We start from the raw sequence: 56,922 nt of genomic DNA, 5'->3' as shown, positions 1-56,922 counted from the left end.
CGGTGGGGTTCAGGTCTGACGTGACATGGCCTTCATAGGTGAGTTCCTGTGTGGAACGGACATCAACATTGTTGAAGTCCGGGGTTGTGGCGCCCGGGTGAAACCAGCCTGGCGCAAATGCCGAGACCGGCCCGGAGCGGGGCAGATGCGTAATCGGCTGGTTGACGATCTCGACCACTTTCCGCTCTGCTCGCCCGGCTTCCAGATTCATTTTTTCGATGCCAGGCAACGTCCAGAAGACAGCGCCGGCCGGTGAGCAGGAACGCCACTAAGCCAAGCAGACACACAAGATGGCCTATGGTGCGCGTCGGTTCGACCGTGCGGCCTGCCAAGGCAGCCGGTACGCTGGCTTCGCGCCCGCGCCGGCCGAAAACCGCGTTTGGCTGATCGATTTTCATCCGGCCATGTTGGGATAAGCGCGCTAATGCGGGGTCAAGAGGGCACTCTGTCTTGGGGGCGACCCTAGGCCGGCGCGCCGGCGACCGATCCCCTGACCACCAGGTCGACCGGCCAGACCTCGCCGCGCGCACCCTCCTCCAGTCCCGATATCCGCGCCGCCAGCCGCTCGGCGATGCGTGCGCCGGCCAGCCGGATCGACGAGCGCGTCGTCGACAGCGGCACGGAAAAATTCTCCGGCTTCAGCCAGGGAAAGACGTCGTCATGGGCGATCAGCGAGATGTCGCCGGGAATGCTGAGGCCAAGGTCGCGCACCGCGCGCACGACGCCGAGCGCCATGATCAGGCTGGAGCAGGCGATTGCCGTCGGCGCGCCGTCCTGTTCAAGCAGGCGCCGGGCGGCGCGATAGCCGTTCTCCTCGGTCATGACGACGGAGCAGACATGGCGATCGTTCAATGTCAGGCCGCTTGCTGCCAGTGCCCGGCGCAGGCCGCGCTCGCGATGAATGGCGAAGGTTTCCCCGTCATCGCCATTGATCAGCGCCAGCCGCCGGTGGCCGAGCTGGACGAGCAGCCGGGCGGCCTCGTGGAAAGCGCCTTCATTGTCGATGTCGAGAAAGGGATAGTCGAAGTCCAAGCCCTCGCTGCGGCCATGGACGATGAAGGGAATGCCGAGCGTATTGACCAGCGCCACACGCCGGTCGGCGGGCCTGGGCGAAGAGATGTAGACGGCATCGACCTGCCGGTTGGCGACGACGCGCCGGTAGGTCGTCTCCTGATCGTCGGCGTCGGTCGGGGACAGGACAAGGTCGAGTTCGTGCGAGCGGGCATAGTCGCCGAGGCCGGACAGGAATTCGACGAAGTGGGGGTCGATGTCGACGGCGGCACCCGTCGGCAGCACGTAGCCGATCATTCCGGACTTGCCCGTGGCCAGCCGACGCGCGCTCGGATTGGGACGATAGCCGTGGCGCTTGGCGGCGTCCATGACGCGCCTGCGGGTTTCCTCGTTGACTTCGGGATAGCCGTTCAGCGCCCGGCTTACCGTTGTCTGCGAAAGCGCCAGCATATGTGCGAGTTGCTTGAGGTTCACGAGAGGCCTCCCTGCCTCAAAGCGCTTTTAGATTGAACCGACCAAACACTAACCGAGATGCGGCCACATCGCGGAGACCATATGCGTGCGGGGGCCCGCTTTGAAACAGAAATTGCTGTTGCACCGCCAAAAAAGCATGTTGCGACGCACCTTTCGAGCGCAGACTGCTGGCAATTAAATCGATTAGTTCGCGAGCACTCTTGACTCCTGATCGATTCAATGGCGAGATCGGCAAAGCCAAAGCGCTTTGGAAGACTCTTCGAAAGGTTGCGGTTCCCTTGCGAGTGAGTCACAGTCCTGCGGCGTCGGCGGGCGGAATGGAGGTTCCGTCCTGTATGTGTGACCCACTGGGAGGAATACCGATGAAGAAGTTGCTTTTGCTGGGCGTTGCGTCTGCCGCGTTCGCCCTGAGCGCGCCCGCGCAGGCCGAACTGAAGTTCAAGCCCGGCGAAGATCAGCACTTTCACTGGGCGAATTATGAAGACCTCAAGAAAGTCGACCTCAAGGGTGAGACCTTGTCGATCTTCGGCCCATGGCGTGGCGAGGACGAGGCGCTTGTCCGGTCGGTACTCGATTATTTCTCCGAGGCCACCGGCGCAGAGGTCAAATATTCCTCGTCCGAGAATTACGAACAGCAGATCGTCATCGACACCCAGGCCGGCAGCCCGCCCAACATCGCCGTCCTGCCGCAGCCGGGCCTCATCCAGGACCTTGCTTCCAAGGGCGTGCTGACCCCGCTCGGCGACGACGTCGCGGCCTGGGTCAAGGAGAATTACGCCGCCGGCGACTCCTGGGCCAAGCTCGGCACCTATACGGGCAAGGACGGCAAGCCGGGCTTCTATGCCTTTCCCTACAAGATCGACGTGAAGGGGCTTGTCTGGTACTCGCCCGACAATTTCGAGGAAGCCGGCTACAAGGTGCCGAAGACGCAGGAAGAACTGGCCGAGCTCGAAAAGAAGATCATCGCCGATGGCGGCAAGCCCTGGTGCATCGGCCTTGGCTCGGGCGGCGCGACCGGCTGGCCGGCGACCGACTGGGTCGAGGATATCATGCTCAGGACGCAGCCGCCTGAAGTCTACGACAAGTGGGTGAAGAACGAGATCCCGTTCACCGATCCGGCAGTGGTCAACGCCATCGACATCTTCGGCAAGATCGCCACCGACGACAAGATGGTCGACGGCGGCGCCAAGGCGGTCGCGGCGACCGACTTCCGCGACAGCCCGAAGGGCCTCTTCACCGTGCCGCCGAAGTGCTACATGCACCATCAGGCATCGTTCATCCCTTCCTTCTTCCCGGAGGGCGTGAAGCTTGGCCAGGATGCGGACTTCTTCCCCTATCCGCCCTACGCCTCCAAGCCGGAACTCGGGACGCCGCTGGAAGTGGCCGGGACGCTGGTGATGATCACCAAGGATTCCAAGGCGTCGCGCGAATTCATCAAGTTCCTGCAGATGCCGCTCGCGCATGAATTGTGGATGGCGCAGAAGAGCTTCGTCACCCCCTTCAAAGGCGCCAACAAGGACGCCTATGGCAGCGATGCGTTGAAGAAGCAGGGCGAGATCCTGGTCGGCGCCACGACGGTGCGCTTCGACGGCTCCGACCTGATGCCCGGCAAGGTGGGCGCCGGTTCGTTCTGGACCGGCATGATCGACCTGGTCGGCGGCAAGTCCGCCCAGGACGTCGCCACCGACATCCAGAAGAGCTGGGACGCCATCAAATAGGCCGCTCCGGCGCGACCTAACCCTTCCTGATCTTGCTAGTGGATCCGGGCCATGGCCCGGATCCGACTGGCGGTGCATGCCGGAAGCTTCGCGTTTCGATTGTTCCGAATAACTGAAAGTCAGCGCATCGGTCGCCAGCATCGCTAGCCGGTCACGCGCAGGGAGAGGGACCCATGGCGGCTCAGATTTTCTCGGCAATATTCGTCATCATCATCGGCGTCGGCGGCTGCGTCGCCTATTTCTGGGGCGCCAACAAACTGCTCGACCTGATCTTCCCCGCGCGCGGGGTGTCCGGGACGACCGCCGTTAACAATCTGCGCCGGCAGGGATTGGTGCGGCCCTGGTTATTCGTGGGTCCGGCGCTGATCATCCTGACCATCTACCTGATTTACCCGGTGATCGCGACGCTGTGGCTGTCTTTCTTCGACCGCGGCGGCACGAGTTTCGTGGGGTCCGCCAACTACGAGTGGGCGCTGCGCGATCCGGATCTGCGAAACGCCATCCGCAACAACATCCTGTGGCTGGCGGTGGTGCCGGCGGCCTGCACCTTCCTCGGCCTGATCATCGCCGTACTCACCGACAAGATATGGTGGGGCACGATCGCCAAGAGCCTGATCTTCCTGCCGCTGGCGATCTCCTTCGTCGGCGCCAGCGTGATCTGGAAGTTCATCTACGAATATCGTGGCGAGGGCCAGATCCAGATCGGACTGCTCAACGCCATCATCCAGTATTTCGGCGGCCAGCCGCAGGTCTGGATATCGCTGCCGTTCTGGAACAACTTCTTCCTGATGGTCATCCTGATCTGGATCCAGACCGGCTTCGCCATGGTCATCCTGTCCTCGGCGCTGCGCGGCATCCCCGAAGAAACACTGGAAGCCGCGGTCATCGACGGCGCCAACCCATTCCAGATCTTCTGGAAGATCATGGTGCCGCAGATCTGGGGCACCATCGCGGTGGTATGGACCACCATCACCATCCTGGTTCTGAAAGTGTTCGACATCGTCCTGACCATGACCAACGGTCAATGGAACAGCCAGGTGCTGGCCAATCTGATGTTCGACTGGATGTTCCGCGGCGGCGGCGATTTTGGCCGCGGCGCGACCATTGCCATCATTATCATGATCGCTGTCATTCCAATCATGATCTGGAACATTCGCCAGGCCAACAAAGAGACGGGAGGGCACTGAGATGGCCGTCGCAACCGGAAATTCGTTCGCCAGCCGTTTCGGCGTCCATATCGCGGTGCTCGTCTTCGTGGTGATCTGGACCATCCCGACGCTCGGCATCCTCGTCTCGTCGCTGCGCGACAAGGACCAGATCATCGCCTCGGGCTGGTGGAATTCCTTCGCCAGTTCCAGCCAAACAGAAGCCGGGCGACTGCCGGCCGCCTCGACACAAGCAGAAAAGGACGGCAAGTTCGTTCTCCAGGGCAATATCTTCGGCGACGGGGCCAAGCGCGCGATAAGCGCCTTCGGCGTCAAGGCGGCGGCACCGACGCAGTATCCTGCCGGCACATCAGCCGATCTCGGCGACGGCGTCACCCTGCAACTCAACGCCGACGGCAGCTTCGTCATGGCCTCGCCCAAGGCATTCGAGGGCGATCGGGGCCAGCGCATCTACTACGCTTCGTCGGCGCCGCCGAAATTCACCCCCGAAAACTATCAGACCGTGCTGTTCTCCGAAGGCATCGGCCGCTCCTTCATGAATTCGCTGACGGTCACCATCCCGGCGACCGTCATCCCTATCCTGATCGCGGCGTTTGCCGCCTATGCGCTGGCCTGGATGCGCTTTCCAGGCCGCGCGCTCTTGATCGCTGTCGTCATCGGCCTGCTGGTGGTGCCGCTGCAGATGTCGCTCATCCCGCTCCTGAAGCTCTACAACGGCGTCGGGACGTTCTTCGGCGTGCCGTCCAAGACCTATCTCGGCATCTGGCTGGCGCATACCGGTTTCGGCCTGCCCTTCGCCATCTATCTGCTTCGAAGCTACATTGCCGGCCTGCCGCGCGAGATCATGGAATCGGCGCGCATCGACGGCGCCAGCGATTTCGAGATCTTCGTCAAGATCGTGCTGCCGCTGTCCTTCCCGGTGCTTGCCTCCTTCGCCATCTTCCAATTCCTGTGGGTATGGAACGATCTCCTGGTGGCAATGGTTTTCCTCGGAACGGCGCCCGACCAGATCGTGCTGACGGCCAAGCTCAATGCGCTGCTCGGCTCGCGTGGCGGCAACTGGGAGATCCTGACGACATCGGCCTTCATCACCATCATCGTGCCGCTGATCGTCTTTTTCTCGCTGCAGCGTTATTTCGTCCGCGGGCTGCTGGCCGGCTCGGTGAAAGGAGGTTGAGACAATGCACTCGGCTTTGAAGGCGACTTCGAAACCAGATCCCGCCATCGATCGCGACTGGTGGCGGGGCGCGGTGATCTACCAGATCTATCCGCGCAGCTATCAGGACTCCAACGGCGACGGCATCGGTGACCTCAAGGGCATCATCGGCAGGCTGCCCTACATTGCGGCCCTTGGCGCGGATGCCATCTGGATCTCGCCTTTCTTCAAATCGCCAATGAAGGATTTCGGCTACGACGTCTCGGATTATTGTGACGTCGACCCGATGTTCGGCACGCTGGCCGACTTCGACGCGCTGACGGCGGAGGCGCACCGGCTGGGTCTCAAGGTGATGATCGACGAGGTGCTGTCGCATACCGCCGATATCCATCCCTGGTTCATGGAAAGTCGCTCGAGCCGCACCAATCCGAAGGCCGACTGGTATGTCTGGGCCGACGCAAGGCCCGACGGCACGCCGCCCAATAACTGGCTGTCGATCTTCGGCGGCTCGGCGTGGCAATGGGACACCAGCCGCCAGCAATATTACCTGCACAATTTCCTGGCCGAGCAGCCCGACCTGAACTTCCATAGCCGCCAAGTCCAGGACGCGCTGCTCGACGTCACCCGTTTCTGGCTGGAGCGCGGCGTCGACGGCTTCCGTCTCGATACCATCAATTTCTACTTCCACAGCCAGGGGCTGGAAAACAATCCGCCGCTGCCGCCGGAAGAGCGCAACGACCAGACCGCGCCGGCGGTCAACCCCTACAACTACCAGGATCATATCTACGACAAGAGCCGGCCGGAGAACCTCGCTTTCCTCGAGCGCTTCAGGGCGCTGCTCGACGAGTATCCGGCGACCGCCGCGGTCGGCGAAGTCGGCGATTCGCAGCGCGGGCTGGACGTGGTCGCCGCCTACACCGCCGGCGGCAAGCGCGTGCATATGTGCTATTCCTTCGACTTCCTGGCGCCGGAAAAGATCAGCGCCGCCAAGGTGCGCTCGGTGCTGGAAGCCTTTGGCAGGGTCGCCAGCGACGGCTGGTCGTGCTGGGCGTTTTCCAACCATGACGTGATGCGCCCGGCCTCGCGCTGGGCCGCCGACGAAGCCGACCCGTCCGCCTATCTCAAGGTCATCTCGGCATTGCTGATGTCGCTGCGCGGCTCGGTCTGCATCTACCAGGGCGAAGAACTCGGGCTCGGCGAGGCCGACCTGCGCTTCGAGGATCTGCAGGACCCCTACGGCATCCGCTTCTGGCCGGAATTCAAGGGCCGCGACGGCTGCCGCACGCCCATGGTGTGGGATGGCGGCGCCAGGAATGGCGGCTTCTCCCCGGCAAAACCCTGGCTGCCGGTGCCGGCCAAGCATCTGTCACAGGCGGTCAACGTGCAGCAAGGCGACGAGACCTCCCTGCTTGAGCATTACCGGCGCTTTCTCGCCTTCCGCCGCGCCCATCCGGCGCTGGCAAAGGGCGACATCACCTTCATTGAAAGCGAGGGCGACACCGTCGCCTTCACCCGCCGGGCGGGCAATGAGGAGGTCGTCTGCGTTTTCAATCTGGGCGCCAGGCCGACGAAGGTTGACCTCGGCAACCGAACCCTGCAACCTTTGGTGGGACACGGGTTTTCCGGGCGGGCGAGCACCGGTTCGGTCGAACTCGGCGGTTACGACGCCTGGTTCGGACGCATAGGCTGAAACATCCGAGGAATCACTGGAGGAAATCAATGGCCGATGTCAATTTGAGACAAGTGAAGAAGTCCTACGGCAATCTCAACATTCTCCACGGCATCGACCTCGACATCAAATCGGGCGAATTCATCGTCTTCGTCGGCCCGTCGGGCTGCGGCAAGTCCACCTTGCTGCGCTCGATCGCCGGGCTTGAGGAAATCACCTCGGGTGAACTCAGGATCGACGGTCAGGTGGTCAACGACGTGCCGCCGTCGAAGCGCGGCATCGCCATGGTGTTCCAGTCCTACGCGCTCTATCCGCACATGACCGTCTACGACAACATGGCCTTCTCGATGAAGATCGGCAAGGAAAGCAAGGCCGAGATTGACAAGCGGGTACGGCAGGCGGCCGAGATCCTGCAGTTGACCAAATATCTCGATCGCCTGCCCAAGGCGATGTCGGGCGGCCAGCGCCAGCGTGTCGCCATCGGCCGAGCCATCGTGCGCAATCCGAAAGTGTTCCTGTTCGACGAACCGCTGTCGAACCTTGACGCGGCGCTGCGCGTCGCCACGCGCATCGAGATCGCCAAGCTCAAGGAATCGATGCCCAACACGACTATGGTCTATGTCACGCACGACCAGGTCGAGGCGATGACGCTGGCCGACCGCATCGTCGTGCTGAAGGATGGCCACATCGAGCAGGTCGGCACGCCGATGGAGCTCTACAAGAACCCCGGCAACCTCTTCGTCGCCCAGTTCATCGGCTCACCGGCCATGAATATCCTGCCGGCGACGGTCGACAAGACGGGCAATCCGACCATCGTCAGTCATGTCGGCGGACGCAAGGCGACGGTACCGATCGCAACGCCTGCTTCGGCAAAGGGAGCGGCGGTCAGCTTCGGCGTGCGGCCGGAAGATCTCGCGATCGCCAGTGGTAGCGATTATCTGTTCGAGGGGACGGTCGATTATCTCGAGCAGCTCGGTGAGGTTCAGCTGGTCTATATCGACATCGGCCGTGCCGACCTGCCGCTGGTGACCAAGTTGCCGGGCAATGTCGAGGTCAAGCGCGGCTCGACGCTGCGGCTGACCGCCAATGCCGGAGATCTTCATATCTTCGATGCGGATGGACGGTCGTTCGCCCTGCAGGAAGCGGAAGCAAAAGCCGCCTGAGACCACAAGCTGTCTCGACAACGCAAAAAGAGAGCGGCGGGCAAGCCCGCCGCTCTCTTTTGTATATTACCACGGCTGGTTAGTTGTTGCCGAAGAGGTTGCGGTCTGCGCCCTGAGGGACGGACTTCTGTACGTCGCCCGACGAATTGAGCAGCTTGTAGACGGGCGATTCGCTCTTGCGGATCGAGCCCGTATGCGAGGTGTCGACGTTGACGGTCGCCAGCTTGTTGATGTCGGTGTCGCCAACGTTGTCGTTGCCGGCATAGGCGCTGCCAGCGGCAATCAGAAGAGCGACGGCGGTAAGAACAATCTTTTTCATTTTGGTGCTCCGATTTTTTCGAATTCAAGGGGCGGGCTGAGCGCGCCGTCCTTGCTTGAAGAGATGTTAGTTGTTGCCGAACAGGTTGCGATCGGCGCCGTGCTGGACGGGCTCCTGGCTGGCAGGAGCCGACTTGTCGACCGACGCGGTGTACGAGTTGTCCACCGCGGCGGCAGGCTGGTTGGCACCGTTGGAGCCATAGTTGTCGCTGGCAAAAGCGCTGCCGGAAATGGCCAGAACGGCGGCGGCGGCAATAAGGATCTTGTTCATTTTAGACACTCCTGAATTTCTTGAATTCTACCGGATCGGCGGGCAAGCCCGCCGTCCGTGGGGACAGGCCGTTAGCGGCCGAAGAGGTTGCGATCGCTGCCCTGAGCAGGCGTTTGAGCACCCGGCTCCGACGTCTTGGTGGAGGTGGAAGCGGTGTACGAGCTGTCCACCGCGGCAGCAGGCTGGTTGGCGCCGTTCGAACCGTAATTGTCGCTACCAGCGAAGGCGCTGCCGGAAACAGCCAGAAGGGCGGCGGCAGTGAGAATGATCTTTTTCATTTTTTGGTACTCCAGTATTTTTCCGTCCATCTAGCGGCGTGTCTTGGGATTAAATCGCGTCGTCCGGACAGCCCCGATGTGGGAGAGCACCCTTGCCGTTTCCAATCACGAAGTTGTTCAGCGTGGACCATGACTCCACCACTTGAAATTGTACCAGCGCTTTCCGCATCTCTTATTTTCTCTTGTGATATCAGCTAGTTACCTTGAAACAGCATCCTGATCACCAACTGTGTCGGAGGCTCGGCGTTCACAGCCTCTTGCACGCACCGTCAACAGAAACGAACCGTTCGGTTCGATTTTAGACTCCTCTAATAGTCACTTTTTGAAACTGTTAACCTGTTTGCTGCCGGCAAAGGGGTCGAAGACGGTGCCGGCGCGGCTTGGCGACAGAAGGCGATTCCAACGGCTACAAGCCTGTCGTGACGATCCAGCATGCGTGTCGCGCCGCATGGATGCGATGTCGCTTTCGTGCCGATGTCGCAAAGCCTGTCGTGATTAGATCAGGCATCTCAGGTGCCGCTGCGTGACGACGGAGCGGAGAATTGGGAAGCCGGTCAGATTCCGGCGCTGCCCCCGCAACGGTGGTGGAGTTCAAGTCGCAACGGGAGACCACTGGGCTAAAGCCTGGGAAGGTGTCGCGATGGTCCGCAAGGACAACTCCAGAGCCCGGAAACCAGCCCGAGATCGCTAGAACTCGACTGATCGCGGTGGGCGGTCAAGAGGCGGATGGTGTTTGTCCGGCTTTTCGCCGATCTGCGCCCAGTCCTTCCTCAATCACCACCAGTTCAGTCCTTGAAACTGAGGACAGGACATGGACGCGCGCAACGACATGCTGAGGCTCTTGAGCAGCCGCAGACAAGACTTTTCGCTGGAACAGCCCTTTTACACCGACCCGGACTACTTCAAGCTGGACATGGAGTTGATCTGGTATCGCGACTGGCTGTTCATCGGCCATGATTGCGAATTGCCCAAGCCGGGCAGCTTCATCACCGCGCAGATCGGCGATTATCCGGTCGTGCTGGTGCGCGATCAGCAGGGCAAGATCAACGCCTTCCACAATTCCTGCCGCCATCGCGGCAGCCGCGTCTGCAATTCCGACAAGGGCACGGCCGCCAAGCTGGTCTGTCCCTATCACCAATGGACCTACGAGCTCGACGGCCGGCTGCTGTTCGCCCGCCAGATGGCCGATGGGTTCGACAAGAGCCAGTTCGGGCTGAAGCCGGTCGCCTGCGAAAGCGTCGCCGGCTATGTCTTCATCTGCCTGGCCAAGGAGCCAGCCGACTTCGCGCCGATGCGGGCGATGATCGAGCCCTACCTTTTGCCGCACCGGCTGCGTGAGGCAAAAGTCGCCTTCGAGAGCACCATCATCGAGAAGGGCAACTGGAAGCTGGTCTGGGAAAACAACCGCGAATGCTATCATTGCGCCGGCAATCATCCCGAACTCTGCAAGACCTTCCCGGAAGCACCGACGGTAACCGGCGTGCAAGGCGCCGACAGCGATCCGGAGATGCTGGCGCACTGGGCGAAATGCGAAGCGGCCGGCCTGCCGAGCAAGTTCCGCATCGATCCGGCCGGCCAGTATCGCGCGACCCGCGCACCGCTGCTGCGCGATGCCGTCAGCTATACGATGACGGGAAAGCGCGCGGTCGAGAGGAACCTTTCCGACAGCGTTTCAACCAACCGCATCGGTTCGTTGCTGCTTTACCACTATCCGACGACCTGGAACCACATCCTGGGCGACCACGCCGTCACCTTCCGGGTGCTGCCGATCAGCGCCACGGAAACGGCGGTGACGACCAAATGGCTGGTGCATAAGGATGCGGTCGAGGGCGTCGATTACGATCTCGCAGAACTCACCCATGTCTGGACCGAGACCAACGACCAGGATCGCCGCATCGTCGAGGAAAACGCCTTCGGCATCCTGTCGCCGGCCTACGAGCCAGGCCCCTATTCGGAGCTCCATGAGGGCGGCGTGATCCAGTTCGTCGAGTGGTACGCGTCCTTCATCGGGCCACGGCTTGCCGAAGGCGGCCGGCCGGCCCTGCGCAGCGTTGCCTAGGCATATCGCTAAAGACGGCGGTTTTGGGCATGCGCAGAACAAAAGGGACAAGAGGATGAATGCGATGACGGACCTCGGCCTCTATCGCCATCTCGACCAGATGGCGCCCTGGAACGACAGGCTGCAGGTGCTGGAAGTGACCGGCGTCACCGACGAGGCGCCCGACGTGAAGACCTTCACCTTCCGCTCCGACAACCAGACCTGGTTCCGCTACAAGCCGGGCCAGTTCGTGACGCTGGAATTGCCGACACCGGACGGGCCGCTGATGCGCACCTATACGCTGTCATCGTCACCGTCGCGGCCATTCTCGATCGCGGTGACGGTGAAGGCGCAGGTGGGCAGCATCGGCACACGCTGGATGTTCGATCACCTGGCGCCCGGCTCGCACGTCAAGGCCTATGGACCGGGCGGCGACTTTTCACTGCACAGCCATCCGGCGGCGAAATATCTGTTCATCTCGGCCGGTTCCGGCGTGACGCCGATGATGTCGATGCTGCGCTGGCTGAACGACTGCGCACCATGGACCGATGTCGGCTTCGTCAACTGCGCGCGGCGCCCGGAAGAGATCATCTTCCGCAAGGAGCTGGAGCTGCTCGGCGGCCACATGCCGGGCCTGTCGCTCGGCTTCATGATCGAGGAACGGTCGAGCCGCGAGGGCTGGTATGGCCATATGGGCCGCATCGACGCTATCCGGCTGCCACTGCTGGCGCCCGATTTCCGCGAACGCGAAATCTTCTGCTGCGGCCCCGATCCCTTCATGCGCGCCGTGCGCGGCATGCTCGAAGCCGCCGGCTTCGACATGGCAAAGTACCATCAGGAGAGCTTTGCCGCGCCGACCGTTGAGGAAATCCCGGCGCCATTCGCGGCGCCGGCGCAGGACGGTGTGGCTGTCCCCGTCGAAGCCGCAACGCCGATCCGCTTCGCGCTTTCGGACGTCGACGCCGACTGTGTCGCCGGCCAGACCGTGCTGCAGACGGCGCGTGCTTCGGGCGTGCGGATACCGGCGGCCTGCGAATTCGGCCTGTGCGGAACTTGCAAGGTGAAGAAAGTCTCCGGCAGCGTCGAGATGAGCCACAATGGCGGCATCCTCGATCACGAGATCGATGATGGCTTCATCCTGGCCTGCTGTTCAAAGCCACTGTCGGCACTGGAAATCGAGGCTTGATCCGCCCTATGACGGTTCGCAGCAAAGCGACGAGGACGACCAGGCGATCTGGCGGCGAGCGGCGGCCCAATTCAGCGGCGTCGGCGTGCTGGTGCCGTCGCCTGCGGACCGCATCGCGATCGCCATCGCGCATGCCGGGCTCGACGCTCACACGCACAGCGATTGGCTGGTCAATTGCGCTGTAGCCATTCGCGCCGGCGATGTCGACTGGGACGTGTTCCTCGACGTTGTCGCCAGGCGTGGCCTTGCCGTGGCCGCGGCGGCGGCGCTCTCCTACCTCGCGCTCGATATTGGCGCGGCGGTGCCGAACAGGGTGCTGGCGCGCGTGCTTGACATGGCCGACCTCACCGGCCTTTCGCGCTGGTCGGCGGTGCTGCAGGCCAAGCCGCGAACCGATTTCGGCAGGCTGGCCTGGCTGTCGCGCGGCTTTGCCAAGCAGTTGCGGCTGAGACGCAAGAGCGGCGGCTGCGGCAGGAGCCGCCCGCCAGGGCATGGCGCGGCAAAGCATGGCGCGGCGGACCGACCCGCCGCGAGCCGCCAGAGGGACCGCCGCCCCTGGTCTTCTTGCAGACCATACCTTGCCCGCCGACGGTGGGAGAGATGATGCTGGACATCACGGTCAGGATCAGCGTTCCGCCGGTCCGGCGCCGCATCGGCGCGCCTGCGGCCGGTTCCCACGTTCGCGGCCCTGATCCCGGCAAGCATCCAGGCCGATAGCGACGCGCCGTGCAATCTGTGGCGGTCAAGTGGCGTTAAGCCGCCAGGTTAGAACGCCCTTAACTGCTGGCTGCTAGAAACTCACCGATACTGGTTGTTCCGGTGATGAAAGCCATTTGCATGAATGCGCCGCTCGTTGCTCAGGGCAAGCTGGCAAGCTTCAAATCCAGCAAGGCTGTATTTCGACTCGTCGGGCCGGCTGTCGCAACGTTGTTGATCACCATTTATGCGGTCGTCGTCTCGCTCTTCGTGGTGCCGAGCAATGTAGACGTGTCCTGGCTGCTGACGGTTGGCGACCGTGTCCTCAACGGCGAACGCCTTTACGTCGATATCGCCGAGGGCAATCCACCTTTTTCAACCTGGCTCTATTTGCCTTTCCTCGCCATGGAGCGCCTGACCGGGCTGTCGGCGGAATTTTGGGTGAGTGTGGGCGTGGCGGCCCTCGCGGCTGCTTCCGTCTGCTTTTCGGCTCGCATTCTTGCACGGACCGACGAGGTTCTGAAGCGGTGCGTCTGGATTATTCCGGCGGCGGTGTTTGTCGTGCTGTTCCTGTTTCCGCCGGATTTCGGCCAGCGCGAGCAGATTGCCGTGATCGCCTTGCTGCCGTGGCTGGCATTGCTTTCGGCACGTGATCGAACGGCGGATTTTCGTGCCGGCAGCATCGCCGAGCGGATGGTTGCCGGTGTCGGCGCCGGTATCTTCGTGATGATCAAACCACCCTACAGCGTGCTGGCTCTGGCGCTGCCGGCCCTTGTGATTGCGCTACAGCGACGCTCGCTGCGTCCGCTTTTTACGACGGAGAGTGTGGTCGGTGGTATTCTGACCGTTGGCTATCTGATCGCACTCGCTGTTTTCATGCAGCCTTTCTTCGCAGAGGTGCTGCCCTTGTTGCGTCAAGTCTATTTGCCGATGCGGATGCCGGTCATGGACATGTTGATGCTATGGCCTATCCCTATGTTCGCGGCCATGGCAGGGGCCACACTGGTGATGGCTTATCCCGGTCGGCCCCATCGCGATGCGCAAATACTGCTTTTGGCTGGAGCGGCCTACGTCCCTGCCTTCGTCATCATGGGCAAGGGGTGGACGTATCAGGCGCTGCCGTTCCTGACAGTCGGCGTCCTGGCATTGATGCTGCAGTCTATCAGGTTGAAACCATTGCGAAGCCTGCCCCTGCCGGCCATGTTTGGGGCCGCGCTTGGGCTGTTTTCGATCGTGAAATTGGTCGTGGCGCAACAAGGTCTGGCATTCACTCAGCCACGCGGCGGTCTCGACGCCGCGGCGGTCGCCGTCAGCCGCGTAATCGACCATCCAACCTTCATGTCGATCGGCTCGCGGCTGCAGGCCGGCAATCCGCTCGCCCGGATGACTGGCGCCCGTGTCGTGGCACGCAACCCCTCCGCCTGGATGGTCAGCGATGCCGAGATCCTCATCCGGTTGGCGCAGGACCCTGCCCAACGGCTGGATCTGGAGACCTTGCGCCAGCAATATACCGCGGCGATCGCCGGCGAACTTGCCGCGAAACGGCCCGACATTGTGGTCGACGACGGGACGGCGGAGCCGCGTGCGCCAATACCTTTGAGGGACAACATCGCAATCGCCAAGAGCTTGGCGGATTACCGCCCGCTGCTTCAGAACGGGTCGGTGACCCTGCTCATCCGCGCCGACGTCAAAGCTCGCCAATGGTATCGCAACCAAGCGTCCTACGTCGGCATGTCGATGCCTGGCGTGCCGCCAACCGTGGGCCCGCGCTCGCGGGCTATTATGTCGGCAAGCATCCATGCCGACAGGAACAGCGGTACCAGCACGCCGATGCCAAGCCCGGCATTGTTCACCAGATGCGCGATAGCCGGGTATAGCCAGATCAGTGCCAGAAAAATCCTCGGCATGGCGTTGCGCGTCGAGAACAGATAGGCGACGGCAACGGCTAGGCCGATCGTATCGTAGCTGTAGCCGTAAGGCGTCGCCAGCGTTGCCAGCACGGCGGTGAGCACGACCCGTTCGCGATGCTCGACCCGCCGCCATGGCAACCAGATCCAGATCGCCGTTGCGATCGCCGCGACCGTCGCAATGGCTTGCAGCGCATAGGCCGCAGTCAGTCCCAGACCGGACGCACGAGCCAGGAAGAACATGGTCGCCGCATTCGACTGATAGGGCTGCGGGTAGGGAGCCTCGAGAATCGCCGTCATCAGGGGACGGGTCTCGGTCCAGAACAGTGTCCAGACCTCGGAGCCAAGCAGCAGGCCGGTCAGGACGAACAGGGCCGACGACGACAGCGCGGCGGCAACAATGGCGCGCCAGTTGCCGTTCGCCAGCAAGCAGAACGGCACCAGTATGCCGAGATGCGGTTTTACCGTCAGCAGGCCGAAGAGCAGCCCTGCCAGGACCGGCCGCTTCGGCACCGCCGCCAATCCGCCGATGAGCAAGGCCGTCGTCAGGGCGCCGTTCTGGCCGAAGGCCGCGTTGATCAGTACGGCCGGACAAAAGAGGATGGCTGCTTCGGCAGCCTTGCCCAGTTGCAGCGGCCGGAGGGCCAGCCAGAGACAAAAGACCGTGCCCAAGGTCCACACGAGATAGGCGGGAAATATCGGCAGCAGCGCAAGCGGCGCGCCGAAAATCAGGATGCTGGGCGGGTAGCTCCACTCCTGGTTGGGAAGGTCTGGCGAAAACATCCGCCGCAGGGTTGCGCGATAGCTGTCCATATCGAACAGGAACGCGACATGCCCGTCGAGCGCCATGCGTCCGCCCGCCCACAGGTTTGTGAAGTCCCAATAGGGCATTCCGTGGCTGACCACGGACAAGCCGCGCTCGTCGGATGTCCACAATCCCAGGTGATAACGCAGCCCGATCAGAATCCCGGTGCACAGCACAAGTGCCGCGAAACGGATATCGGATCGAAAGGGGGCAGTCTGGTTGACTGGTGCCATTTGCGCTGTTTTCCAAGACCTGGCAGTCTTGATAGGGGACGCGCGTTAAGATCGGCTTATTTGGAGGCCTCATCGGGCTTCGTCACCCGCCGCAGCGTCAGATTGATCCTGCCGCCGTTTTTGAGCAGCGCCGAGGTCGAAGGGTAGATGCGGTCGACGCCATGGAAGGCAAGGCGACCCTCGCCGCCAAGCACGACGACATCGCCGCTTTTCAGCCTGAACGATTTGGTAGCGCCATCGCGCGTTGTCTGGCCGACCCTGAACAGGCAATCGTCACCCAGAGAGACAGAGACGACGGGCGCCGAGAAATCGGCCTCGTCGCGATCCTGATGCAGGCCCATCTTCGCATCAGGCGTGTAGAAATTGACCAGGCAGGCCTCTGGCGGATTCGCATAACCCGACACCTGCCGCCACAGGTCGAGCAGGCTGTCGGGGATGGGCGGCCAAGGCTCTCTGGTCAGCGGATGCGTCGGCTGGTAGCGATAGCCGCGTTCCTTGTCGGTGACCCAGCCGAGCGGACCGCAATTGGTCATGCGCACGCTCATCTCCTTGCCGGTCCGCGGCATGGCCGGCACGAACAGCGGCGCTTGCTGGACGATGCTCCTCACCTCCTCGACCAGCGCCTCCTGGACGGCGCGGGACAGCTGGGCCGGCATGTGGCGTACGCCCTTGGGCAGAACGAGCATGGATTTGGCTCATGTGAATGGTTCGGAGCCCAGCATGCCACCAGCGGACGAAAACGGCGACCCGAAAGCCGTCGTGGTTTTTGCCAGATGCCGTGCGCCGAATTCGTCTTTCCATTCGCCAATGGCGGTTGACGAATAAGACGAAGCGCCGCTGGTAATGCAACGCCGCGCGGCCTTTCGGACGCACGGCGCACTGATTTCTGCCCTGTGGCTCAGCCAAGCTCGGGAATACGCAGGACCTGGCCCGGATAGATCTTGTCGGGATGGGTCAGCATCGGCTTGTTGGCCTCGAAGATGACCGTGTTCTTGGCGGCCTGGTCCTTGCCATAGCTCTTTTCGGCGATCTTCCAGAGATTATCGCCCTTCTGGACGGTATTGAAGGTCGGCTCCTTGGCAGGGGCCGCCGTGCCGGAAGCCGGCGCGACCTGCAACTCGTCAGCCTGCACCTTGGAGACGCCCAATGTGTTGCCGACGGCAATGACCGCCTTTTCGAAGATCGACTGGTCGTTGACCACACCCTTCAGCACCGCCGTATCGCCATGGACGACGACCTGCACGCCATCGGTACCGAGCTTGTGTGAATCGAGCTCTTTCTTGAGCGTGTCGGCGGTGGGTGCGGCTTCTTCGTCGCCGCCGATGCCGAGCTTCTTGCCGACGCTCTTGACGAAATCGAACATACCCATCTCTAGGTCTCCCTTGCTGTGGCAATGGGGAAACCTCGCATCTGCGATGCGAAATGGGAAGCCGTTTTGTACACGCGCCTGGTGTGGTGCTTAATCGTTCTCCACCCGGCCGCGCAGCTTCTTGATCGTGCCGCGTCCCGCCTTGCTCTTCAGCCGTCGCTCAACCGCGCCTTTGGACGGCCGTGTCTTCTTGCGCGGCGGCGGCGGTGGTTCGGCGGCCTTGGCGACCAGTGCCGTGAGCCTCGCCCGCGCATCGGCGCGGTTCTGTTCCTGGGTTCGGAAGCGCCCGGCTTCGATGACGATGACACCGTCCTTGGTGGCGCGCTGGCCGGCAAGTTTTATGGTCCGCTCGCGCACGCGCTCGGACAGGCCCTCCGCGTTCTGCGCGTCGAAGCGAAGCTGCACCGCCGTCGCCACCTTGTTGACGTTCTGGCCGCCGGGACCGGACGAGCGGATGAAATCCTCGTGCAGGTCGCCCGGGTGGATCACGGCTTCGCCCGATATGATGATGTCGTCGTCGATCGGCATGCCGCAGTCATGGCGCGGCGGACCGAAAAAGAAAAGGCCCGATCGAAAGCCCAGCCCCTAACTCAAATATGATGATCCTGATCACGATGCCCAGGCGAGTTCGCCAAGATGGCGACGGACCCATTTCGTCTCTTCCGACGCCGTGCGCCCGAAATGCCGTTTGAAGTCGCGGCTGAATTGAGACGGGCTCGCGTAGCCCACCGAAGCCGCGACCTCTGCGATCGTCTTGTTCTGGCGTGCAATCATCAATCGTGCTTCGTGGAGCCGTATCGCTTTCACGTACTGCATTGGACTGTTGCCGGTCAGGCTCTTGAAATGGACGTGGTAGGAAGGAACGCTCATGCCCACGTCTTTTGCCAGATCGCCGATCGAAATTTCAGAACTGTAGTTTTGTCGCAACCAGGCCAGGCTCTGGATGATCCTTCCGGACGTGCCTTTCTGCTGCAGTGCCGCGATCATTGCACCGCCCTGCGGGCCGACCAGCACCCGGTAATGCAGTTCGCGCAGAATGCCGTCACCAAGGACGAGAGCTTCAACGGGGCTGCGAAGCGCCACAAGAAGGCGCAGCAGGACATCCTCCATTTCGGGGCCCATCCTGCTTGAAACGAGACCTCGCGGTCTGCCGCTCGCCGGTCCGGCATGCATCTGCGCTTGCATGGCGAGCTCGGCTGCCATCTGCATATCGAACTCAACATAGACCGCAAGCAATGGTCGCTCCGGACTGGCCGTCGATTTCATGCGGAATGGAACGGGCACCGAAACCGCCAGATAGTGTTCCTCGTCGTAGAGGTAGATTTCCCTTTCGAGGATGCCTTGCTTGCTCCCCTGTAATACGAACACCGCGCCTGGCTTATAGAGGACCGGGACGTCGTGAAGCACGGCTTCCGTCCTGAGTATGCGGACGCGGTTGAACGCGGTCGGATTATAGCCGTGACGAGGGGCGAGAGCTCCGGCCAACTCGACCAGCTCGTCTCGTCTGGATCGTTCGTGTTTGGCGGAAATAGGATTTGGCAACAACTTCAGAGAATCCGCGATCGAAACGCTGGGTTCCTCATAATATTTGTCAATCCATCACCAATCAAGGAAAGCTTGCGGGTCATGTCACAGAAAACCTTCTTTATCACCGGCGCGAATTCCGGCTTCGGGTTGGCCATAGCTTCTGCCGCTATCCGGATCGGCCATACGGTGGTTGGCGCCGTTCGCTCGGAGACATCACGCGCAGCGCTCGCCGACGTTCTCCCCGCAGTTCGACCGGTACTGTGCGACGTAACGGAATTCGACATCATACCCGACGTCGTCAGGCAGGCGGAGAACGAACATGGACCGATTGACGTGCTGATCAACAATGCCGGCTACGGCCACGAGGGAGTGCTTGAAGAGTCGCCGATCGAAGAGATGCGGCGTCAGTTCGACGTGAATGTCTTCGGCGCTGTCGCCGTCGCCAAGGCTTTCCTCCCCCGGTTTCGCGAGCGACGTCGTGGATTCATCGTCAATGTCACGTCGATGGGCATGCCGGGCATCGCTTACTATTGCGGCAGCAAGTTTGCGCTTCAAGGCATATCGGAAGTGATGCGTTCGGAAATGGCCCCGTTCGGCGTCCGCGTGACCGCGGTTTGCCCCGGCTCCTTCCGGACGGACTGGGCTGGGCGATCAATGGTCCGCACAGAGAGATCAATCACCGACTATGACGCACTTTTTGATCCGATACGGGAGGCGCGACAGGTAAAGAGCGGCAAGCAGCTCGGTGACCCCGACAAACTGGCAGCCGCCGTTTTAGGCCTGGTCGAATCCAGTGACCCGCCGCCGCAGCTTCTGCTTGGCAGCGATGCCCTCAAGCTCGTGTCGGACAGAATCGAACGTCTCCAGCAGGAAATCGAGGTGTGGAAATCCGTCACCGTCTCGACCGACGGCTGACGGCATGCGGTCCGACATCGATGTTCTGTCCGGCGCCTATTCGGCGGCTTCCTGCATGCGGGGCGCCGCGCCCATGACGGTTGCATCGACATGGCTTTCAAATTTCTCGAAGTTGACGGCGAACATGCCGACCAGCCTTGCCGCCTGCCGGTCGTAGGCAGCCTTGTCGATCCAGGTGGAGCGCGGATCGAGAATGGCGCTGTCGACGCTAGGCACCGCCATCGGCACCTCGAAGCCGAAATTGGCATCCGTGCGGAACGCGCCTGCCTTCAGCGAGCCGTCGAGGGCGGCGGCGAGCAGCGCGCGCGTCGCCTTGATCGGCATGCGCTTGCCGGTGCCGTGGGCGCCACCGGTCCAGCCGGTGTTGACCAGCCAGCAATCGGCGCCATGGCGCGCGATCAGCTCGCGCAGCAGATTGCCGTATTCCGAGGGATGGCGCGGCATGAACGGCGCGCCGAAACAGGTCGAGAAGGTCGCTTCGGGCTCGGTCACGCCCTTTTCGGTGCCGGCCACCTTGGCCGTGTAGCCGGAGAGGAAATGATACATCGCCTGCGCCGGCGTCAGCCGAGCGATCGGCGGCATCACACCGAAAGCGTCGGCGGTCAGCATGATGATGTTCTTCGGGTGATTGGCGCGTCCGGTCTTCGAGGCATTGGGGATGAAGTCGAGCGGGTAGGCGCAGCGTGTGTTTTCGGTGAGCCGGCCGTCATTGAAGTCCGGCACGGCGTCGGCATCGAGCACGACGTTTTCCAGCACCGTGCCGAAGCGCTGCGTGGTGGCGAAGATCTCCGGCTCAGCTTCCGCCGACAGCTTGATGGTCTTGGCGTAGCAGCCGCCTTCGAAATTGAAGATACCATGCGGACCCCAGCCATGTTCGTCGTCGCCGATCAAAGTGCGCGACGGATCGGCCGACAGCGTGGTCTTGCCGGTGCCCGACAGGCCGAAGAAGATGGCGGCATCGCCGGCCGGTCCCTCATTGGCCGAGCAGTGCATCGGCATCACGCCCTTCTCCGGCAGGAGGTAGTTGAGCATGGTGAACACCGACTTCTTCATCTCGCCGGCGTAGGAGGTGCCGCCGATCAGCACGATCTTGCGCGTCAGGTCGACGGCAATCACGGTTTCGGTGCGGCTGCCGTGACGGGCGGGATCGGCGCGGAAGGACGGCAGGTCGATGATGGTCATCCCGGGCACGAACTGTTCGAGTTCGGCCGCGTCGGGACGGATGAGCAGGTTGCGGATGAACAGCGAGTGCCAGGCAAATTCCGTGATCACCCTGGTGCGCAGGTTGAGCTCGGCGTCGGCACCGCCGACCAGATCCTGCACGTAAAGGTCCTTGTCCGCGGCATGGGCCTGGAAATCGGCGAGCAAAACGTCGAATTGGGCCGGCGAGATCGCCTTGTTGTTGTCCCACCAGACTTGCGGTTCGGTGGCGCCGTCGCGAACGACGAACTTGTCCTTGGGAGAGCGACCGGTGTGCTGGCCGGTCTCGGCGACAAGCGCGCCATGCGCGGTCAGCCGGGCTTCACCGCGCCGGATCGATTCCTGATAGAGGGCGGCCGCACCGAAATTATAGCGCACCGTGCCGGAGGTTTTCAGACCGATACGATCGATCGCGCAGGCAGGATTGCGTTTGCCGAATTCCGACATTTGGTGACCCTTCTCAAGATTTGCCGCATCTTTGCCGGCATATTTCCGGCACACCTACTAAGCAGGTTAGATGGTCAGAACCAGAAAAGGCAAATGATATCAAATATTTAATCGATTTAAATATTTTGAAAGTTGTTTAAATCGTTTATATATGCAAAAAGTTCGGTGGTTGCCCAAAGGATTGGCGGTGCTCGTTCGTCCAATCGGTGTCGAGGTAGAATTGTGGCCGCCGGCACGCCGCTCGTGACAGCGGACAAGGCCTATGCCACATTTTGTACCTAATTTGTCCTGCAAAAGCCCCTTCTCTACGACAGAAGGGACAGCTCATGAGGGAGCCGCTTGAAATGGCAACAATCGCGCTTGTCGATGACGACCGCAACATTCTGACGTCGGTGTCGATCGCCCTCGAATCCGAGGGGTATCGTGTCGAGACCTATACGGATGGTGCGTCCGCGCTGGAAGGCCTGGCGGCCCGGCCGCCGAATCTCGCCATCCTCGACATCAAGATGCCGCGCATGGACGGCATGGAGCTTCTGCGCCGGATGCGCCAGAAATCCGACCTGCCGGTGATCTTCCTGACCTCCAAGGACGACGAGATCGATGAATTGTTCGGTCTCAAGATGGGCGCCGACGACTTCATCCGCAAACCGTTCTCGCAGCGCCTGCTTGTCGAGCGGGTACGCGCCGTATTGCGGCGGGCCAGCGCCCGCGAGGCCGCGGCAAAAGCGCCGAGCCAGCAGGCCCGCTCGCTCGAGCGCGGCCAGCTCGTCATGGACCAGGAACGCCATACCTGCACCTGGAAGGGCGAACCGGTGACGCTCACCGTCACCGAGTTCCTGATCCTGCACTCGCTGGCGCAACGTCCCGGTGTGGTAAAAAGCCGTGATGCTCTGATGGATTCGGCCTATGATGAGCAGGTCTATGTCGATGACCGCACGATCGACAGCCACATCAAGCGGCTGCGCAAGAAATTCAAGGCTGTCGACGACGACTTCGAGATGATCGAAACCCTTTACGGAGTCGGATATCGGTTCCGCGAAGCATAATTTGATGTATGTCGAGCAAAAGCGGCCTCCGGTTTGGGGCTGCGACATATTTCAAACCTGGGACTAGCGGGAGCTGCTATTCGATGGCAGTGGAAGCACAGCGAAGCAGGCCGACGGGCGCCGCCAGGCGGCCGTCGCGCATCATGCCTTCCTTCGTGTCGAAAATCACGGTACCGATGCGCCGGTTCCTCGGGCACCACATCTTTTCCAGCCTGACGCGGCGCATCCTCTTCCTCAACCTTGCCGGCCTGGCGGTGCTCGTTACCGGCATCCTCTATCTCAACACCTTCCGCGACGGGCTGATCGACGCGCGCGTCGAAAGCCTGATGACGCAAGGCGAGATCATCGCCGGGGCGATCGCGGCGTCGGCGACGGTCGAGACGGACTCGATCAGCATCGACCCGGAAAAGCTGCTCGAGCTGCAGGCCGGCGAAAGCCTGGGGCCTGGCTCGGACCAGCTCGATAACCTCGATTTTCCGATCAATCCCGAGCGTGTGGCGCCGGTGCTGCGGCGACTGATCTCGCCGACCCGCACCCGCGCCCGCATCTATGACCGCGACGCCAACCTGCTGCTCGATTCGCGCCATCTCTATTCGCGCGGTCAGATCCTGCGCTACGACCTGCCGCCGGTGGACGAGGAAGAGCCGGACCTTGTCGAGCGCATCCAGAAGTTCATCTTCGACTTCTTCCGCAACACCGACCTGCCGGTCTATCACGAGCAGCCGGGCGGCAATGGCGCTGCCTTCCCGGAAGTGGTGAAGGCGCTGACCGGCAGCCCGTCGACCATCGTACGCGTCTCGGAACAGGGCGAGCAGATCGTCTCGGTGGCGGTGCCGATCCAGCGTTTTCGCGCGGTTCTCGGTGTGCTGATGCTGTCGACCGAAGGCGGCGATATCGACAAGATCGTCGCGGCGGAACGCAAGGCGATCCTGCGCGTCTTCGGCATCGCGGCGCTGGTCACGGCCATCTTGTCGATGCTCCTGGCCTCCACCATCGCCAACCCGCTGCGCCGGCTGTCAGCCGCTGCCGTGCGGGTCAGACGCGGCGTCAAGAGCCGCGAGGAAATCCCCGACTTTTCCGACCGCCAGGACGAGATCGGCAATCTGTCGATCGCCGTACGCGACATGACCAACGCGCTCTATGCGCGCATCGAGGCGATCGAGAGTTTCGCCGCCGATGTTTCGCATGAGCTGAAGAACCCGCTGACGTCGTTGCGCAGCGCCGTCGAAACATTGCCCCTGGCGAAAAACGACACCTCACGCGCGCGTCTGATGGAGATCATCCAGCATGACGTCAAACGGCTGGACCGTCTCATCACGGACATTTCCGATGCCTCCCGCCTCGACGCCGAACTGGCGCGCGAGGACGCGGGAACCGTCGACCTGAAGAAATTCGTTACCGACCTCGTCGCTGTTTCGCGTGAAACGACGCGCAACAAGAAGGCGGTCGAGATCGAGCTCAAGGTTGCCAAGCTGCCGCAGGGCGCCAAGGGCTATGTCGTCGTCGGCCATGATCTGCGCATCGGCCAGGTCATCACCAACCTGATCGAGAACGCCCGCTCCTTCGTGCCGGAGGACCATGGCCACATCAGCCTGTCGCTGGCGCGCGCCGGCAAGTTCAACATCCTGACCGTCGACGACAATGGTCCCGGCATCCGCGCCGACAACATCGACCGCATCTTCGAACGCTTCTACACCGACCGGCCCGCCGGCGAGGCGTTCGGCCAGAACTCGGGCCTTGGCTTGTCGATCTCCAGGCAGATCGTCGAGGCCCATGGCGGTACGCTGACCGCCGAAAACATTCCCGGCACCAAGCCCGGCGAGATCAAGGGCGCACGCTTCGTCGTGACGCTGCCGGCCGAGGGATGATCGCCGATCGTTATGGATTGCGCCGTGCGGCCTGAGAACATTCATGCGACGGCACTGCTGATGGGCGAGCGCGGCATTCTCATCACCGGCTCACCCGGGTCGGGCAAGACAACGCTGGCACTGACGCTGATCGACCATTGCCTGCAACGCGGATTGTTCTCCCGGCTCGTCGGCGACGATCAGCTCTTTGTCGAAGCCCATGCGGGGCGGCTGGTGTGCCGTGCACCCGCCGCCATCAAGGGCCTGGCCGAAGTTCCACGGCTTGGGCCACGACCCCTGCCATTCGAGCCGGCCTGCGTCGTCGACCTGCATGTGCGGCTGCTGCCGGCAGTCGAAATCGCACGCTTCCAGGAGGACGCCAGCGACAAGATCGCCGGTTGCGCGGTGGCGCGCATCGATCTGGCCGAACGCAATGTCGCCGCCGCCTTGGCCGCCGTGATGGCGCGGCTGTCGATCGCGCCTTTTCTATGATCCGCCCTGGGTTTTTTGCTGCAATGCGTCAAAATGGCATGGGCCGGCGCAATTTTGGGCTTGTCAACGGGCCTCGCGTCGACAAGATAGCGCTCCCGCCGCCTGGATTGGCTGGCGAGCATAAAATGCGCCTGTGAAGCGGCGATGACGGGAGCCACCAAAGAATGATCGGACTCGTGCTTGTAACGCACGGTCAACTGGCCACCGAGTTCAGACATGCCGTCGAACATGTCGTCGGGCCACAAGACAATTTCGAAACCGTGGCGATCGGTGCCGACGACGATATGGAGCAGCGTCGCCGCGACATCGTCGATGCGGTCGCCCGTGTCGATACGGGGGCAGGTGTGATCGTGTTGACCGACATGTTCGGCGGCACGCCATCCAACCTTGCAATCTCGGTGATGGAGTCCGGCCGCACCGAAGTGATCGCCGGCATGAACCTGCCGATGCTGATCAAGCTGTCGTCGATCCGCAAGGGCGATAGCATGGCGGCAGCGCTCGACGAAGCGCAGGCCGCGGGCCGCAAATACATCAACGTCGCCAGCCAGCTTTTGAGCAGCAAATGAGCACGCTGTCGCCTGACAAGGACCAGATCGTCCGGGAGTTTCCGATCGTCAACCAGCGCGGCCTGCATGCGCGCGCTTCGGCGAAATTCGTCCAGCTTGCCAGCGGCTTCAACGCTTCAGTCCATGTCGAGAAGGACGGCGTCAAGGTCGGCGGCACCTCGATCATGGGCCTAATGATGCTGGCCGCCAGCCCGGGATACTCGATCCGCGTCACCGCCAGCGGCCCCGAGGCGCTCGAGGTCATGGATGCGCTGGAGCAGCTTGTCGCCTCCCGTTTTGGCGAGGAGTGCTGACCTCGAAGTCGGCCCTCCAGGACATGCACGAATAAAGATTTCTTTATATCCCATTGTCGCGCGAAGCCTGATCTGCTAGTCAGGCCGGCAATTCGCGCCCTTGGAAATGTCTTCCGGCACGGCGCATCCGCTAACAATTCGCAAGTATGACAATTCGCATCGGAGCACTGCCATGACGGGTAGCAAGGACTATGTGGTCGCCGACATCTCGCTTGCCGGCTGGGGCCGCAAGGAACTCGATATCGCCGAAACCGAAATGCCGGGCCTTATGGCCTGCCGCGAGGAATTCGGCGCCAAGAAGCCGCTCAAGGGCGCGCGCATCACCGGCTCGCTGCACATGACCATCCAGACGGCGGTGCTGATCGAGACGCTGAAGGTGCTCGGCGCCGACATCCGCTGGGCTTCCTGCAACATCTTCTCGACCCAGGACCACGCCGCCGCGGCCATCGCCGAGGCCGGCATTCCGGTCTTCGCCGTCAAGGGCGAGAGCCTCGAGCAGTACTGGGACTACACCGACAGGATCTTCCAGTGGGCCGATGGCGGCCTCTCCAACATGATCCTCGACGATGGCGGCGACGCCACCATGTACATCCTGATCGGCGCCCGCGCCGAGGCCGGCGAGGACGTGCTGTCCAATCCGCAGAGCGAGGAAGAGGAATACTTCTACGCCCAGGTCAAGAAGCGCCTGAAGGCTTCGCCGGGCTTCTTCACCAAACAGAAAGCGGCGATCCGCGGCGTCACTGAAGAGACGACGACCGGCGTCAACCGGCTCTACCAGTTGCAGAAGAAGGGCCTGCTGCCCTTCCCGGCCATCAACGTCAATGACTCGGTCACCAAGTCGAAGTTCGACAACAAATATGGCTGCAAGGAATCGCTTGTCGACGGCATCCGTCGCGGCACCGACACGATGATGGCCGGCAAGGTCGCGGTCGTCTGCGGTTATGGCGACGTCGGCAAGGGCTCGTCGGCCTCGCTCAAGGGTGCGGGCGCCCGCGTCAAAGTCACCGAGGTCGATCCGATCTGCGCGCTGCAGGCCGCTATGGACGGCTTTGAAGTGGTCACGCTGGAAGAGGCGGCCCCGACCGCCGACATCGTCATCACCACCACCGGCAACAAGGATGTCGTTACCCTCGACCACATGCGTTCGATGAAGGACATGGTGATCGTCGGCAACATCGGCCATTTCGACAACGAAATCCAGGTCGCGTCGCTGCGCAATTTGAAGTGGACCAATGTCAAGCCGCAGGTCGACATGATCACCTTCCCGGACGGCAAGCGGATGATCCTCCTGTCGGAAGGCCGCCTGCTCAATCTCGGCAACGCGACCGGCCATCCGAGCTTCGTCATGTCGGCCTCTTTCACCAACCAGGTGCTGGCCCAGATCGAGCTGTTCACCAAGGGTGAGCAGTACCAGAACCAGGTCTATGTGCTGCCCAAGCATCTCGACGAGAAGGTCGCGCGCCTGCATCTCGACAAGCTCGGCGCCCACCTGACCGAACTATCGGGCGAGCAGGCAGCCTATATCGGCGTCACACCGCAGGGTCCGTTCAAGCCGGAACACTACCGCTATTAAGCAAATCCGGATTTACCGCTAGATATTGACGCCGGGCGATTGACTTTTCGCCCGGCTTTATTTTTGCACCGAATGATTCTTCACGCCGATTCCGGCAGGCGCTATTGTTGTGATTCGCGGATCCGGGGACGAGGATCGGCGTACGCATCAGGGCGGTCTTGCATTCAGGCGGCGAAGAGGACCAAGACATGCCGGGGGATAACCCGCTTCAGGCGGGAAAGGCCGTTTCCGGCGGCCATGACGAGTCGAGGACCATGGGCTCCGCCCCGCGAGGCGAGCGCCTTTCATGGCGCGCCCGTGCGGGATTGTTTCTTGCCGGCTCCGCTCTCGCCTGCCCCTTGGCGGGCGCGGTCGCGCATGCCCAGACCGCCGGCGCCGCCGTGGCCAGTCTTTCGATCAGCACCATCGAGGTCGTACAGCTGGCGGTGTTCGTCGGCGTGACGGGTACGGCATTCCTGTCGGCCATCGTTCTCATCCGCGAACGGGCGCGTACCTCGGCGGAGAATGTCGAGCTGAGAAGCCGCGTCGCCGACGTCAGCGCGGCGTTGCGGCGTTCGGAAGCGCTGCTCAACCTGCGCGATCAGCGTGTCGTCGTCTGGGCCTCGGAAAACAAGAAACCCGAACTCATCGGCACATTGCCGACCGAAAGCGGTGCGCCGGAAGAACGGGCCGCGTTCCTCGCTTTTGGCCGCTGGCTGATGCCGCGTTCGGCGGCGGCACTCGAACATGCCGTGGCGGGTTTGCGCGAAAAAGGCAGGCCGTTCGACCTGGTGATCGAATCCCAGGCCGGCGCTCCACTGGAAGTGCATGGCCGCAAGAGCGCGGCCCATGTGCTGGTGCGGTTTGTCTCGCTTTCCGAGACGCAGCGCAGCCAGGCCCGGCTCAAGATCGACAACCAGCGGCTGGCCACCGATCATGACACGATGATCGGGCTGCTCGAGGCGCTGAAGATGCCGGCATGGCTGCGTGACGAGCATGGCCGCCTGAAATGGGTCAACCGGGCCTATGCCGACGCGGTCGAAGCCGAGAGCGCGGAAGCCGCCGTGCGTGACGCTAAGGAATTCCTCGGCGGCCAGGCGCGCGAGGCCATCGCCACGCAGCACAAATCGCATCCGGTATTCGAGCAGTCGCTTTCGACGGTGATCGAAGGCGACCGCCGCGTGTTCGCCGTGACCGACTTTGCCGGCGCCGACGGTTCGGCCGGCCTTGCCTGCGACACCAGCGCCATCGAGGCTATCCGTGGCGAATATGAGCGGACCGTGCGCAGCCACGCCGATACGCTCGACCAGCTCAACACCGCTGTCGCCATCTTCGACACCGACGAGAAGCTGCGCTTCTTCAACCAAGCTTTCCAGAAGCTGTGGGGGCTCGACAGCGGCTTCCTGCACAGCGCGCCCGACAACGCCCTTTTGCTCGACCGGCTGCGCAGCGAGGGCAAGATCGCCGAACAGCCGGAGTGGCGCCGCTGGAAGGAAGGCCTGCTCAGCGCCTATCGTGCGGTCGAATCGCAGGAACACTGGTGGCACCTGCCGGATGGCAAGACGATCCGTGTCGTCGCCAACCCGCAACCCAAGGGCGGCGTCACCTGGGTGTTCGAGAACCTGACCGAGAAGATGGATCTCGAAAGCCGCTACCGCACCGCGGTTCGGGTCCAGGGCGAAACGCTCGACAATCTCGCCGAGGGCGTTGCGGTGTTTGGCCCCGACGGCCGGCTGCGGCTGTCGAACCCGGCCTTTGCCACGCTGTGGGGATTGGACGCGGAAGCCGCCAAGCCCAATGTGCACGTATCGGCCATACGCGAGCTGTCCGATCGGCAAGCGGTCGAGAGCCCCTGGCCCGGCTTCGTCGCCGCCATCACCGGTTTCGACGACGAGCGCCGCGACCGCCACGGCCAGACCGAGCTCAACAACGGCACCGTGCTGCGTTACGCCGTGATCCCGCTGCCCAACGGGCAAGTGATGATGACCTTCGTCGACGTCACCGACAGCGTCCACATCGAGCGCGCGCTCAAGGACAGGAACGAGGCGCTCGAGAAATCAGACCAGCTCAAGAACGAATTCGTCCAGCATGTGTCCTACGAACTGCGGTCGCCGCTGACCAACATCATCGGCTTCACCGAGTTGCTGTCGCTGCCGGCGACGGGCCCTTTGACGCAGAAGCAGCGTGAATATGTCGAGCATGTCGGCTCGTCCTCATCGGTGCTGCTGACCATCGTCAACGACATACTCGACCTGGCGACGGTCGATGCCGGCATCATGCAGCTCGATATTTCCGAAGTGCATGTCGACCGCACCATCGCGGCCGCCGCCGAGCTTGTCGCCGACCGGCTGGAGGAGCATTCGATCCGGCTCGCGGTCGACGCCGCCGCCGCGCCAAAGACCTTCCATGGCGACGAAACCCGCATCCGCCAGATCCTCTACAATCTGCTGAGCAACGCCGCCAATTACGCGCCGGAGGCCAGCACCATCCGGCTGGCATGCCGCCGGCTGGCGGACGGAGTCGAGTTCTCGGTTCACGACGACGGGCCCGGCATGCCGCCCGACGTGCTCGATTCGGTGTTCCGCCGCTTCGAGCCGCGCGCCAATGGCGGCCGCCGGCGCGGCGCTGGCCTCGGCCTGTCCATCGTCAAGAGCTTTGTCGAACTGCATGGCGGCGCCGTTCGCATCGAAACCGGCAGGGATAAGGGCACGACCGTCATCTGCACCTTTCCCGACATGCCGGGTATCCGCGCAGCGGCCGAGTAGCGCGCTCGATGACGGAACCGGTGCTGGAGCGTTTGCTCGCCGACGAGACCCAGACAGCGCGGCTGGGCGAGGATCTTTCGCTGGCTCTGCGCGTGGGCGACGTGCTGGCGCTCAAGGGCGATCTCGGCGCCGGCAAGTCGACGCTGGCAAGAGCGCTCATCCGGACGCTGGCCGACGATGCCGGTCTCGAAGTGCCGAGCCCGACCTTCACCCTGGTGCAGAGCTACGACACACGCATTCCGGTCCATCATTTCGACCTCTATCGCCTGTCGTCGGCGGCCGAGTTGGACGAACTGGGCTTCGAGGAAGCGCTGGCGCAAGGTGCAGCCCTTATCGAATGGCCGGAACGGGCTGACGGCTATCTACCTAGGACGACGGTGCTGATCGAACTCGTCCAGCATGGCGAGGGCCGGCTGGCCCGACTGTCGGGGCAAGGCGCGACCTTCGACCGTGTCGCGCGCTCGCTGGCCATGCGCGGTTTTCTGGAGAGCGCCGGATGGGGGCAAGCGCGGCGCCGGCATTTCATCGGCGATGCCTCGGCCCGCTCCTACGAGATCGTCTCGCTTGCCGGCGAGGCGCCGCGCGTGCTGATGAACTCGCCGCGGCTGGTGCTCGGCCCTCCCGTGCGCGACGGCAAACCCTATGCGGTGATCGCCCACACCGCGCAGTCGGTGTCCGCCTTCGTCGCCATCGACCGTGCGCTGCTAGCCGCCGGGGTCGCGGTGCCCAGGATCGACGCGCAGGATCTCGACCAGGGTTTCCTGCTGCTCGAGCATCTGGGCTCGGAAGGCTTCCTCGCCGACAATGGCGAGCCGGTCGCCGAACGTTACGAGGCGGCAGCCGAACTGCTCGCCATGATGCATGGCAAGGCCTGGCCTCACCGGATGGAGGCCGCTCCCGGCGTCGTTCATGACGTCCCGCCCTTCGATCGCGACGCCATGCTGATCGAGGCGGACTTGCTGATCGACTGGTACCTGCCGGAGATATCGGGCGGCCCGGCGGGCGACACGCTGCGTTCCGGCTATCACAGGACATGGGACGCGCTTCTCGACCGGCTGCAAGGCAGCGAATACACGCTGATGCTGCGCGACTTCCACTCGCCCAACATCATCTGGCGCGGCGAACGGTCCGGCCTCGACCGGCTCGGCATCGTCGACGTCCAGGACGCGCTGATCGGGCCCGCCGCCTATGACGTCGCCTCGCTTGCCATGGACGCCCGCGTCACCATGGCACCCGAGATCGAGAAGCGGACGCTCGATGCCTATCTCGCGGCGCGTCATGCAGCGGGCGACTTCGATGAAGCAGGCTTCCTCGAAGCCTATGCAATCATGGCCGCGCAGCGCAATTCCAAGATTCTGGGCATTTTCGTGCGTCTCGAAAAACGCGACGGCAAACCCTATTATCTCAAGCACCTGCCGCGCATCCGCGACTATCTGAGGCGCGCGCTGTCGCATCCCGCGCTCGCCGACCTGCGGGATTTCTACAGCGCGCACGGGCTGCTGGAGGAACGAGCGCTGTGACAAGAAGACCGAAGACCGCCATCGTTCTTGCCGCCGGGCTCGGCAAGCGCATGCGGCCGATCACCGACACCATCCCCAAGCCGCTGGTCCAGATCGCCGGCAAGACGCTGCTCGACTGGGGCCTCGACAGCCTGGCCGCGGCCGGCGTCGGCAAGGCGGTGGTCAATGTCCATTATCTTCCCGAACAGATCGTCGCCCATGTCGCCGATCGCCGCTCGCCGCGCATCGTCATTTCCGATGAGAGCGACCGGCTGCTCGATTCCGCCGGCGGCATCGTCAAGGCGCTGCCGGAGCTCGGCCGGGAGCCGTTCTACATCCTCAACGCCGATACATTCTGGATCGACCACGGCCCGCTCAATCTCGGGCGGCTTGCCCTTGCATGGAACGGCGCGAAAATGGATATTCTGCTGATGCTGGCGGATCTCCACCGGGCGACAGGACACTGTGGCAGCACCGATTTCCTGGTGGCGCCGGATGGCGCCCTGCGGCGTTCAAAAGGCGATCCTGCCGGCTTGATCTATGCCGGCGCCGCGATCATCCACCCGCGCCTGTTCAAGGACGCACCAGCCGAACCGCATTCGATCAATGCCTATTTCGACAAGGCGATTGCCGGCGGCCGCCTGTTCGGCATGCCGATGCATGGCCACTGGATAACCGTCGGCACGCCCGATGCCATTCCGCTCGCCGAAGACGCGGTGGCCGGTGCACTCATCGGGTCGCAATGAGCGGCTCAAGCCGCGTTTTCTCCATTCCCTCCGGAGCGCCGTTTCTGCCGACGCTGGCCGAGGCGCTGCTTGACGGCCGTCTTGTCCCCGGGTTTCGTTTCGAAGGCGACCCGCTCGCCCTGGCCGACGTCACCATCTATGTGCCGACGCGCCGCGCCGCACGTGCCTTGCGCGGCGTCTTCGTCGATAGCCTGAAGGCGCGTGGCGGCGGCGGTTCGGCCATTCTGCCGGTGATCCGACCGCTGGGCGAATTCGACGAGGATGAGGCCGCGTTCGATGCCGAGCCAACCGCGGCAATCGATCTCGCGCCACCCATCGCCGCCGCCGAGCGGCTGTTACTGCTGACGCCGCTGGTGCGGGCGTGGAAACGCCGGCTGCCCGCCCATGTCGCGGCCCTCTTCGCCGAGGAGATCGTCGTCCCGGCCTCCACCGCCGACGCGATCTGGCTGGCGCGCGATCTGGCCGGGCTGATGGACGAGATCGAGACGGAAGGCACCGACTGGGCCAAACTCGCCGGCCTGGTGAGCGGGAACCTTGCCGGATGGTGGCAGGTGACGCTCGAATTCCTCGGCATCGTCACCGATGCCTGGCCGAGATTCCTCGAAGAGAACGACCGCTCCAACCCGGCCGCGCATCGCAGCGCCCTGATCCGTGCCGAAGCGGCGCGGCTGCGGCGCAATCCGCCCGCCGGGCCGGTCATAGCCGCGGGGTCCACCGGCTCCATCCCCGCCACGGCGGAGTTGCTTGCGACCATTGCCGGCCTCTCCGGCGGCGCCATCGTACTGCCCGGGCTCGACCGGATGCTGGACGAAGCCTCCTTCCAGGCGCTCGTCGCACCCGGCGCGCGTCCAGCCGTGCTTGGCCATCCGCAATACGGCCTGGCGAAGCTGATCGGCAAGATCGGCGTGCTACGCGGCGATGTCAAGGAGATCGGTGCGGCCGAGCCGAAGCTTGGGCTCCGCGCGGCCCTTGTCGGCGAGGCGCTGCGGCCGGCCGAGACCACCGAATTGTGGGCCGAGACGCGAAACGGGTTTTCGGCGTCCGATATTGCCGGCGCCTTCGCCGACGTGACGCTGCTCGAAGCGGCCAGCGAGCGCGATGAGGCAGTCGCCATCGCCGTCGCGCTCAAGCGTGCGGTCGAAGAACCGGGCCGGAGAGCGGCGCTCGTCACCGGTGACCGCGCGCTGGCACGCCGCGTCAGCGTGGAGCTCAAGCGCTTCGGTGTCGTTGCCGACGATTCCGGCGGCACGCCGCTTTCCAACACCCCGGCAGCCAGCCTCCTCAGGCTGGCGCTCGAAGCGGTGTTCCGGCCGGGCGATCCGGTCGGCCTGTTGTCGCTGCTCAAGCATCCACTACTCGGCCTTGGTCTGGAGAGGTCCGATGTGCGCCGCGCGGCGGAACTGGTAGAGCTGGTGGCGCTGCGCGGCGGCACCGGCCGCCCCGACATCGCTTCGCTGCCGGACCTTTTCGAGGCCCGCCTCACCGGGCTCGGCGGTGATAGCCGACCGCCCTTCTGGTTTACCCGCCTGACCGTGCGCTCCATCGAAGGCGCGCGGAATTTGCTTGGGCGTCTCAAGCAAGCGCTGGCGCCGCTTTCGGTCTTTCGCGGCCAGGCGGAAGCTGACCTTGCCGCGCTGGTCGAAGCCAGCGTCGTTGCCATGGAGAATCTCGGCCGTTCCGCTGATGGCAGCCTTGGCGAACTTTACGCCGGCGACGCCGGCGAAAAGCTCGCCGAACTGCTGCGCGGGCTGGTCGCGGCTTCGGCCTCGCTGTCGTTCGCGGCGAGCGAATGGCCCGATGTGATGGAGGCGCTGATCGCGCCCGAGACCGTCAAGCCGGCGCAAGGCACCGACAGGAACATCGCCATCTGGGGTGCACTCGAGGCGCGGCTGCAGGATGTCGATACGCTGGTCATCGGCGGGCTCAACGAAGGAGTCTGGCCGCGCAAACCGGAGAGCGACCGCTTCATGTCGCGGCTGATGAAGACCGGCATCGATCTCGAGCCGCCGGAGCGGCGCATCGGTCTTGCCGCGCATGATTTCCAGATGGCCATGAGCGCGAGACACGTGGTGCTGGCGCGCTCGGCGCGTGCCGGCGACGCACCCGCGGTGCCTTCGCGCTGGTTGCAGCGGCTGGTCACCTTCATCGGCAACGACCAGGCGGCAGCACTGCGCCGGCGCGGCGATGAGCTGCTTGCCTGGGCGCGCGCGCTCGACACCGGGCCGAAGCGGGATTTCGCGCCGCGGCCACAGCCGAAACCGCCGCTTTCGATGCGTCCAACGCATTTCTCCGTCACCGAGATCGAGACGCTGCGCCGCGACCCCTACGCCGTCTATGCCCGAAGGATCCTCGGCCTGATGCCGCTCGACCCGCTCATCCGCGATCCGGGTGCGGCCGAGCGCGGCACGCTTTTTCACGCCATCCTGCATCTCTTCTCGTCCGAGGTGGCGGACCCGCGCGCGCCGGACGCGCTGGCCGGGCTCATCGCCGCCGGCCGCGCCTGTTTCGCCGAGGCAGCGCTTCCAGCCGATGTCGAGGCGGTGTGGTGGCCGCGTTTCGAAAAGCTCGCCGCCAACATCATCGAATGGGAGCGCACGCGCGCCTACGCGGTGGTCCAGCGGCATGCCGAGGAGCGCGCCGGCAAGACCGGCGTCGGACAGTCCGGCGTGACGCTGTCCGGCTATGCCGACCGAGTCGATCTGCTGGCCGGTGGCATGGCCGACATTCTGGACTACAAGACCGGCTCCTCGCCGTCCAAGGCGCAGGCGCATACGCTACTGGCGCCTCAGCTGGCGCTGGAAGGCGCGCTGCTCAGGCGTGGCGCGTTCAAGGACCTGGGCACGCGCGAACCGTCGCAACTGGCCTTCATCAGGCTGAAGCCGAATGGCGAGGTGTTCGAGGAATCCATACTCGAACACAACCGCCAGCCACGCACCGCGGCCGATCTCGCCGAGGAAGCCTGGGCGCGGCTGGAGAAACTGCTGATCCACTATGCCAACCCGGCGGCCGGCTATCTGTCGCGCGCGCTGCCGTTTCGCGAAGGCGAAACCGATGGCGACTACGACCATCTCGCCCGCGTGCTCGAATGGTCCGCCGGCGGAGACGCCGGGGATGAGGGAGGGGAGGCATGAAGAAAGCCTATCCGATCCCGAGCGATACCGCTTCGAGCCAGGCCCGCGCCGCCGATCCCGGCAATTCCGCCTGGGTGTCGGCCAATGCGGGATCGGGCAAGACCCATGTGCTTGCCCAGCGTGTCATCCGGCTGCTGCTCAACGGCACCGACCCGTCGAAGATACTGTGCCTGACCTATACGCGCGCCGCGGCCGCCAACATGTCGAACCGGGTTTTTTCGACGCTGTCGGAGTGGACGACGCTCAGTGACGCCGACCTGGCGTCCAAAGTAGAGGCGTTGGAGGGACGCTGGCCCGATCGCGACACCATGCGCAGAGCCCGCCGCCTGTTCGCCGAGGCCCTGGAGACGCCTGGCGGGCTGAAAATCCAGACGATCCACGCTTTCTGCGAATCCGTGCTGCATCAGTTCCCGCTGGAAGCCAACATTCCCGCCCATTTCGAAATGCTCGACAGCCAGATGGAGGCCTCGCTTTTTGCCGCCGCGCGCCGCGAGATGATCTCCGCCGCCGGCGACAGGAATTTGGCCGAGGCCTTCGCCACTGTGCTGGAGCGTGGGGGCGAGGCCGGTCTCGACGCGTTGCTCGGCGAAATCGTGCGCAAGCGCGACGGGTTGCGCCATTTCCTCGATGCTGTCGGGCATGACGGCTTCCAGCCCTTGTTCGATGAATTCCATTTCCAGCCCGGCCAGGCCGCCGAAGGGATAGCGGCATCGATATGGCCGCTGCCCGGCTTCCTGCCGGACTATTTTGCCGGCTTTGCCCAGGCCGCCGAAGCCACCGACGCCAGATCGGCGCTGAACAACATCCTGCCTTATGCGCGCCTAGCCTTCGCCGAGAGCGACCCCGTTCGCCGGCTGCAGTTGCTGGCAAGAGCCTTCCTCAAGACCGATGGCGATCCCTACGACCCGGCAAAGGCCTTCAAGAAGGCGCTGACCGACCGGCTGCCAGATCTCGCCGGGCGCTATCTCTCGGCAGCCAGCGCCATCATGGAGACCGTCGACCGGCTGGCGCTGTTCAGGATGCTGGAAGGCACACGCGCGGCGCTGACCATCGCCGATTGGTTGATCGCGCGCTACGAAGTGTTGAAGCGCAGCCGCGGCTTTCTCGACTTCAACGACCTGATCACCCGTACGGTAAACCTCTTGGCGCGGCCCGATGCCGGCCCTTGGGTGCAGTACAAGCTCGACCAGGGCATCGACCACATACTGCTCGACGAAGCGCAGGACACCAGCCCGGATCAATGGGAGGTGGTGAAGCGGCTGGCGGAAGAATTCTTTGCCGGCTTTGGCGCCCGCGAACGGGTCCACCGCACGATCTTCGCCGTCGGCGACGAGAAGCAGTCGATCTACTCCTTCCAGGGCGCGGCACCGGATTCTTTCGCCGACAGCCGGTTGTTGTTCGCCCGACGGGTGCGCGACGCCGAGGCGTCCTTCGCCGACCTTAAGCTGACCTGGTCGTTCCGCTCCACGGACGATGTGCTGGCCGCCGTCGACCGCGTCTTTGCCGATCCCATCGTGCGGCGCGGCATCAGCCACGACCCCGATCCGCTGAACCATAAGGCGATCCGCAGCGATGCGCCGGGTTATGTCGAGGTCTGGCCATCGATCGGCGCCGAGGCCGTCGACGAGCCCGACGACTGGGCGCAAGCCATCGACCATGCCCATGCACCGGCGGTGCGCGTCGCCGAGAATGTCGCGGCCACCATCGCCGGCTGGATCGGCAAGGGCGAAATCATCGAGGGCCGTGGCAAGCGGCTGCGGCCGGGCGACGTGCTCGTGCTGGTGCGCAAGCGCGACAGCTTCGTCCACGCGTTGACACGAGCGCTCAAGCGGCGCGACATTCCGGTTGCCGGCGCCGACCGGCTGAGCCTGCCCGGACATATCGCGGTCAAGGACCTGATCGCGCTCGGCCATCTGCTGATCCAGCCGCAGGACGACCTGTCGCTGGCCGCCGTCCTGCGCAGCCCGGTCTTCGACCTGCCGGAGGAGACGCTGTTCACGCTCGCCGCACAGAGGCCGCCCGGCGTGTCGCTGGCGGCATCGCTGCGCCAGCAAGCCGGCGAAAGCGAAGCGCTAGCGGCGATCGTTGCGCAGCTCGACGCCTGGGCTGACGAGGCCGCCTTCAAGCCGGTGTTCGAGTTCTATGCCGCCCTGCTGGCGCGCGATGGCGTGCGCCGCAAGATGATCGCGCGGCTCGGGCCGGAAGCCGGCGATATTCTCGACGAATTCCTGAGCTTCTGCCTTGCCGAGGAGCGGACCGGCCTGCCCGGGCTGGAAGCCTTCCTGTCGACGCTGGAAAACGCCGGCCCCGAGATCAAACGCGAGATGGACCAGACCCGTGACGAGGTCAGGGTGATGACCGTGCACGCGGCCAAGGGCCTGGAGGCGCCGGTTGTGTTCCTGGTCGACGGCGGTTCCGCCCCGTTCAGCGACCAGCATTTGCCGCGCCTGATGCCTTTCGACGGCTCGGGTCGACATTGGGACGGCAAGGGCTACCTCTGGCGTTCGGCGAGCGACGTCGCCAACGGCTTTTCGAAAACGGCCGCCGCTCGCGCCCGTGAACTCGCCGACGACGAGTACCGCCGGCTGCTCTATGTCGGCATGACGCGCGCCGAGGACCGGTTGATCGTCTGCGGCTATCACAGCAAGCGGGCGCCGAACAGCGGCACCTGGCATTCGATCGTCAGCCGAGCGCTGAGCGGCGCGCCCGAAAGCGAACAGCGTCCGCATCCTGCCGGTGGCGAGCCTGTCTACCGTTTTCACGTCACCAAACTGCCGCCGGTTACGCGAAGCCCGGGCGAGCAGGCGCGGCAGGTCGATGCGTTCGGTCCGTTGCCGGCGACTTTGTTCCGGCCCTTGCCGCCTTTCGAGGACCTGCCGCGTCCATTGTCGCCGTCGGGCGCCTCGGCGCTGATCGAGGAAGGCAAGGAAGCGGTGGTCGACAAGGCCTCGCCGGTGCTGGACGCCGATGCCGAGCCGGGTTTTGCCGTGCTGCGCGGGCTCGCCCTGCACAAACTGCTGCAGATGTTGCCCGGCATTGCCGAGAGCGACCGCCAAGGTGCGGCAGAGCGTTACCTCTCGCGAACGGGTGCGGCGTGGCCGCAAGCCGAGCGCCAAAAGGCTCTGGCCTCGGTCGTGGCCATCTTTGCCGAGCCCGGCCTCGGTCAACTGTTCGCGCCGTCGTCACGTGCCGAGGTCGCGATCATGGGCAGCCTTGAGGTCAAGGGCAAAATCCGCTCCATCTCCGGGAAGATCGACCGGTTGGCGGTGACAGCGGATACGGTTTCGATCGTCGACTACAAGACCAACAGGCCCGCACCCGCTTCCCTGGCCGAAGTGCCGCCGGCCTACCTGCTCCAACTCGCGCTATATCGCGCCCTGCTGCAGCCGCTTTATCCCGGGCGGGAGATCAAGGCGGCCCTGCTGTTCACCGAAGCGCCAAGGCTGATCGAACTGCCGGCTCGGGCCATGGACGACGCCCTTGCCCGACTCACGGGAGCGTGACACAAGAACTGCTTGAAGAAGGGTGCGACAACCACCACATTTGGTGCGGCAAAAAATTTCGAAAGGATCTCCGCATGACCACCGTCAAGGTTGACAAGAACAATTTCCAGGCCGATGTGCTCAATGCCCAGGTACCGGTCGTGGTTGATTTCTGGGCGGAGTGGTGCGGCCCCTGCAAGATGATCGCACCGGCGCTTGAGGACATCGCCGCTGAACTCGGCGCCAAGGTCAAGATCGCCAAGCTGAACATCGACGAGAATCCCGAGCTTGCCGCCCAGTTTGGCGTGCGCTCGATCCCGACGCTGATGATCTTCAAGGGCGGCGAAGTGGCCGACATCAAGGTTGGCGCCGCGCCCAAGACCGCGCTGTCGCACTGGGTCAATGGCAATCTCGCCTGATACCGTCTGAATTCGATGCATTGAGCCCGGCCAGCGCGCCGGGCTTTTTGTTGGCGTCATCGGTGCGCCGCTCTGGCCCTCACATCGGGGCTCTCCATGTCTTCTGCTGGCAGCAGAAGCAGGAGAGAGAAATGACCGGATCCGCCAAGGCCACAGTCTTCATCGACAATGAGCGCGTCATCGTCACCGAATACCGCTTCCAGCCGGGCGACAATACCGGCTGGCATCGCCATGGCCACGACTATGTCGTGGTGCCGCTGATGGACGGCAAGCTGAAGCTGGTGACCAAGGACGGCGAAACCTTCGCCGAAATGAAGAAAGGTTCCCCCTATTTCCGCAAAGAGGGCGTCGAACACGACGTCATCAGCGCCAATGAGGGCGAGTACGCTTTTATCGAGATCGAGCTGAAGTAAACCGCGCTGAGGCGAACCTCAGGTAGGCGGCGTGCCGTTTTCGGCCAGGACCGCGCCGGCCAGGTAAAGCGACCCCCCGATCAGGATGCGCGGCGTCGGCCCGTCCCAGGTATCGCGCAGCAGCATCAGGGCGCTGGCGACGGAGTTTACCGGTTCGGCCGTCAGCCCGGCTTCCGTGGCGCGGATGGCCAGTTCGTCGTTTGGCACGCCGGCGTCGCTCTGGCTCACTGGCACCGTGTAGACATGCTTGACTAGGCCCTTGAAGGCGCGGAAATAGCCGCTCTGGTCCTTGGTGTTGATCATGCCCGAGATGAGGAACAGTGGGCGCGGGTTCTTTTCCTCCTGCTCGGCCAGCGCTTCGGCGACGACCACGCCGGCGCCCGGATTGTGGCCGCCGTCGAGCCAGATGTCGGCGCCCTTCGGTGCCAGTTCCGCCAGCTTGCCCTGCACCAGCTTCTGCATACGGCCCGGCCAGGCGACGTTGGTCATCGCCTTCTCGGCGGCGCGGTGGCTGATCTCGAAACCGGCGGCCTTCACCGCGGCGATCGCCGCCGCCGCATTCGCAAATTGGTGGCGACCGGGCAGACGCGGTGATGGCAGGTCCATCAGGCCATCATCGTCCTGGTAGACCATGCGGCCGTTTTCCTCGAAAGCGAGAAAATCCTGGCCATAGACCAGGGTCGGACATTCCAGCCGCTCTGCGGTGTCGATCAGCGTCTGCAGCGCGGTCTCGCTTTCCTGCGCGCCGATGACCACCGGGCAGCCGCGTTTCATGATGCCGGCCTTTTCGGCGGCGATCAACTCGACACGGTCGCCGAGATAGGCCTCATGGTCCATCGAGACCGGCATGATCACCGACACGGCCGGCCGCGCGATGACATTGGTGGCATCGAAGCGGCCGCCAAGACCGACCTCGATGATGGCGGCATCGGCCGGATGTTCCGAAAACAGGACGAAGGTGACGGCGCTGAGTATCTCGAAGACGGTAATCTTCTGGCCGCCATTGGCCTTTGCGACGCGGGCAATGGCCTCGGCGAAGATGTCATCGTCGACCAGCCTGCCGCCGCCCTCGGCCGCAAGCCTGTAGCGCTCGTGCCAGCTGACCAGATGCGGCGAGGTGTGGACGTGGACGAGCCGGCCGGAAGCTTCCAGCAGCGCCCTCGAGAAGGCTGCGCAGGAACCCTTGCCGTTGGTGCCGGCGATGTGGATGACCGGCGGCAGCAGGTCCTGCGGGTTGCCCAGCCGCTCCAGAAGCCGCGTGATGCGGTCGAGCGAAAGGTCAAAGCCTTTCGGGTGAAGCGCCATCAGGGCTTCGATTTCGCGGTCGGCGGCAAGCGTCGTCATGGCACAATCCCGGCGCATGGTCCGAGAGCCAGAATCGCTCCCGCAATGACCACGGCTATCAAAAGGCTACAGCGCGCCACGGATGCTGCGCAATCGCTGTCCGCGGCGGCCAATGTCGCGTCAGGCCAGTCTCACGTCAGGCCGGTGTCGCGGCCGGCCATTGTAGCGTCAAGCTTGCGGCCGGGCTTCGGCGGCAAGCACGGCCGGCGGCATGATTTCCGGTTCCAGTGGCTTTTGCTCCTCGGGCATCTTGAGCAGCATTTTCAAAAGCCGCGCGATCGTCTGGCGCATTTCCAGCCTGGACACCACCATGTCTACCATGCCGTGCTCCATCAGATATTCGGAGCGTTGAAAGCCGTCCGGCAATTTCTCGCGGATGGTCTGCTCGATGACGCGCGGACCGGCAAAACCGATCAACGCTCCTGGCTCGGCGATGTGCACATCGCCCAGCATGGCGTAGGAGGCGGTGACGCCGCCGGTGGTCGGGTTGGTCAGCACGACAATGTAGGGAAGGCCGGCTTCCTTCAGCCGGTCGACACCGACCGTGGTGCGCGGCAGCTGCATCAGCGACAGGATACCTTCCTGCATGCGGGCGCCACCGGAAGCGGCGAATAGGATCAGCGGTCGCTTGCGCTGCAAGGCGACCTCGAAGCCATGCACGATGGCGTCACCCGCCGCCATGCCGAGCGAGCCGCCCATGAAAGCGAAATCCTGCACCGTCACCACGACTGGCAGGCCCTCGACGGTCCCCAGCGCATTGATGATGGCGTCTTCCAGGCCAGTCTTGGCCTTGGCGTCCTTCAGCCGGTCTACATAGCGTTTCTCGTCGCGGAACTTCAGGGGATCCTGCATGACCTTGGGATTGTCCAGGGTCTCGTACTTGCCGTCATCAAAGAAGAATTTCAGCCGCTCCTTGGCCGAGATCTTCATGTGATGGCCGGAGGACGGGATGACGAACTGGTTGGATTCCAGGTCCTTGTGGAACACCATCTCGCCGGTCTCGGGATCCTTGATCCAGAGATTCTCGGGCATGTCGGTACGCCGGCCGAGCATCGAGTTGATCTTCGGGCGAACGTAATTGGTGATCCAGTTCATCGCTTCGGCTCCTGTCCTGACGAAGAGTTGGGAAGAGAAGTAGGAAAACTATTCGGCAGCAGCAAGGCGGGCCGAGCGCACGCCTTGCGCAAGGCCGCTGACTAGCGTGGCGACCGCCTCGGCCGGATCAGCGGTCTTTTCGCCCTTCGGCCCCAGCACATTGGCAACCGCATTGACGATCGCCGTGCCGACGACCACGCCGTCGGCGTTGGCGCCGATGACGCGCGCCTGTTCGGCGGTCTTGACACCGAAACCGACGCAGACCGGCAGGTTGGTGTGACCCTTGATACGCTGGACCGCCGTGGCGACCTTGCCTGTGTCGGCAAGCGCCGAGCCGGTGATGCCGGTCATCGACACGTAGTAGACGAAGCCGGACGTGTTCTGCAGCACCTTGGGCAGGCGCTTGTCGTCAGTGGTCGGCGTCGCCAGCCGAATGAAGTTGATGCCGGCCTTCAACGCCGGGATGCAGAGTTCCTCATCCATCTCCGGCGGCAGGTCGACGACGATCAGCCCGTCAATGCCGCTGGCAATCGCATCCTTCAGGAAGCGGTCGACGCCGTAGATGTAGATCGGGTTGTAGTAGCCCATCAGCACGATCGGTGTTTCATCGTCGCCGGCGCGGAAGTCCGACGCCATCTTCAGCGTCTTGACCAGCGTCTGGCCGCCTTTAAGCGCCCTGAGGCCGGCGGCCTGAATCGCCGGGCCGTCAGCCATCGGATCGGAAAACGGCATGCCGAGCTCGATGACGTCTGAACCGGCGCCCGGCAGCGCCTTCATGATCGACAGCGAGGTTGCATAGTCGGGGTCGCCACCCATGAAATAGGTGACGAGCGCCGGACGGCCTTCGTTCCTGAGCTTCGCCATGCGACGGTCGATGCGGGTTGCCATGATCAGATCTCCATGCCCAACATCGAGGCCACCGTGTGCACGTCCTTGTCGCCACGGCCGGACAGGTTGACGATGACGATCTGGTCCTTGTCCATGGCGGGTACGATCTTGACGGCATGAGCGATGGCGTGCGCCGATTCCAGCGCCGGGATGATGCCTTCGACGCGCGTCGTCAGCTTGAAGGCTTCCAGCGCCTCGTCGTCGAGAATAGGCACATACTCGACACGGCCCGAGTCGCGCAGCCAGGAATGCTCCGGACCGACGCCGGGATAATCGAGGCCGGCCGAAATCGAATGGCCGTCCATGATCTGGCCGTCGGCGTTCTGCAGGAGATAGGTGCGGTTGCCGTGCAGCACACCGGGAGAACCGGCATTCATCGAAGCGCAATGCTCGATGCCGTCGAGGCCGCGCCCGCCCGCTTCGATACCGATGATGCGAACGTCCTTGTCATCGAGGAAGGGATGGAACATGCCGATGGCGTTGGAACCGCCACCGACAGCGGCGATGATGGTGTCGGGCAGCCGTCCCTCCTGTTCGAGGATCTGCGCGCGGGCTTCCGTACCGATCACCGACTGGAAGTCGCGCACCAGCTCCGGATAGGGGTGCGGACCAGCGGCGGTGCCGATCAGGTAATAGGTGTCCTCGACATTGGTCACCCAGTCACGAAGGGCTTCGTTCATGGCGTCCTTCAGTGTGCCGTGGCCCGCGGTCACCGGCCGCACTTCGGCGCCGAGCAGCTTCATGCGGAAGACATTGGGGCTTTGCCGGGCAACGTCGGTCGCGCCCATATAGACGACGCAGGGAAAGCCGAAGCGGGCGGCGACGGTCGCGGAGGCCACGCCATGCTGGCCGGCGCCCGTCTCGGCGATGATGCGCTTCTTGCCCATGCGCTTGGCCAGCAGGATCTGGCCGAGGCAATTGTTGATCTTGTGCGAGCCGGTGTGGTTCAGGTCCTCGCGCTTGAAATAGACTTTCGCGCCGCCAAGATGCTTCGTCAGGCCTTCGGCGAAATAGAGCTTCGAGGGCCGCCCGGCATAGTGGGTCGACAGGTCGGTCAACTCAGCCCTGAAATCCGGATCGTTCTTGACCTCGTTCCAGTTCTTCTCCAGGTCGAGGATCAGCGGCATCAGCGTTTCGGCGACGAAACGACCACCGAAAATGCCGAACATGCCCTGTTCGTCGGGCCCGGTGCGGAAGGAATTGGGTGTCGCCGGCTTGTTCATCGCCGATCTCCTAGATCTGTACTTTGAGCATGTCCTGTCGGAAAACCGGTTCCCACTTTTCCGGGACATGCTCAGGGTTCGAAATTTTGTTCAGGCGGCGCGGTCGTCCCGCGCGGCCCTGACGGCCCGGAAAAACTGTTCGATCAGCGCCGGATCCTTGACGCCCGGCACACTTTCCACGCCCGACGAAATGTCTATTGCGGGCGGGTTGGCAAGCCGAAGGGCATCGCCGATGTTGGCGGCGTTGAGCCCACCGGAAAGCATGTAATCGATCCCGGCGTCAAGGCCGGCGAGGATGCGCCAGTCGAAGACGACGCCGTTGCCGCCCGGCAGCTCGGAGCCCTTCGGCGGCTTGGCATCGAACAGGAAGCGGTCGGCAACGCCGATGAACGACCTTATCCGGTCGAGATCGGCAGCCTCGCTGAGCGGCAACGCCTTCATCACCGGCAGCCCATGGCGGGCTTTCAGTTCGGTCACCCGCTCGGGGGTTTCGGAGCCGTGCAGTTGCAGCATGTCGGGCTGCATCTTCTCCACGATTTCATCGAGGACGGCGTCGCTGGCATCGACCGTGACGGCAACCGCCAAGGCCTTGCCGCGCGCCGCTTCGCGCAGACGGCCGGCTTCGGCCGGCTCGACGTAACGCGGGCTTTTCGGAAAGAAAATGAAGCCGACATGGCTGGCGCCGCCGGCCAGGGCCGCGGCCATTGCCTGGTCGGTTTTCAAACCGCAGATCTTGATGTCGAGCGCCATGGCGCGGGAATTGGCACGAAAAGCGCCAAGAGTCGAGAAAAAGCATGCTGTTTGCCGGCAAGGTGAAAGGCGCTACCTATTGATGGACAGCATGCAAGGCGGGAGCACAGCCATGGCCGACCAAACCGTTGCCGAACTGAAGCAGAAGATCGCGCAGGCGCGCGAGGTCATCGCGCATCTGATGGACAAGGCCGCGTTCAACGGCGCCGAGGCGCATCGGGCGCTGGATTATTTCGGCGGCGACGCCTTCGACCGGAACTTTCTGCCCTGGCCGCATCATGGCGAAGAGGGGCTGCGGCCGGAGGAGTTGAATGCGGCGAATGACGACTAGCGGCCTTCCCTGGGGCCGTCCATACATGACGAAGGGGCGAAGCCTTCGCCTGACTCCAGGTGACTCCGCCGCACCCTACTCAAACACGATCGCCTGCAGGGCGCCGCCATTGCGCTTCAGCCAGTCCTTGCAGCGCTCGGTGTCGGGGCAGAGCTTTTCGCACAATCTCCAGAATTTCGGCCCGTGGTTCATCTCCTTGAGATGCGCCACCTCATGCGCAACGAGGTAGTTGATGACCGGCTGCGGCGCCATCATGATGCGCCAGGAGAAGGAGAGATTGCCTTCGGAGGTGCAGGAGCCCCAACGGCTGGAGGTGTCCTTATAGCGGATCGCCTTGGCGCGCTTGCCGAGCGCCTCGGTGTGCCTGACGACCAGCTTCTCGATCTCCTTCTTGGCCTCCCGCTTCAAGAAATCGGCGATGCGGCGCGGCAGATGGATGCGCTCGCCATGCACGATCAGCAGCGGACCGCGCTCGTCGCGCGATATGGTTACGGTGCCGCGCTTTGACGGCTCGTGGACGATGCGGTGCGGCACGCCGCGCACCGGGATCTTGATGCCCGGCCGCACCTGCGGCCGCGTCGGCACCTTGGCCAGCCGCTGCTCCAGCCAGTCCTGGTGGCGGTCGAGGAACCTGTCCACCTCGCCGCGGCGCAGGCCCGGCGGCACGGTGATGCGCAGACCCTGACCGCCGGAATCGATGCGCAGCGTCAGGCGCTTTGCCCTGGCGCTCTCGACGATCTTGAGCGGCAGGGTGCGGCCGGCGACACAGTATTCCCGCTCCACGGCAGGCGTGGGTTTGGGCTTCGTCAGATTGCGGAAGAACCCGATGGTCATGGCGGGACGATACGCGATTCGAGGAAAACGAATAGAACAAAAAAGAAACGGCGCCGCTCGCGCGACGCCGTCATTACACCTTGGCCCTGTCGCCTGGCCTCAGTCGTCGAGCAGGTTCGAGCCTTTGCCACGCTTGGTGGGGGTCGTTCCGGTGCCCGGATCGGTCTTGGTCGGCGCGGTCGACTTGTTGCGGTTGGCCATGAACCGGTCGAACTCGTCCTGATCCTTGGCGCGGCGCAACTCGCGGGCATACTCGTCGAACTGCGTCAGCATCTCGTCGAGCTTGCGGCGCTCTTCGTTCAGGCGCTCAAGCTCCTTTTCGCGCCAGTCGTCGAAAGCGACGTTGCCGGTGCGGGCGGAGCCGTTGCCCCAGCGTGCGGCCTTGTCGGAACCACGGCGGCAACCGGCGAAAATGCCGTCGGTCGCGCGGTTGACGTCACGCTTGAAGCCCTCAAGCCGGTCGCCCCAGATGATGTAGGCGAGCATGGCGAAGCCGAGCGGCCAGAACACCATGAAGCCGATCACCATCAACGCGATGGTCGCCGGCGTCCAGGCCGGGCGGATCAATGCAGATGTGTTCATTTTCTCCCATTCCTTCGGTTGGAGACAGCCAGAACCGGCTGCGTGGAATCGAAATGGGAAGGCGAAAACGGCGATTCAAGACAATGTCGGCCAAAACCGGACAAGCTTCTGAAATGATTGCCGCTTTTTGAGCATATCGAGGAAAAGCATGGCCAAACCGGCGATCAGGCCCCAAAATGCCGCACCGACGCCGAACAGCGTCAGCCCGGAGGCGGTGACGACGAAGGTGACGGTGGCTGCCATCCGGTCATCCTCATCCCTAATCGCGATCGCCAGCGCGTTGGCGAGCGAGGCCATCAGCGCGAGACCCGCCACAAGCACGATCAGGCTCTGCGGCAGGACGGCGAAGATCGCCACCAGCGAAGCGCCGAAAATCGCGAAGATCAGATAGGCGAGCGCATAGAACGGGCCGGTCTTCCAGCGTTCGGCCGGATCGGGATGGACGTCCGGCCCGGTGCATATCGCCGCCGAGATCGCCGCCAGATTGGTGGTTGCGGCCCCGAAAGGCGCCGACAAGAGCGAAAATAGGCCGGTGACACCGATCAGCGGGCCTGGCTCGGGGTGATAGCCGGCGGCGCGCAGCACAGCGAGGCCGGAAAGGTTCTGCGAGGCCATGGTGACGAGATAGAGCGGCAGCGCCAGGCCGATAATGGCCTTGGCGGTGAAATGGGGAGCAATGAACGTCAGTGTCGACAGTTCGGGCGCGGGCAAGCCGCCGACACGGCCGGTAAGGAAGGCGGCAAGGCCACCGCCAACCAGCACCGCCAGTACCGATAGCGCCGGATTGAACAGCCGGATGACAAAGAATGCGGCGATCAGCGGCAGGATGAGCCAAGGGTCCGCCGGAATGGCTTTCATGGCATTGATGGCGAAGGTGACGACGATGCCGGCCAGCATGCCGGAAGCGACCGAAGCCGGTATTCTCGATATCAGCCGGGTCAGCGGCCCAAACAGGCCGGTCGTGACCAGCAGGACGCCGGTGATGATATAGGCGCCGACGGCCTCGCCCATCGAAAAGCCACTCGAGGCGGCGACCAGTGCCAGGCCCGGAGTCGACCAGGCGGTGATGACAGGCATTTTCGTGCGCCATGACAGCCACAGGCACTCGACCGTCATGGCCAGACAGATCGCCGTCACACCGCTTGCCGTCTCGACCTGCGTCGCGCCGACCGCCTTGGCGGCGGCGATGACGATGGCCAGCGTGCCGCCAAAGCCGACGATGGCCGCGACGAAGGCGGAGACCGGGATGGAAAGGCGCATGGTCATCTGCCTCTACCTCGTCCGGCCATGTCACCGACGGCCCGCACCAGCATGTCGAGATCTTGCGGCCGCGACAGGCGATGGTCGCCGTCGGGAATCAGCGACAGCGTGACATCGTCGGCCGGCAGCAGGCTGACCAGCCTCAAGGCGTGGCTCGACGGCACGTCCGCATCGGCCAGCCCCTGCAAGATGTGAACCGGGCAATGCGTGTCGATAGGCCCGGTCATCACCCGGTTATGGCGGCCATCCTCGATCAGGGCGCTCGTGTAGATGTAGGGTTCCGCGGAATAGTCCGACGGCTCCGCGAAGTAGCCCTTTTTGGCGAGGTCGCGCTTCTGCGCCTTGGTCAGCACGGGTTCGACCAACTCACTGGTAAAATCCGGCGCCGGCGCCAGCAGCACCATGCCGACCACGCTTGCGTCGCCCGCCTTGCGCAATTCCTGCACCATGCGCAGCGCGATCCAGGCACCCATGGACGAGCCGACCAGGACCTGATCGCCCCTGGCGAAATTCCGGAAAACCGCAAGGCTTTGCGCAAGCCATGTCGAAATCCTGCCGTCAGCAAAAGCGCCGCCGGATTCGCCATGGCCCGAATAGTCGTGCCGCAGGAAGGCGCGGCCTTCTCGTGCCGCCCAGTCCGACAGCGTCTCGGCTTTCGTGCCCAACATGTCCGACTTGTAGCCGCCGAGCCAGACGATGCCGGGCTTCGAGCCCGCCGAATGGCGCACGGCGATATCGGATCCATCAACATCCAGAAAGATCGGAGCGGCGGTCATGGCTGTGGGGCGGTCCTGGTTTTTTTTCACGCCTGCTTTTGGCACGGCCGGAGGCAAGGCGGAAAGTGCTCGCGATGTTTCTTTGCTTGGCACAGGCTCGTGATCAGGTGATTTCTTGAGAACGCTGTGCTATTGACTTGCGCCGCGCGCTTCCCACATTGGCGCGTCCACACAGATCTGTACGAACCCCGAACGAAACGGCCAAGGAGACCACGACCATTCGCAGACCTTTCAAAGCAGCGGCGCCGACCAAGGATGGGCCGCGCTCCAACCGTGATATCCGGGTTCCCCGGGTCCAGCTTATCGACGCCGAAGGCCAGAACCGCGGCGATGTTTCCATCAACGACGCATTGCTGCTCGCCGAAGAGGCCGGGCTCGATCTGGTTGAAATATCGCCCAACGCGGTGCCGCCCGTTGTAAAAATCCTCGATCTCGGCAAATTGAAATACGCCAACCAGAAGAAGGCGGCCGAGGCGCGCAAGAACCAGAAGGTCATCGAGATCAAGGAGATCAAGATGCGCCCGAACATCGACAGCCATGACTACGAGACCAAGATGAAGGCGGTCCGCCGCTTCTTCGAGGAAGGCGACAAGGTCAAGCTGACGCTGCGCTTCCGCGGCCGCGAGATGGCGCATATGGAACTCGGCATGCAGCTTCTGAACAAGGTGCGCGAGGAGGTGGCGACCATCGCCAAGGTGGAAGCCGAGCCGAAGCTCGAAGGCCGCCAGATGATGATGGTGCTGGCGCCGCGCTAAGCAGGCTCCGCTCGCTTCGAAACGCGTCGTCTGCATAGTTTCCATGGTTGTCGCGGGTTCTCACCGCAAACCGTGAACGTTTTTGCGGAACCCGCTTGGATCACGATGACGTCAGGTCTAGTCATCGCGCTAAAATCCGCCTGAATTGTGCTACAGGGCGTCCCGACGACCGGCGGGACGCCTATTCCTGGCTAGAGCTGCGATCGCCGGCTAAGCTCCTCGACGATCGGAACCCAAACTTGGACACAGAATACAAACACGGGCTGGGCAACTACCAGCAGATGCGCCGTCTGGTGCTTGCCGTGCTCGTCGCGGTGCTGTTTCTGGCACTGCTGTTCGGCCAATCGACGTTCCCGCCGGACACGCCGGTGCACGAATCGATCGAGATGTTCGGCGTGCTGTTGATTTTCCTCGGCATCGTCGGGCGCCTCTGGGCGACGCTCTATATAGGCGGGCGCAAATCCTCCGAAGTGGTCACTGGCGGGCCCTATTCGATCACCCGCAACCCGCTTTACGTGTTCTCGACCGTGGCCGCCGCCGGCGTCGGCGCGCAGATCGGCTCGTTCTCCGGCATAATCCTTTTCGCGGTTCTGTGCGCCGGCGCCTTCCATATCGTCATCCTGCGCGAGGAGAAATTCCTCAAGGAGGCGCTCGGCGCGCCGTATGCCGACTATCTGGCGCGCGTGCCGCGCTTCTTCCCCAAGCTTTCGCTCTACCAGGAAGGCGACACCGGCAGCTTCAAGCCGCGCCTGCTGTTGACCACGCTGCTCGACGGACTGGTGTTCCTGATCGCGCTGCCGGCTTTCGAACTGATCGACGGCGCGCAGCTGTCGGGCATGCTGCCGGTGTGGTTCAGGCTGCCCTGACCGGGGACAGCGCGTCGCACGGCCTGAGGTGTTGCGCCCGCGCCATCTTTGATCTATAGCACCGCCGTTCCAAGAAAACCGCCCGGCAGGGCATGCCGTGGCGGTTTCATTTGCTTTTCGGGCTTTGGTCGGCCTGAAGCGAACAAGAAGCGCGATCGTGCGCCAACATTACGGAGTAGCAAAATGCCCAAGATGAAGACCAAATCGGCCGCCAAGAAGCGGTTCAAGATCACAGGTACGGGTAAAGTCCTGTCGGCTGCGGCCGGCAAGCGTCACGGCATGATCAAGCGTTCCAACAAGTTCATTCGAAATGCCCGCGGCACGATGGTTCTGGCTGAACCGGATGGCAAGAAGGTCATCAAGAATTTTCTTCCGAACGGCCTCTAAGGCATTCGGTCCGGACACGCATTTGTTTTACGCAATTCCGAACGGAAAACCGCAAGCACTTTTCCTGGAATTGCTTTTAAGGAGATCATGACATGGCACGCGTAAAAAGAGGCGTCACCTCGCACGCCAAGCACAAGAAGGTCCTGAAAGCCGCGAAAGGCTTCTACGGCCGCCGCAAGAACACCATCCGCATCGCCAAGCAGGCGGTGGAAAAGTCGCTGCAGTACGCTTATCGCGACCGCAAGAACCGCAAGCGCTCGTTCCGCGCGCTGTGGATCCAGCGCATCAACGCCGCGACCCACGAGCACGGCCTGACCTATGGCCGCTTCATCGACGGTTTGAACAAGGCCGGCATCGAGATCGATCGCAAGATCCTGTCCGACATGGCCATCCACGAGCCGCAGGCTTTCGCCGCCCTGGTCGCGAAGGCCAAGGTCGCGCTCGAATATCTGAAGAACACCACGCCGAATGCTTTTGAGAGCGCTGTCGCCTAGAGCATGATGCCAAAAAGTTTCTGACTTTTTGGACAACATCATGCTCCAGGGAAATTAGCGGAGAGCGCGATCTTTTCCGAAAAGTCTGCAACTTTTCGGGATCGGGCTCCGAGCCCAGCGCTTCCCAAGCACTTTCGACACTTGATTTGGGGAACCCGCGCTGGCACGGCTGGCGCGGGTTTTTCTTATGCCTGAACTTTCACTCCAAACGTGACTTTCACGTCCAGAGCGATTTCCAACGCAGCGAGCTTGATCGTGAACGACGCAACCATTGGCCTTGATGCACTCGAAAATTCCCTGATGGCTGACATCGCCTCGGCCGCCGACGAGGCGTCGATCGAGGCCGTGCGTGTCTCGGCGCTCGGCAAGAAGGGTTCGGTCTCCGAAATGCTGAAGACGCTTGGCGCGATGAGCGCCGAGGAACGGCAGGTGAAGGGCCCGGCGATCAACGGCCTGAAGAACCGCGTCACCGATGCGCTTGCTTTGCGCAAGGCGGAATTGAAAGACGTGGCGATCGCCGCACGGCTTGCCGCCGAAAAGGTCGACGTGACGCTGCCGGTGCGGCAGTCGCCGGCCGAGCGCGGCCGCATCCATCCGATCAGCCAGGTCATCGACGAGATCGCGGCGATCTTCGGCGATCTCGGCTTTGCCATTGCCGAAGGGCCTGACATCGAGACCGACTACTATAATTTCACCGCGCTGAATTTCCCGGAAGGCCATCCGGCGCGCGAGATGCACGACACCTTCTTCTTCCAGCCGGACGAGAAGGGCGAGCGCAAGCTGTTGCGCACCCACACCTCGCCGGTGCAGATCCGTACCATGGAGAAGCAGAAGCCGCCGATCCGCATCGTCATTCCCGGCAAGACCTACCGCCAGGATTCCGACGCCACCCATTCGCCTATGTTTCATCAGGTCGAGGGGCTGGTGATCGACAGGTCGGCCAACGTCGCCAACATGAAGTGGGTGCTGGAAGAGTTCTGCAAGGCCTTCTTCGAAGTGCCGCAGGTCAAGATGCGCTTCCGGCCGTCCTTCTTCCCGTTCACCGAGCCGAGCCTCGAGGTCGACATCCAGTGCGACCGCTCGCGGCCAGGCGAAGTGCGCTTCGGCGAAGGCTCCGACTGGATGGAGATCCTCGGCTGCGGCATGGTCCACCCCAACGTGCTCAGGGCCGGCGGGCTCGATCCCGACGAGTACCAGGGCTTTGCCTGGGGCATGGGCATCGACCGCATCGCCATGCTGAAATACGGCATGCCGGATCTGCGCGCCTTCTTCGACGCCGATGTGCGCTGGCTATCGCATTACGGCTTCCGGCCGCTCGACATGCCGACGCTGTTCGGAGGCCTGAGCGCGTGACGGTCCTGAAGCCTCCTGCTGCCAGCTATTACGGAACAATCCAATGAAATTCACCCTCTCCTGGCTCAAGGATCACCTTGAAACCGACGCCACGCTGGCCGAGATCGTCGAGCGGCTGACCTCGATCGGCCTCGAGGTCGAGCATGTCGACGACAAGGCGGGCCTGAAGCCCTTCGTCATCGCCAAGGTGCTGACGGCGGTGCAGCATCCCGATGCCGACCGGCTGCGGGTGCTGACCGTCGATACCGGCGACGGCAAGCCGCCGGTGCAAGTGGTGTGCGGCGCGCCGAACGCCCGCGCCGGCCTGATCGGCGCCTTCGCCGCGCCCGGCACCTATGTGCCCGGCATCGACATGACGCTGACGGTCGGCAAGATCAGGGGCGTCGAAAGCCACGGCATGATGTGCTCCGAGCGCGAGCTGGAACTGTCCGACGAGCACAATGGCATTATCGACCTGCCAGAGGATGCGCCGGTCGGCACCAGCTTTGCCGCTTACGCGCATCTCGACGATCCGGTCATCGAGATCAATTTGACGCCGAACCGGCCCGATGCCACCAGCGTCTACGGCATCGCCAGGGATCTCGCGGCGAGCGGACTTGGCCGCCTCGTCGGCGGTGCGATCATGCCGCATGTCGGCAGCGGCATGTGCCCGGTGAAGGTGACGATCGAGGCACCGGAGCTTTGTCCCGGATTCGCGCTCAGGCTGGTCAGGGGCGTCAAGAACGGCCCCTCGCCGAAATGGCTGCAGCAGCGGCTGATCGCCATTGGGCTCAGACCGATCAGCGCGCTGGTCGACATCACCAATTACGTCACCTTCGACCGCGGCCGGCCGCTGCACGTCTTCGATGCCGCTAAGGTCGCCGGCAATCTCGTCGTGCGCCGCGCCAAGGATGGCGAAACGGTGCAGGCGCTCGACGGGCGCGAATACACGCTGACGCCGGAGATGTGCGTGATCGCGGACGACAATGGCGTCGAATCCATTGCCGGCATCATGGGTGGCGAACACTCCGGCTGTGACGAGAACACGACGGACGTGCTGGTCGAATCCGCTCTTTGGGACCCGATCACCACGGCCCGCACCGGCCGCACACTCGGCATCATCACCGACGCGCGCTACCGTTTCGAGCGCGGTGTCGATCCCGAATTCATGGTGCCGGGTATCGAGTTGGCGACGAAGCTGGTGATCGACTTCTGCGGCGGCACCCCGACCGAGACCGAGGTGGCCGGCTATGCCGGACATCAGCCGAAGATCGTTTCTCTTCCCTTGTCGGAAGTGAAGCGGCTGACCGGCATCGAGGTGCCGAAGGCGGAGAGCCTCGACATCCTGTCGCGTCTCGGCTTCCACGCGCAGGGATCGGGCTACGTCGTCGACGTGACCGTGCCCTCCTGGCGTCCCGATGTCGACGGCAAGGCCGACCTGGTCGAGGAGGTCATGCGCATCCATGGCGTCGACAATATCGCGCCGCAGCCGCTCGGCGCGCATGACGTGGTCAACGGCAAGATCCTCACAACGCTGCAGATCCGCACCCGTGCCGCCAAGCGCTCGCTTGCCGTGCGCGGCATGATGGAGGCTGTTACCTGGTCGTTCATTCCCGCCAGGCACGCCGAGTTGTTCGGCGGCGGCCAGACGGCGCTGAAGCTTGCCAACCCGATCGCAGCCGACATGTCCGACATGCGGCCCTCGCTCCTGCCGGGGCTGATTTCGGCCGCACAGCGCAACGCCGACAAGGGCATCGGCGACGTTGCCTTGTTCGAAGTGTCGGGTACCTATGAAGGCGATGGCGCCGACCAGCAGCGACGCGTCGCCGCCGGCGTGCGACGCGGCACGGCCAAGCTCGACGGCTCAGGCCGCAACTGGGCCGGCAATTCCGGCCCAGTCGGCGTGTTCGACGCAAAGGCCGATGCCATCGCCGCGCTCGAAGCCTGCGGCGCGCCGGTCGACCGGCTGCAGATCGAGGCCGGCGGACCGGCCTGGTATCACCCCGGCCGTTCCGGCACGATCAAGCTCGGTCCAAAGACCGTGCTCGGCACGTTCGGCGAGTTCCATCCGAAGACGCTGGAAGGGCTCGATGTCTCCGGACCGCTATGCGGCTTCGAAGTGTTCGTCGATGCCGTGCCCGAGCCGAAGGCCAAGCCGACGAAGACCAAGCCCAGGCTGGAGCTGTCCGCTTTCCAGGCGGTGAAACGCGATTTCGCCTTCGTCGTCGACAGGGCCGTCGAGGCCGGCACGCTGGTGCGCGCCGCACTTGCCGCCGACAAGAAGCTGATCACGGCTGTCTCGGTCTTCGACATCTTCGAAGGCGCGTCACTCGGCGAGGGCAAGAAGTCGATCGCCATCGAAGTGTCGATCCAGCCGGTCGAAAAGACGCTGACAGACGAGGATTTCGAGGCGCTGGCCAGGCGCATCGTCGACAATGTCGGCAAGCAGACGGGCGGCGTGCTCAGGGCATAGAGAATTCAGGATTGCGGGCAGGTGGCGAATCGCCCTCAAAAGGGCGATGGACCATCTCGCGTATTCCGGGCTTCCTTTTGAGCCACAGCGTGCGGCGTTTCTCGACATCGTCGCGGCTGATCCGCTGCTGTGTGAAACGCTGGCGCGGGTGCGCGACCTTGCCTTGCCGGATTGGCTGGTGGTTTCCGGCGCGCTCTACAACAGCGTCTGGAACCATCTGACCGGCAAGCCGTCGGGCTACGGCATCAGGGACGTCGACCTTTTCTATTTCGATGACTCCGACCTGTCCTATGACGCCGAGGACGCCGTCATCCGCAGGGCGGCGGCACATTTCGAGGGACTGCCGCTGCCGGTCGAAGTGCGCAACCAGGCCCGCGTGCATCTTTGGTATCCGCAGAAGTTCGGGCAACCCTGCCCGCGCTATGCGAGTGCCAGTGAATCCGTCAGCTATTTCGCCTCGAAGACGCATGCGGTCGGTGTGCGCTACGGCGGCGATGGGCAATTGGAACTCGTGACGCCATTCGGGCTCGACGATCTCTTCTCGTTTCGCATCACACCGAACCGAGTGATGGATAACCGGCGGACGCATGAGACGAAGGGCAAGCGGGCAAAGGAGAACTGGCCGGAGATTTCGGTTGTGCCGTGGTGAATGGCGGAAATTTTGAATGTCGGCGGGACAGCGCCCCCCTCTGTCCGGCAGGACAGAGGGGGGCGCCTCGCGCCTATCTATCTACCCATCCACCAGCGCCAGCAGCTCCTCGGTATAGCGCTTGCCCATCACCTTGTCGGGGGACAGCGCATCGCCGATCGATGCCACCTCGGCCGTGCTCAGCTCAATCCCGGCCGCCGCTCTGTTCTGCTCCAGATGGCGGATTTTTCGGGCGCCTGGGACAGGAACAATAAAGTCGCCCTGGTGCAGTACCCAGGCCAGCGCCAGCTGCGCCGAGGTGACGCCCTTTTCGGTCGCCATCTTGTCCAGCGTGGCGATCACCTTGGCATTGGCGGCCATGGCGTCGGCCTGGAAGCGCGGTAGACCACGGCGCCAGTCGTCGTCGCTCAGGGTCTCCGGCTTGGCGATCGTACCGGTGAGCAGACCGCGTCCGAGCGGGCTGTAGGGGACGAAGCCGATGCCGAGTTCGCGGCAGACGGCGAAGACCTCGTCTTCAGGGTCGCGGCTCCACAGCGAGTACTCGCTCTGCACGGCCGCTATCGGGTGGACGGCGTGTGCCCGGCGGATGGTGGCGGCACTCGCCTCCGACAGGCCCAGCGCCCGCACCTTGCCCTCGCGCACCAGCTCGGCCATGGCGCCGACCGTATCCTCGATCGGCACGTTCGGGTCGACACGATGCTGGTAGTAGAGGTCGATGACATCGGTGCCGAGCCGCTTCAGCGAGGCCTCTGCGACAGCCTTGACATGCTCGGGGCGGCTGTCGACACCGGCCATGCGGTCGATGCCGGTGCCTTCTTCAAGAATCTTGAAGCCAAACTTGGTCGCGATCGTCACCTTGTCGCGGACGGATTTCAGCGCCTTGCCGAGCAGGATTTCGTTCTCATAGGGTCCGTAGACTTCCGCCGTGTCGAAGAAGTTGACGCCGATCTCGACGGCGCGGTGCAGCGTCGCAATGGCCTCCGCCTCCGGCTGGCCGCCGTAGGCAAAGCTCATGCCCATGCAGCCAAGGCCGACCGGGAAGACTTCGAGTTCAGTTCCTAGCTTGCGAGTTTTCATCACGCATC

The 56,922-nt window shown here is 63.5% G+C and carries 51 protein-coding genes and 1 riboswitch (1 of these 52 running past the window's edge); of the genes, 30 read left to right on the top strand and 21 right to left on the bottom strand.

The annotated features are described in order from the left end of the window. Together FJ492_RS03635 and FJ492_RS03630 are read right to left on the bottom strand one after the other, a co-directional pair. Positions 1-211: the start of a hypothetical protein gene (locus FJ492_RS03635; RefSeq protein WP_140768531.1), read on the bottom strand. It extends 254 nt beyond the left edge of the window; only the first 211 of its 465 coding nucleotides appear in the window; it begins with the start codon at positions 209-211; its stop codon lies beyond the left edge, outside the window. Positions 212-462: 251 nt separating this feature from the next. Next, the gene (locus FJ492_RS03630; RefSeq protein WP_140748919.1) at positions 463-1,485 is read right to left on the bottom strand and encodes a substrate-binding domain-containing protein; all 1,023 of its coding nucleotides are present in this window, start codon (positions 1,483-1,485) and stop codon (positions 463-465) included. Positions 1,486-1,847: 362 nt separating this feature from the next. On the opposite strand from FJ492_RS03630, the gene FJ492_RS03625 reads away from it, so the two are divergent. From FJ492_RS03625 to ugpC, 5 genes are all read left to right on the top strand, one after another. Beyond that, positions 1,848-3,203: an ABC transporter substrate-binding protein gene (locus tag FJ492_RS03625; RefSeq protein ID WP_140506805.1), complete on the top strand. Its 1,356-nt coding sequence runs from the start codon at positions 1,848-1,850 to the stop codon at positions 3,201-3,203. A 173-nt stretch (positions 3,204-3,376) separates the two neighbouring features. Next, the gene (locus FJ492_RS03620) at positions 3,377-4,390 is read left to right on the top strand and encodes a sugar ABC transporter permease (RefSeq protein WP_140768529.1); all 1,014 of its coding nucleotides are present in this window, start codon (positions 3,377-3,379) and stop codon (positions 4,388-4,390) included. Position 4,391: 1 nt separating this feature from the next. Further along, positions 4,392-5,546, top strand: coding sequence for a carbohydrate ABC transporter permease (locus FJ492_RS03615; RefSeq protein ID WP_140768527.1), 1,155 nt, complete (start codon positions 4,392-4,394; stop codon positions 5,544-5,546). A 4-nt stretch (positions 5,547-5,550) separates the two neighbouring features. After that, entirely contained in the window at positions 5,551-7,215 is a 1,665-nt protein-coding gene (locus FJ492_RS03610; protein WP_140768525.1) for an alpha-glucosidase, read from the top strand. A 29-nt stretch (positions 7,216-7,244) separates the two neighbouring features. Continuing rightward, positions 7,245-8,357: a sn-glycerol-3-phosphate ABC transporter ATP-binding protein UgpC gene (gene ugpC, locus FJ492_RS03605; protein WP_140768523.1), complete on the top strand. Its 1,113-nt coding sequence runs from the start codon at positions 7,245-7,247 to the stop codon at positions 8,355-8,357. A 79-nt stretch (positions 8,358-8,436) separates the two neighbouring features. Here the strand turns inward: ugpC and FJ492_RS03600 are convergent, their stop codons facing one another. The 3 genes from FJ492_RS03600 to FJ492_RS03590 form a co-directional block, all read right to left on the bottom strand. Continuing rightward, a complete protein-coding gene (locus tag FJ492_RS03600; protein ID WP_140768521.1) occupies positions 8,437-8,676 on the bottom strand; it encodes a DUF680 domain-containing protein in 240 nt (79 codons plus the stop codon). A 66-nt stretch (positions 8,677-8,742) separates the two neighbouring features. Further along, on the bottom strand, positions 8,743-8,946 hold the full coding sequence (locus FJ492_RS03595; RefSeq protein WP_140716316.1) for a DUF680 domain-containing protein: 204 nt from the start codon (positions 8,944-8,946) through the stop codon (positions 8,743-8,745). 71 nt (positions 8,947-9,017) lie between these two features. Next, the gene (locus tag FJ492_RS03590) at positions 9,018-9,224 is read right to left on the bottom strand and encodes a DUF680 domain-containing protein (RefSeq protein WP_140506819.1); all 207 of its coding nucleotides are present in this window, start codon (positions 9,222-9,224) and stop codon (positions 9,018-9,020) included. A gap of 494 nt (positions 9,225-9,718) precedes the next feature. Next, a riboswitch (cobalamin riboswitch) is annotated at positions 9,719-9,921 on the top strand. A gap of 114 nt (positions 9,922-10,035) precedes the next feature. Here FJ492_RS03590 and FJ492_RS03585 point away from each other — a divergent pair. From FJ492_RS03585 to FJ492_RS03575, 3 genes are all read left to right on the top strand, one after another. Continuing rightward, on the top strand, positions 10,036-11,283 hold the full coding sequence (locus FJ492_RS03585) for an aromatic ring-hydroxylating dioxygenase subunit alpha (RefSeq protein WP_140768519.1): 1,248 nt from the start codon (positions 10,036-10,038) through the stop codon (positions 11,281-11,283). Between the two features lie 64 nt (positions 11,284-11,347). Further along, positions 11,348-12,448 carry a hybrid-cluster NAD(P)-dependent oxidoreductase gene (locus FJ492_RS03580; protein ID WP_140506823.1) on the top strand — a complete coding sequence of 367 codons (1,101 nt, stop codon included), beginning with the start codon at positions 11,348-11,350 and terminating at the stop codon, positions 12,446-12,448. Continuing rightward, on the top strand, positions 12,390-13,052 hold the full coding sequence (locus tag FJ492_RS03575; protein ID WP_246673841.1) for a hypothetical protein: 663 nt from the start codon (positions 12,390-12,392) through the stop codon (positions 13,050-13,052). The genes FJ492_RS03580 and FJ492_RS03575 overlap by 59 nt, the downstream gene beginning before the upstream one ends. A 1,813-nt stretch (positions 13,053-14,865) precedes the next feature. Here the strand turns inward: FJ492_RS03575 and FJ492_RS03570 are convergent. From FJ492_RS03570 to FJ492_RS03550, 5 genes are all read right to left on the bottom strand, one after another. Further along, positions 14,866-16,089 carry a glycosyltransferase family 87 protein gene (locus tag FJ492_RS03570; protein ID WP_140768517.1) on the bottom strand — a complete coding sequence of 408 codons (1,224 nt, stop codon included), beginning with the start codon at positions 16,087-16,089 and terminating at the stop codon, positions 14,866-14,868. Between the two features lie 56 nt (positions 16,090-16,145). After that, the gene (locus FJ492_RS03565) at positions 16,146-16,775 is read right to left on the bottom strand and encodes an alpha-ketoglutarate-dependent dioxygenase AlkB (protein WP_140768515.1); all 630 of its coding nucleotides are present in this window, start codon (positions 16,773-16,775) and stop codon (positions 16,146-16,148) included. 212 nt (positions 16,776-16,987) lie between these two features. Continuing rightward, positions 16,988-17,458 (bottom strand): peptidoglycan-binding protein LysM, encoded by a 471-nt coding sequence (gene lysM / locus FJ492_RS03560; RefSeq protein ID WP_140768513.1) that lies wholly within the window; start codon positions 17,456-17,458, stop codon positions 16,988-16,990. Positions 17,459-17,548: 90 nt separating this feature from the next. Next, the gene (gene arfB, locus FJ492_RS03555; protein WP_140506833.1) at positions 17,549-17,986 is read right to left on the bottom strand and encodes an alternative ribosome rescue aminoacyl-tRNA hydrolase ArfB; all 438 of its coding nucleotides are present in this window, start codon (positions 17,984-17,986) and stop codon (positions 17,549-17,551) included. 81 nt (positions 17,987-18,067) lie between these two features. Next, positions 18,068-19,003 (bottom strand): AraC family transcriptional regulator, encoded by a 936-nt coding sequence (locus FJ492_RS03550; RefSeq protein WP_140768511.1) that lies wholly within the window; start codon positions 19,001-19,003, stop codon positions 18,068-18,070. An 81-nt stretch (positions 19,004-19,084) separates the two neighbouring features. On the opposite strand from FJ492_RS03550, the gene FJ492_RS03545 reads away from it, so the two are divergent. Further along, positions 19,085-19,900: an oxidoreductase gene (locus FJ492_RS03545; protein WP_140768509.1), complete on the top strand. Its 816-nt coding sequence runs from the start codon at positions 19,085-19,087 to the stop codon at positions 19,898-19,900. Between the two features lie 36 nt (positions 19,901-19,936). On the opposite strand, the gene FJ492_RS03540 is transcribed toward FJ492_RS03545, so the two are convergent. Further along, the gene (locus FJ492_RS03540) at positions 19,937-21,547 is read right to left on the bottom strand and encodes a phosphoenolpyruvate carboxykinase (RefSeq protein WP_140768507.1); all 1,611 of its coding nucleotides are present in this window, start codon (positions 21,545-21,547) and stop codon (positions 19,937-19,939) included. Positions 21,548-21,891: 344 nt separating this feature from the next. Between FJ492_RS03540 and FJ492_RS03535 the strand changes: the two genes are divergently transcribed. The 13 genes from FJ492_RS03535 to FJ492_RS03470 all read left to right on the top strand — a co-directional run bounded on the left by FJ492_RS03535 (position 21,892) and on the right by FJ492_RS03470 (position 39,798). Next, positions 21,892-22,593, top strand: coding sequence for a response regulator transcription factor (locus FJ492_RS03535; RefSeq protein ID WP_010912942.1), 702 nt, complete (start codon positions 21,892-21,894; stop codon positions 22,591-22,593). 83 nt (positions 22,594-22,676) lie between these two features. Beyond that, complete coding sequence (locus FJ492_RS03530; protein WP_140506841.1) at positions 22,677-24,461, top strand: sensor histidine kinase; 1,785 nt, start codon at positions 22,677-22,679, stop codon at positions 24,459-24,461. A gap of 12 nt (positions 24,462-24,473) precedes the next feature. Further along, positions 24,474-24,932 carry an HPr kinase/phosphorylase gene (locus FJ492_RS03525; protein ID WP_140768505.1) on the top strand — a complete coding sequence of 153 codons (459 nt, stop codon included), beginning with the start codon at positions 24,474-24,476 and terminating at the stop codon, positions 24,930-24,932. A 164-nt stretch (positions 24,933-25,096) separates the two neighbouring features. Continuing rightward, on the top strand, positions 25,097-25,498 hold the full coding sequence (locus tag FJ492_RS03515) for a PTS sugar transporter subunit IIA (RefSeq protein ID WP_140768503.1): 402 nt from the start codon (positions 25,097-25,099) through the stop codon (positions 25,496-25,498). Continuing rightward, positions 25,495-25,791, top strand: a complete 297-nt coding sequence (locus FJ492_RS03510; protein WP_015314359.1) for an HPr family phosphocarrier protein — start codon at positions 25,495-25,497, stop codon at positions 25,789-25,791. Before FJ492_RS03515 ends, FJ492_RS03510 begins: the two co-directional genes overlap by 4 nt. 172 nt (positions 25,792-25,963) lie before the next feature. Beyond that, positions 25,964-27,364 (top strand): adenosylhomocysteinase, encoded by a 1,401-nt coding sequence (ahcY, locus tag FJ492_RS03505; RefSeq protein ID WP_140768501.1) that lies wholly within the window; start codon positions 25,964-25,966, stop codon positions 27,362-27,364. A gap of 188 nt (positions 27,365-27,552) precedes the next feature. Beyond that, positions 27,553-30,108 carry a PAS domain-containing sensor histidine kinase gene (locus tag FJ492_RS03500; RefSeq protein ID WP_140716296.1) on the top strand — a complete coding sequence of 852 codons (2,556 nt, stop codon included), beginning with the start codon at positions 27,553-27,555 and terminating at the stop codon, positions 30,106-30,108. Positions 30,109-30,116: 8 nt separating this feature from the next. Beyond that, positions 30,117-31,628: a tRNA (adenosine(37)-N6)-threonylcarbamoyltransferase complex ATPase subunit type 1 TsaE gene (tsaE, locus tag FJ492_RS03495; RefSeq protein WP_140768499.1), complete on the top strand. Its 1,512-nt coding sequence runs from the start codon at positions 30,117-30,119 to the stop codon at positions 31,626-31,628. Next, complete coding sequence (locus tag FJ492_RS03490; RefSeq protein ID WP_140506851.1) at positions 31,625-32,353, top strand: nucleotidyltransferase family protein; 729 nt, start codon at positions 31,625-31,627, stop codon at positions 32,351-32,353. Before tsaE ends, FJ492_RS03490 begins: the two co-directional genes overlap by 4 nt. Continuing rightward, positions 32,350-35,484, top strand: coding sequence for a double-strand break repair protein AddB (addB, locus tag FJ492_RS03485; protein WP_140768497.1), 3,135 nt, complete (start codon positions 32,350-32,352; stop codon positions 35,482-35,484). Before FJ492_RS03490 ends, addB begins: the two co-directional genes overlap by 4 nt. After that, complete coding sequence (gene addA, locus FJ492_RS03480) at positions 35,481-38,987, top strand: double-strand break repair helicase AddA (protein WP_140768495.1); 3,507 nt, start codon at positions 35,481-35,483, stop codon at positions 38,985-38,987. The genes addB and addA overlap by 4 nt, the downstream gene beginning before the upstream one ends. A gap of 74 nt (positions 38,988-39,061) precedes the next feature. Further along, positions 39,062-39,385 (top strand): thioredoxin, encoded by a 324-nt coding sequence (trxA, locus tag FJ492_RS03475; protein WP_027143880.1) that lies wholly within the window; start codon positions 39,062-39,064, stop codon positions 39,383-39,385. 131 nt (positions 39,386-39,516) lie between these two features. Next, a complete protein-coding gene (locus FJ492_RS03470) occupies positions 39,517-39,798 on the top strand; it encodes a cupin domain-containing protein (protein WP_140506860.1) in 282 nt (93 codons plus the stop codon). Between the two features lie 18 nt (positions 39,799-39,816). Here the strand turns inward: FJ492_RS03470 and FJ492_RS03465 are convergent, their stop codons facing one another. From FJ492_RS03465 to FJ492_RS03445, 5 genes are all read right to left on the bottom strand, one after another. Continuing rightward, positions 39,817-41,142 carry a folylpolyglutamate synthase/dihydrofolate synthase family protein gene (locus FJ492_RS03465; RefSeq protein WP_140748887.1) on the bottom strand — a complete coding sequence of 442 codons (1,326 nt, stop codon included), beginning with the start codon at positions 41,140-41,142 and terminating at the stop codon, positions 39,817-39,819. Between the two features lie 168 nt (positions 41,143-41,310). After that, positions 41,311-42,237 carry an acetyl-CoA carboxylase, carboxyltransferase subunit beta gene (accD, locus tag FJ492_RS03460; RefSeq protein ID WP_027143877.1) on the bottom strand — a complete coding sequence of 309 codons (927 nt, stop codon included), beginning with the start codon at positions 42,235-42,237 and terminating at the stop codon, positions 41,311-41,313. 48 nt (positions 42,238-42,285) lie between these two features. Then, positions 42,286-43,125 (bottom strand): tryptophan synthase subunit alpha, encoded by an 840-nt coding sequence (gene trpA, locus FJ492_RS03455; RefSeq protein WP_027143876.1) that lies wholly within the window; start codon positions 43,123-43,125, stop codon positions 42,286-42,288. Between the two features lie 2 nt (positions 43,126-43,127). Next, the gene (gene trpB, locus FJ492_RS03450) at positions 43,128-44,348 is read right to left on the bottom strand and encodes a tryptophan synthase subunit beta (protein ID WP_027143875.1); all 1,221 of its coding nucleotides are present in this window, start codon (positions 44,346-44,348) and stop codon (positions 43,128-43,130) included. A 90-nt stretch (positions 44,349-44,438) separates the two neighbouring features. Then, complete coding sequence (locus tag FJ492_RS03445) at positions 44,439-45,098, bottom strand: phosphoribosylanthranilate isomerase (RefSeq protein ID WP_140768493.1); 660 nt, start codon at positions 45,096-45,098, stop codon at positions 44,439-44,441. Here FJ492_RS03445 and FJ492_RS29055 point away from each other — a divergent pair. Beyond that, complete coding sequence (locus tag FJ492_RS29055) at positions 45,085-45,429, top strand: hypothetical protein (protein WP_246675871.1); 345 nt, start codon at positions 45,085-45,087, stop codon at positions 45,427-45,429. The two genes, FJ492_RS03445 and FJ492_RS29055, sit on opposite strands and share 14 nt — an antisense overlap. Before the next feature lie 75 nt (positions 45,430-45,504). On the opposite strand, the gene FJ492_RS03435 is transcribed toward FJ492_RS29055, so the two are convergent. The 4 genes from FJ492_RS03435 to FJ492_RS03420 all read right to left on the bottom strand — a co-directional run bounded on the left by FJ492_RS03435 (position 45,505) and on the right by FJ492_RS03420 (position 48,881). After that, on the bottom strand, positions 45,505-46,263 hold the full coding sequence (locus FJ492_RS03435; RefSeq protein ID WP_140768491.1) for a M48 family metallopeptidase: 759 nt from the start codon (positions 46,261-46,263) through the stop codon (positions 45,505-45,507). A gap of 99 nt (positions 46,264-46,362) precedes the next feature. Next, positions 46,363-46,845: a DUF2852 domain-containing protein gene (locus tag FJ492_RS03430; protein WP_027143871.1), complete on the bottom strand. Its 483-nt coding sequence runs from the start codon at positions 46,843-46,845 to the stop codon at positions 46,363-46,365. 75 nt (positions 46,846-46,920) lie between these two features. Next, positions 46,921-48,105, bottom strand: coding sequence for a benzoate/H(+) symporter BenE family transporter (locus tag FJ492_RS03425; RefSeq protein WP_140768698.1), 1,185 nt, complete (start codon positions 48,103-48,105; stop codon positions 46,921-46,923). Between the two features lie 2 nt (positions 48,106-48,107). Beyond that, positions 48,108-48,881, bottom strand: coding sequence for an alpha/beta hydrolase (locus FJ492_RS03420; protein ID WP_140768489.1), 774 nt, complete (start codon positions 48,879-48,881; stop codon positions 48,108-48,110). Between the two features lie 218 nt (positions 48,882-49,099). Here FJ492_RS03420 and infC point away from each other — a divergent pair, with 218 nt between their 5' ends. From infC to FJ492_RS03385, 7 genes are all read left to right on the top strand, one after another. Then, a complete protein-coding gene (infC, locus tag FJ492_RS03415) occupies positions 49,100-49,636 on the top strand; it encodes a translation initiation factor IF-3 (RefSeq protein ID WP_010912915.1) in 537 nt (178 codons plus the stop codon). A 239-nt stretch (positions 49,637-49,875) separates the two neighbouring features. Next, positions 49,876-50,502, top strand: a complete 627-nt coding sequence (locus tag FJ492_RS03410; protein ID WP_140506875.1) for an isoprenylcysteine carboxylmethyltransferase family protein — start codon at positions 49,876-49,878, stop codon at positions 50,500-50,502. A gap of 183 nt (positions 50,503-50,685) precedes the next feature. Beyond that, positions 50,686-50,889: a 50S ribosomal protein L35 gene (gene rpmI, locus FJ492_RS03405; RefSeq protein WP_006201248.1), complete on the top strand. Its 204-nt coding sequence runs from the start codon at positions 50,686-50,688 to the stop codon at positions 50,887-50,889. Positions 50,890-50,981: 92 nt separating this feature from the next. Continuing rightward, the gene (gene rplT, locus FJ492_RS03400; protein WP_006201247.1) at positions 50,982-51,383 is read left to right on the top strand and encodes a 50S ribosomal protein L20; all 402 of its coding nucleotides are present in this window, start codon (positions 50,982-50,984) and stop codon (positions 51,381-51,383) included. Positions 51,384-51,683: 300 nt separating this feature from the next. Further along, on the top strand, positions 51,684-52,736 hold the full coding sequence (pheS, locus tag FJ492_RS03395) for a phenylalanine--tRNA ligase subunit alpha (RefSeq protein ID WP_246672882.1): 1,053 nt from the start codon (positions 51,684-51,686) through the stop codon (positions 52,734-52,736). 43 nt (positions 52,737-52,779) lie between these two features. Further along, complete coding sequence (gene pheT, locus FJ492_RS03390) at positions 52,780-55,188, top strand: phenylalanine--tRNA ligase subunit beta (protein WP_140768487.1); 2,409 nt, start codon at positions 52,780-52,782, stop codon at positions 55,186-55,188. A 46-nt stretch (positions 55,189-55,234) separates the two neighbouring features. Beyond that, entirely contained in the window at positions 55,235-55,837 is a 603-nt protein-coding gene (locus FJ492_RS03385; RefSeq protein WP_140768486.1) for a nucleotidyltransferase family protein, read from the top strand. Between the two features lie 81 nt (positions 55,838-55,918). On the opposite strand, the gene FJ492_RS03380 is transcribed toward FJ492_RS03385, so the two are convergent. After that, complete coding sequence (locus FJ492_RS03380; protein ID WP_140768484.1) at positions 55,919-56,914, bottom strand: aldo/keto reductase; 996 nt, start codon at positions 56,912-56,914, stop codon at positions 55,919-55,921. Positions 56,915-56,922: the final 8 nt, after the last annotated feature.

It is taken from the genome of Mesorhizobium sp. B2-5-4 (assembly GCF_006441095.1).
Lineage (GTDB): Bacteria > Pseudomonadota > Alphaproteobacteria > Rhizobiales > Rhizobiaceae > Mesorhizobium > Mesorhizobium salmacidum.
This window is presented reverse-complemented; position numbering and strand designations above follow the sequence as displayed.

What these genes read in the sequence shown, in the direction of transcription:
- FJ492_RS29055 (WP_246675871.1), top strand. Translation starts at nt 45,085, where the DNA reads ATGTCGAGCGCCATGGCGCGGGAATTGGCACGAAAAGCGCCAAGAGTC.
- pheS (WP_246672882.1), top strand. Translation starts at nt 51,684, where the DNA reads ATGGCTGACATCGCCTCGGCCGCCGACGAGGCGTCGATCGAGGCCGTG.
- pheT (WP_140768487.1), top strand. Translation starts at nt 52,780, where the DNA reads ATGAAATTCACCCTCTCCTGGCTCAAGGATCACCTTGAAACCGACGCC.
- FJ492_RS03420 (WP_140768489.1), bottom strand. Translation starts at nt 48,881, where the DNA reads ATGACCGCCGCTCCGATCTTTCTGGATGTTGATGGATCCGATATCGCC.
- FJ492_RS03425 (WP_140768698.1), bottom strand. Translation starts at nt 48,105, where the DNA reads ATGCGCCTTTCCATCCCGGTCTCCGCCTTCGTCGCGGCCATCGTCGGC.
- ugpC (WP_140768523.1), top strand. Translation starts at nt 7,245, where the DNA reads ATGGCCGATGTCAATTTGAGACAAGTGAAGAAGTCCTACGGCAATCTC.
- FJ492_RS03585 (WP_140768519.1), top strand. Translation starts at nt 10,036, where the DNA reads ATGGACGCGCGCAACGACATGCTGAGGCTCTTGAGCAGCCGCAGACAA.
- trpB (WP_027143875.1), bottom strand. Translation starts at nt 44,348, where the DNA reads ATGAACAAGCCGGCGACACCCAATTCCTTCCGCACCGGGCCCGACGAA.
- FJ492_RS03615 (WP_140768527.1), top strand. Translation starts at nt 4,392, where the DNA reads ATGGCCGTCGCAACCGGAAATTCGTTCGCCAGCCGTTTCGGCGTCCAT.
- FJ492_RS03435 (WP_140768491.1), bottom strand. Translation starts at nt 46,263, where the DNA reads ATGACCATCGGGTTCTTCCGCAATCTGACGAAGCCCAAACCCACGCCT.
- trpA (WP_027143876.1), bottom strand. Translation starts at nt 43,125, where the DNA reads ATGGCAACCCGCATCGACCGTCGCATGGCGAAGCTCAGGAACGAAGGC.
- FJ492_RS03380 (WP_140768484.1), bottom strand. Translation starts at nt 56,914, where the DNA reads ATGAAAACTCGCAAGCTAGGAACTGAACTCGAAGTCTTCCCGGTCGGC.
- FJ492_RS03445 (WP_140768493.1), bottom strand. Translation starts at nt 45,098, where the DNA reads ATGGCGCTCGACATCAAGATCTGCGGTTTGAAAACCGACCAGGCAATG.
- FJ492_RS03510 (WP_015314359.1), top strand. Translation starts at nt 25,495, where the DNA reads ATGAGCACGCTGTCGCCTGACAAGGACCAGATCGTCCGGGAGTTTCCG.
- FJ492_RS03565 (WP_140768515.1), bottom strand. Translation starts at nt 16,775, where the DNA reads ATGCTCGTTCTGCCCAAGGGCGTACGCCACATGCCGGCCCAGCTGTCC.
- ahcY (WP_140768501.1), top strand. Translation starts at nt 25,964, where the DNA reads ATGACGGGTAGCAAGGACTATGTGGTCGCCGACATCTCGCTTGCCGGC.
- FJ492_RS03620 (WP_140768529.1), top strand. Translation starts at nt 3,377, where the DNA reads ATGGCGGCTCAGATTTTCTCGGCAATATTCGTCATCATCATCGGCGTC.
- FJ492_RS03500 (WP_140716296.1), top strand. Translation starts at nt 27,553, where the DNA reads ATGCCGGGGGATAACCCGCTTCAGGCGGGAAAGGCCGTTTCCGGCGGC.
- FJ492_RS03535 (WP_010912942.1), top strand. Translation starts at nt 21,892, where the DNA reads ATGGCAACAATCGCGCTTGTCGATGACGACCGCAACATTCTGACGTCG.
- accD (WP_027143877.1), bottom strand. Translation starts at nt 42,237, where the DNA reads ATGAACTGGATCACCAATTACGTTCGCCCGAAGATCAACTCGATGCTC.
- FJ492_RS03540 (WP_140768507.1), bottom strand. Translation starts at nt 21,547, where the DNA reads ATGTCGGAATTCGGCAAACGCAATCCTGCCTGCGCGATCGATCGTATC.
- rpmI (WP_006201248.1), top strand. Translation starts at nt 50,686, where the DNA reads ATGCCCAAGATGAAGACCAAATCGGCCGCCAAGAAGCGGTTCAAGATC.
- FJ492_RS03575 (WP_246673841.1), top strand. Translation starts at nt 12,390, where the DNA reads ATGGCTTCATCCTGGCCTGCTGTTCAAAGCCACTGTCGGCACTGGAAA.
- FJ492_RS03600 (WP_140768521.1), bottom strand. Translation starts at nt 8,676, where the DNA reads ATGAAAAAGATTGTTCTTACCGCCGTCGCTCTTCTGATTGCCGCTGGC.
- FJ492_RS03625 (WP_140506805.1), top strand. Translation starts at nt 1,848, where the DNA reads ATGAAGAAGTTGCTTTTGCTGGGCGTTGCGTCTGCCGCGTTCGCCCTG.
- FJ492_RS03515 (WP_140768503.1), top strand. Translation starts at nt 25,097, where the DNA reads ATGATCGGACTCGTGCTTGTAACGCACGGTCAACTGGCCACCGAGTTC.
- FJ492_RS03545 (WP_140768509.1), top strand. Translation starts at nt 19,085, where the DNA reads ATGTCACAGAAAACCTTCTTTATCACCGGCGCGAATTCCGGCTTCGGG.
- rplT (WP_006201247.1), top strand. Translation starts at nt 50,982, where the DNA reads ATGGCACGCGTAAAAAGAGGCGTCACCTCGCACGCCAAGCACAAGAAG.
- FJ492_RS03530 (WP_140506841.1), top strand. Translation starts at nt 22,677, where the DNA reads ATGGCAGTGGAAGCACAGCGAAGCAGGCCGACGGGCGCCGCCAGGCGG.
- FJ492_RS03595 (WP_140716316.1), bottom strand. Translation starts at nt 8,946, where the DNA reads ATGAACAAGATCCTTATTGCCGCCGCCGCCGTTCTGGCCATTTCCGGC.
- trxA (WP_027143880.1), top strand. Translation starts at nt 39,062, where the DNA reads ATGACCACCGTCAAGGTTGACAAGAACAATTTCCAGGCCGATGTGCTC.
- FJ492_RS03470 (WP_140506860.1), top strand. Translation starts at nt 39,517, where the DNA reads ATGACCGGATCCGCCAAGGCCACAGTCTTCATCGACAATGAGCGCGTC.
- FJ492_RS03385 (WP_140768486.1), top strand. Translation starts at nt 55,235, where the DNA reads ATGGACCATCTCGCGTATTCCGGGCTTCCTTTTGAGCCACAGCGTGCG.
- FJ492_RS03465 (WP_140748887.1), bottom strand. Translation starts at nt 41,142, where the DNA reads ATGACGACGCTTGCCGCCGACCGCGAAATCGAAGCCCTGATGGCGCTT.
- lysM (WP_140768513.1), bottom strand. Translation starts at nt 17,458, where the DNA reads ATGGGTATGTTCGATTTCGTCAAGAGCGTCGGCAAGAAGCTCGGCATC.
- FJ492_RS03590 (WP_140506819.1), bottom strand. Translation starts at nt 9,224, where the DNA reads ATGAAAAAGATCATTCTCACTGCCGCCGCCCTTCTGGCTGTTTCCGGC.
- FJ492_RS03525 (WP_140768505.1), top strand. Translation starts at nt 24,474, where the DNA reads ATGGATTGCGCCGTGCGGCCTGAGAACATTCATGCGACGGCACTGCTG.
- arfB (WP_140506833.1), bottom strand. Translation starts at nt 17,986, where the DNA reads ATGCCGATCGACGACGACATCATCATATCGGGCGAAGCCGTGATCCAC.
- addA (WP_140768495.1), top strand. Translation starts at nt 35,481, where the DNA reads ATGAAGAAAGCCTATCCGATCCCGAGCGATACCGCTTCGAGCCAGGCC.
- FJ492_RS03580 (WP_140506823.1), top strand. Translation starts at nt 11,348, where the DNA reads ATGACGGACCTCGGCCTCTATCGCCATCTCGACCAGATGGCGCCCTGG.
- tsaE (WP_140768499.1), top strand. Translation starts at nt 30,117, where the DNA reads ATGACGGAACCGGTGCTGGAGCGTTTGCTCGCCGACGAGACCCAGACA.
- FJ492_RS03430 (WP_027143871.1), bottom strand. Translation starts at nt 46,845, where the DNA reads ATGAACACATCTGCATTGATCCGCCCGGCCTGGACGCCGGCGACCATC.
- FJ492_RS03610 (WP_140768525.1), top strand. Translation starts at nt 5,551, where the DNA reads ATGCACTCGGCTTTGAAGGCGACTTCGAAACCAGATCCCGCCATCGAT.
- addB (WP_140768497.1), top strand. Translation starts at nt 32,350, where the DNA reads ATGAGCGGCTCAAGCCGCGTTTTCTCCATTCCCTCCGGAGCGCCGTTT.
- FJ492_RS03570 (WP_140768517.1), bottom strand. Translation starts at nt 16,089, where the DNA reads ATGGCACCAGTCAACCAGACTGCCCCCTTTCGATCCGATATCCGTTTC.